We start from the raw sequence: 57671 nt of genomic DNA on the forward strand, positions 1-57671 counted from the left end.
TGGGACGCAAAAGCATAAGGTCTGCCTTGCCAAGCAAACTTCGCTTCGCTCGTTTTCTTGGGGCAGGACCATTATACATCCAGAAAAATCGGAAGGATGATTGGACTTCTCTTGGTTTTTCGGAAGATGAATTTCCGAAGGTCTTCTCTTACGTTGTTCTTAATGGCACTCCAGTCTTTGCTGCCATTTCCCGATAGAGTATCTTCCAGAGATTGTCTTGCCACAGCTCTGGCATCGTTGATTAGATCCTCGTTCTCTCTGACATAGACAAAGCCACGAGAAACAATATCTGGTCCTGAAATCACCTCTCCGCTAGCTCTGTCGATGGCTGCAACCACAATAATCAAACCGGATTCGGAGAGCAGTTTTCTGTCCCGAAGAACGATATTTCCAATATCACCCACACCCAGACCGTCAACCAATACATCTTCTGCGCTGACAACATTCTGGAACTTCGTTGCATTGCGCTTATCCACAGTGAGCTGATCTCCATTAGACAAGATAAAAATATTCTTCTTTTTCATGCCTATGGATTCAGACAGAGCTGCATGCTGCACTAAATGTCTGTGTTCACCGTGTACGGGCATGAAAAACTTTGGTTTGATCAGCGTATGAATCAGCTTCAGTTCTTCCTGACAGGCGTGACCGGAAACATGAATATCCGCTATATCGTTATAGATGACTTCTACTTCTTTTTCGTAAAGTCTGTTTACGACCGTTGATACGGTCTTTTCATTTCCCGGAACCGGCGTCGAAGACAGAATCACAGTATCGCCCTTTTTCAGCTTTACACTGCGATGCTCATCATTTGCCATCCTCGACAGCGCAGACATCGGTTCACCCTGACTTCCCGTAGTAATAATCACCAACTGGTTGTCAGGAATATTTCTGGTCTTATTCAGGTCTACGTAGGTGCCTGCAGGAAAATGCAGATAGCCAAGTTCACTTGCCAGATTTACTACATTGTCCATACTTCTGCCGGAAACAGCTACTTTTCTGCCGTATTTTGCAGCAAGTTCTACAATTTTCTGTACTCTATGGACGTTGGAAGAGAAAGTGGCAATAATAATTCGATTCTTTGCCTCTCTGAAAATACCATCCAGCGTCTGACCTACCACTCGTTCAGAGGCAGTGTAGCCTTTTCTGAGCACATTAGTACTGTCTGCAAGCATTAAATCTACGCCGCGTCTTCCGATTTCAGCAAACTTTGCTAAATCAATCGGTTCGCCATCAATCGGCGTGTAGTCAATTTTGAAATCTCCTGTATGAAACAGGGTCGCAGCCGGTGTCTGAATGTACAGACAGATGGCGTCCGCAATGGAATGAGTAGTTCTAATTGCCTCTACCTTAAATTCTCCTACTTTAAATTTTTCTCCAGCTTTTACAATATGAAATTTTGCTTTCAGTCCGTGTTCCTTCAGTTTATTTTCTATGAGTCCAAGGGTTAGCCTGGTTCCATAGATCGGTACCTGAATCTGTTTTAAAAGATATGGGATTGCACCGATATGGTCTTCGTGACCGTGGGTAATTACCATACCTACAATTTTTTTCGCATTCTTTACCAGATAGCTGAAATCTGGAATGACGACATCAATGCCGTACATTTCATCTTCTGGAAAAGACATGCCGCAGTCAATGAGTAATATCTGGTCTTTATATTCTAAAACCGTCAGGTTTTTACCTATTTCATTGAGACCTCCGATTGGAATAACTTTCAGGTTTTCTGCCTTTTTCGTCTGCTGCGCAGGCTTCACTGTCCTCATTACATTTTTTCTTGGTGAGGATTTTTTCGTAGACTTCTTTAGCGGCAAAACCTCTTTATTCTGCGGTCTCCGGACAGCCGCTTTTTTAGCTTGCGGCTTTTTACTGTTGTAATCTCTCATATACTCCCCTCTACTTTATAACAATATTTACAAGCTTATTAGGGACTGCAATGACTTTTACCACATTCTTGCCCTCTGTCAAAGCTTTTACTTTGTCATCAGAAAGCGCAGTTTTTTCCAGTTCTTCTCTTGTTAAATTATTTGCTACATTTAATTTCTCTTTTAATTTTCCGTTCACCTGAACTACAATTTCAACCATATCTTTCACCAGTGCAGCTTCATCGTATGCAGGCCAGCTAACCTCGGTCAAGGTCTTAGTGCCGTCCAGAGTCTGCCACATTTCTTCGCAAATGTGCGGTGTAAACGGTGAAAGGATGATAACCAGTGTATCGATTGCCTTCTTCATGAAGTCCTGGTTTGCGTCTTCCAATTCTTTATATCTGTACAGCGCATTGACAAGTTCCATAATAGAACTGATGGCTGTATTGAAGCTGAATCTTCCTCCTACATCGTCGGTTACTTTCTTGATAGTAGTATTGAGGACATAATTCAATTCCTTATCTGCGTCTGTTTTGATTTCGTATGCACCACCTGTGCCCTGATAATTCTGGGTGAAATCATAAACCAGACGATATACACGGTTTAGGAAACGGTAGCTTCCTTCTACCCCTGCATCGGACCAATCCAACTCTCTTTCCGGCGGTGCTGCAAAGAGAATGAATAATCTTGCAGTATCAGCGCCGTATTTGTTGATAATTTCTTCAGGGCTGACAACGTTGCCCAGTGACTTACTCATCTTCTTGCCGTCCTTGTTTACCATGCCCTGTGTAAGCAGGTTCTTGAACGGTTCTTCGTGTTTGGTCAGTCCCAGGTCATAAAGTGCCATCTGGAAGAATCTTGCGTACATCAGATGTAAAATCGCATGTTCTACACCGCCGATGTACTGGTCAACATCCATCCAGTAGTCGACTTTGTCCTTGGCAAAAGCTATTTCCTGATTCTTCGGATCGCAGTATCTTAAGAAGTACCAGGAAGAATCCAAGAAAGTATCCATGGTATCCATCTCTCTTCTGGCTTCTTTTCCGCACTTCGGACAAGTACACTTGCCAAAGGTTTTGGAGGTGGTCAGTGGAGATTCGCCTTTTCCTGTAAATTCTACATCGGTCGGAAGCAGTACCGGCAGGTTTTCTTCTTTTTCAGGCACCCAGCCGCACTCTTCGCAGTAAATCATCGGAATCGGGGTACCCCAGTATCTCTGTCTTGAAATCAGCCAGTCACGGAGCCTGTAGTTGACAGTTTTCTTACCGATACCTTCTTCGCTAAGCCATTCGATAACTGCACCGATAGCTTCTTGATTGTTCATACCATCAAACTTGCCAGAGTTAATCATAGTACCTTCTGCGGCAAAGGCTTCTTTCAAGTCATGAACATCAATTTCTGGATTGTTAGAATCTACAACCGGAATAATTTCTAAATCAAACTTCTTTGCAAAGTCGAAATCTCTCTGGTCGTGAGCAGGTACCGCCATGATGGCACCTGTTCCATAACCCATCAGCACATAGTCAGAAATAAAAATCGGAACTTTCTTTCCGTTGACCGGATTGACTGCGTATTTTCCGATGAATACACCAGTCTTCTCGTTGGTGGTGGAAGTTCTTTCGATGTCGTTCATATGCTGTACTTTGTCCAGATATGCAAGAACTGGCGCTTCGTATTCTGTACCCTTTACAAGGTCCATTACATATGGGTGTTCTGGCGCCATAACCATGTAAGTAACACCAAAGAGCGTATCAGCGCGAGTGGTAAATACTTTTAACAACTTATCAGTTTCATCAATTGTAAAATCGATTTCCGCACCGATGGACTTTCCGATCCAGTTTTTCTGCATGACCTTAACCTTGTTAGGCCAGCCTTCCAGCTTGTCAAGGTTGTTCAAAAGTCTGTCAGCATAGTCTGTAATTTTGAAGTACCACTGGGAAAGATTCTTCTTTCCAACCGGTGATTTACATCTTTCGCAGCAGCCATCCACAACCTGCTCATTGGCAAGTACAGTCTGGCAGCTCGGGCACCAGTTTACAGGATTTTCCTTCTTATAGGCAAGGCCCTTGTTGTAGAACTGAATAAAGATCCACTGCATCCACTTGTAATAATCCGGATTGCAGGTCTGCACCTCTCTGTCCCAGTCATAAGCAAGCCCCAGCTGGTCAAGCTGCGCTTCCATTTCGTGGATATTGTCCCAGGTCCATTTGCTCGGTTCCACGCCGTGTTTAATCGCTGCATTTTCAGCAGGAAGTCCAAAGGAGTCAAAGCCCATCGGGTGCAGCACGTTGAATCCCTGCATTGCCTTGCATCTTGCAATGACATCACCGATAGAATAGTTTCTCACATGTCCCATGTGCAGTTTTCCCGAAGGATAAGGGAACATTTCCAGCACATAGTACTTTTCCTTGCTCTCATCAATGTCAGTTTTGAAAGAATCATTCTCTTTCCAGTGCTTTTGCCATTTACTTTCAATTTCTTTAAAGTTGTATTTTTCGTTCATTGCTTTTATTAATCCTCCAAATCTAAAAAGCTGCAGTCGCCCCACACCTTTTCGATATTATATTTTTCTCGCATTTCTTTCGTAAAGATATTGACGATGATATCGCCAAAGTCCATCAAAACCCAGCCGGAGTTCTGCTTTCCTTCAATGTTCTTTACAAGAAGTCCTTCTTTTGCAAACTGATCTTCTACTTCATCAACCAGGCTATTTACCTGTCTTTCTGAATTACCGGTTGCAATCACCAGATAGTCTGCAAATGTTGCTTTTTCCATGATATCGATGACAGCAATATCAAGCGCTTTTTTGTCATCTAAGGTTTTCGCCGCAAGCAGCGCAAAACTTTTATTGTCCATTTTCCTTCTCCTTTATGGCATATTGTTTCTGTAAATAATCTCTGGCAGCAATAGTGTCTGTATCAAGGAAATTTCCCTGCTGCCGAACATATTCTATGGTTCTGCTCAGAGAAAGTAAACACGCCTTATCTAAATCTTCTTCTGCCGCCTGTCGGATCTCCTCTACACCCGGATAATTTCGATTGGGTTCAATGGCATCTGCAATATAGATTACTTTTTCCAGCGCGCTCATGGCAGGTCGTCCTGTCGTATGATAGCTGACCGCATTAATAATATCCGGATCTGTTATCTCAAAATCCCGTTCCATCACGATAGCGGCAATTTTTCCGTGGGCCAGATTGCCGTTGTTCAGATAGATTTCAGAAAGTCCCAGATGTTTTACATAGTAATTCAGTACATCGACGCTAACGCCCCGATACATATCGTGAAACAATGCCGCAACCTCTGCTTTTTCGGGATCTGCACCATATTTTTTTGCAAGATTCATTGCAGTAACTCTGACGCCTTCTGTGTGAAGTTTTCTCTTCTCTGAAAAATTTTTCTCAATATACGTCTTGATAGAGTCTGTGTTCATGAATATACCTTTCTATCGGAAAAGGTACCAACGATCTGATAGATTTTCCCGCTTTTATATTTTCTTTAATATCCGTGGAAGATACTTCCAAAATTTTGTTGTGCAAAACTTTAATCTTTGCGTCATAGCATCGGCGTACTTTCTCAACCATCTCAATAGTCTCACTTTCCTTATAGCCAGGTCTTACACCGACAACAAAAGGAAACTCCCGCAAAAGATCAGCCCCCTTATACCACGTTTCCAAACTGAGAAACGAGTCTGTACCCAGAATAAAGTGAAGGCGGTCTTTGGGGTACTGACATTTCAATGTCTGCAGCGTCTTATAAGTATAAGAAATCTCTTCGCTGAATGCCTCCACAGTGGATACAACAAAATTTTGATTCTGATGGGCAATTAGACTGACCATATTGACCCTGTCCTCCTCTGCAGCCATGTGACGTCCCAATTTAAAGGGCTGCACCTTTGCAGGCAGAAGAATAATCTGCGAAAGGCCACATTCGCGCATTGCAGCCTTTGCGATGGATAAATGCCCGTTATGGAATGGATCAAAGGATCCGCCTAATATTCCGATATCACTCATGATTACCTCAAGTTGATTCCTAGTTCAGTCAGCTGTTCTTCTTCTACAACGCCCGGCGCTTCGCAGACCATGCACTGTGCATTCTGGTTCTTCGGAAATGCAATGACTTCTCTGATGCTGTGCTCGCCAAGAAGAAGCATAACCAGTCTATCAAGACCGTAAGCAAGACCTCCGTGCGGCGGTGCGCCATATTTGAAAGCTTCTAGAAGAAAACCAAATTTTTCCTGGCATTCCTCCTCTGTCAGTCTCAATGCCTTAAACATCTTCGCCTGTAAATCCTTTTCGTGGATTCTGATGCTGCCGCCGCCTACTTCTACACCGTTCATTACGATGTCATAAGCGATCGCTTTAACCTTTTCCGGCGCTGTATCGAGAAGCGGAATGTCTTCTGTTCTCGGATGTGTAAACGGATGGTGCATTGCTTTCAGTTCACCTGTTTCGTCATCCTTTTCAAACATCGGAAAATCCGTTACCCACAGCAAATTGAACTGCTTGTCGTCTAAGAGTCCCAGAATGCCTGCAATATGTCTTCTCAGGAATCCCAAAGTGTCAAATACGACTTTTGCTCTGTCAGCGGCGATGAGAATCAGATCATTCACCTTTGCGTCAAAGACCTTTGCAATCTCAGCAAGCTGTTCCTGCGTAAAGAATTTATTTACGGAAGATTTATATTCGTTTTCTTCTACTCTCAGCCATACCAGACCCTTTGCACCGTAATGTTTAGCCTGCTCTGTAAGCTTGTCGATATCCTTTCTGCTGAACTTGTCGGAAGCGTTATCGATGCAGATACCTCTGACATCGCCGCCTGCGGCAAGCGCATCAGCAAAGACTTTAAACTCTGTACCGGCAACCACATCATTTAAAGACTTTAGTTCAAATCCAAATCTGGTGTCAGGTTTGTCGCTGCCGTAACGCTCCATAGCTTCATCGAAAGGGATTCTAGGAAACGGCACAGCGATTTCTACATCGAGCAGCTCCTTAAACACTCTCTTTAAAAAGCCTTCCTGCATAGCAATCACATCATCTTGATCTACAAAGGACATTTCCATGTCAATCTGCGTAAATTCAGGCTGTCTGTCTGCACGCAGGTCCTCATCTCTGAAGCACTTTGCAATCTGGATATAGCGGTCACAGCCGCTGACCATGAGAAGCTGCTTGAAAAGCTGCGGCGACTGGGGCAGCGCATAGAATCTGCCTTCGTTAACGCGGCTCGGAACCAGATAGTCTCTGGCACCTTCCGGTGTGGATTTGATTAGAATCGGTGTTTCGATTTCGGTAAATCCGTTTTCGTCAAAATAATCCCGGGTCAGCTTGGCAAGTTTATGTCTGAATCTAATGTTCTCTTGCATTTTCAGCTTGCGCAAATCCAAATATCTGTATTTTAAACGAAGGTTATCGTCTACATTGTCATCGTCTTTGATGTAAATTGGCGGCGTTTCTGATTCGTTATAAATCAGAAGTTCCTTTGCAAACACTTCGATTTCACCAGTCGGAATATTAGGGTTTTTCGAGCTTCGCTCCTTTACAATGCCTCTTACGCCGATGACATACTCACTACGCAATGATTCTGCTCTTTTAAAAACCTTCTCGGAAATCGTATCGTCGAAAGTAATCTGCACAATGCCGGTCTTATCTCTAAGGTCAGCAAAGATTAATCCACCCAGACTTCTCTGTTTTGCAACCCAACCGTTAAGCACGACTTCTTCATCTACATTTGCAATGCGTAAATCGCCGCAATAATGGGTTCTCTTTAATAATTCTGCCATGTATTTCTTATCTCTCCTATTTTGCTAATTCTTCTGTCAGATCTTCTAATTTTACTTCTCTCTGCTGGGAGGTTGCCATTTCCTTTACAGAAACAACGCCTTCAGCAAGTTCGTTATCGCCGATGACTACGGTGTACTGTGCGCCCAGTCTATCGGCATATTTAAACTGCCCCTTGATGTTTCTTGCAAGAGTATCCATCTCAGCTTTCACACCTTTGTTTCTAAGCTGGCGAAGAAGTTTGAGACCGAATGCCTTTGCATCCTCGCCCATGACAGCGATAAAGGCTTTTAGCGGCTCCGGCTGTGGAATTTCAACGCCATTTTCCTCCATCAGCATCAAAAGACGCTCAATACCCAGTCCAAAACCAACGCCAGGAATCGGAGGTCCGCCAATTTCTTCGATGAGGTGGTCGTACCTGCCCCCTCCGCATACGGTTCCTTGTGTTCCGTTACTATCTGTTACAAACTCAAAAGCTGTCTTGGTATAGTAATCCAGCCCTCTTACGATTCTCGGATCCACAATATATTCAATGCCCATAGCGTCCAGGTTCTTCTGTACATCAGTGAATGCCGTTTTGCAGTCATCGCAAAGGTAATCGATCATATCCGGTGCATCTTTTACTAATTCTTGACAGATTTCCGATTTACAATCCAAAATTCTCATCGGATTTCTCTCATATCTGTCTTTGCAGGTATTGCAAAGCTGGTCATAAACCGGCTCCAAGAATTTTTTCAGAGCCTCCCTATGTTTCTGTCTGCAGGAAGGACAACCCACACTGTTAATTTTCAGTTTGATGTCCTTAATTCCCATGTCGTGTAGGAAATCATAACCAAGGCAGATAACCTCTGCATCAGCCAGCATGTTGGTGGTTCCGAAAATTTCGATACCAAACTGATGAAATGCTCTAAGTCTTCCAGACTGCGGTTTTTCATAGCGGAAACACGGTGTAATATAATAGTATTTGGTCGGCTGCACTTCTGCATAGTGTTTGTGTTCAATAAAAGCTCTCGCCACCGGTGAAGTTCCTTCCGGTTTTAAAGTAATGCTTCTCTTTGCATAGTCATCGAAGGTGTACATTTCTTTCTGTACGATATCGGTTGTGTCTCCAACACCTCTTTTAAACAGCTCGGTGTGTTCAAATGCCGGCGTTCTGATTTCCTTGAAGCCGTATTTATCGCAGAATTCGGAGAATTTTTTCTCAACGTACTGCCACTTGTACACCTGTGCAGGCAACGTATCCTTCGTTCCTTTTGGTGCTATGATTGCCATTTTTCTACCTCCATAAATAAATTTTTCTCTTTTCTATCCAGCATTTCTTCAATACGCGCTATGTATTCCTGATAGTTGGTTACATTGGGCACACGTTCCAGACGGTTTTCCTCCGGGTAGTAAACCTTGGTGATTCCTCCCGCGCCAAGGGCAATAATCGTCTGATGTTCGTCCATAATACGCACATTATAAATGCAGTCTTTATCTTTTTTGCAGTATCCTGTATTTTCAAAAGCGCCAGCCATATGTTTCTGTCTGTACAGATAATACGGTATATAGCCTGCGTCCTTGAGGATTTGTCTGCTTTCAGAAAGCTGCGCAGAAACAAGATCAGCCTGTTTATAGTGGAAATCCTTGTCAATGTCCACAAGGCGGGACGCCCGCTTTACCGCAAGACAGTGCACCGTAATATTGTCAGGTGCAAGAGCGATAATCTCTTTCAGTGATCTAGCAAAATCTTCCTCAGATTCATCCGGAAGTCCTGCGATTAGATCTGCATTAATACTGTTAAATCTATGTTTCTTCGCCATTTCAAAGGCGCTGATGATATCTTCCGGTTTATGATTTCTTCCGATGCGTTCCAGCGTCTTTTCATGCATAGACTGCGGGTTGATGCTAATTCGATCTACCCCTGCCTCTTTCAGCACCATCAGCTTCTCCGCTGTAATAGTGTCTGGCCGTCCTGCTTCTACAGTCAATTCCCTAAGCGCCGTCAAATCGAAATTTTGTTTTATCGTCTGCAGCAAAATTCTAAGCTGCTCTGCGCTCAGCGTAGTCGGTGTGCCGCCGCCCACATAGATGGTTTCCGCCATTATGCCGCACTCCTGCATTCGTCTTCCTACATAGGCAATTTCCTTTAAAAGCGCCTCAAAATATCTGGCGATTTCACTGTCTGCTACCTGATTGGACGCAAAGGAACAATAGACACATCTGGTCGGACAGAATGGAATGCCGATATAAACGCCTGCAGACTTCGGTACAGCTTTACCGCATGTCCTCTGCTGATGGAAATACATCTCAATCAGCAGTTTCGCCTTTTCTTCTGTTAAATAATACTCGCTCATAAGGATTTGAAGCACAGCATTTTCACTGCCGACTTTTTCGTAGATTTCCCCAGTAAGCTTTACCGGTCTGATTCCAGTCAAAATCCCCCACTGGGGATATACTCCGGTCAGCGAAGATAGCTGATCGTAAATCTGTCTTTTAATCTGATTCTTATCAGAAAAATTTTCTTTATTAAAGACAAGAAACGTTTCTCCATCTTGCTGTACATAATCCTCTGAAACCAGAACATACTGGTCAGGACGAAGAAATATCTTGATCATTTCTTCTAATAAATATTTTTTTTCAAAATGAAAAATCTGAATCTTTATCTTATCTAACAAAAGGATTGTGCTCCTTTTCGTAACCAATCGTAGTTTCGCTCATATGACCCGGATATACCATGGTGTTGTCCGGCAGCACGAAAAGTCTTTCCTTGATAGAATTGATGATTTCTCCAAAATCTCCACCATAAAAATCAGTTCTGCCTATGGACTGGCGAAACAGCGTATCACCGCTGAATACTGCCCCATCTGTAATGATGGACATACCGCCTTTGGTGTGTCCCGGCGTATGGATAAAGGTAAGAGCAGTGTTTCCCACCGTTAGATTTTCTCGGTCCTTCACATAGATATCCGCATCAACGATGATCGGTTTTCCGCAGATTTCCAGAGAAACGTTCAGGTTAGAATCCATCAGCATTTCTCTCTCCGCTTCATATGCGACCACTTTTGCACTCGGAAAATCCTTTAAAAAGTCATCGACACCACCAATATGATCGGCATGACCATGGGTCAAAATGATGTATTCTACTTCAATATTCTCTTCCTTTGCTTTTTGGGTCAGCAGCGGGCTGTATCCACCCGGATCTACAATAAATCCCTTTTTGGTTTCATCAAAAGCCAAATAAGTGTTTACCTGAATCGGACAGGTAATAAATTTAAGAATGTTCATATATTCTTTCCTCTTTCTTATACGACTTGCACTTAGCCAATCGCTGCGCTCTTGGGGTGCAACAGCATAAGGACTTCTCATCAATTTACTTTGTAAATTGGAGCAAGTCCATTAACTCCTTGCTCTATAAACGTTAGTGACACTCTGGACATTTCTCAGAGTCCGCAATACTCTCTGCATTTGCTGCGTACTGGCAATGGACAGGGTCAGAGTGATATTGACTACGCCGTCTTTTCCGCTCTTTGCATTGACACCGGAAATGTTCACGTCCATATCTTCACAAGCTCTGGAAATATCCGAAAAAATTCCCTTTCTCTCGCCTGCCGCAATACAAATGTCCGCATTATAGGATTTTCCGACCTTCAGGTCTTCCCATTCTACTTCAATAAATCTTGCTTTCTCTCCTTCTGGAAGCGAAGTGATATTGGAGCAGTCCTTGCGGTGAACAGAAATGCCTCTGCCTTTTGTGATGAATCCGACAATATCATCCCCCGGAACAGGATTACAACACCGGGAAACTCGAATCATCAAATTATCCGCTCCCTTGACAATAATGCCGGGATTTTCTCGCTGGTGACGCTGCATTTTTTCCTTCTTAGCGTCATTTTCCAGCATTTTTTTCTGCTTTTCTTCTCTCTTCTGCTCAAGCTTCTTATCTTCATTAAAATAGCCGAACAGAAGATTTGCGTATTTACTTAAGATGGTACCGCCTTTACTGATCTGCATATAAGCTTCATCTTGAGTTGCGATATTCATCTCTTTGGTCGCTTTTGTCAGATAGCTTGTTTTACCCACAAGCTGTGGATCAAAGCCCTTCTTTCTAATATATTTATCCAGCGCGTCTTTTCCTCTTGAGACGTCATCCGGTTTACTTTCTTTCTTAAGCCACTGCCTGATTTTTGTTCTAGCAGTAGAACTCTTGGCAATTTTTAACCAATCTATACTTGGACCGCTTGAATTCGAAGAAGTGACAATTTCAACGATATCTCCGTTATTCAAGGTATGGTCGATGGTGACCATTTTTCCGTTTACTTTTGCGCCAACACATTTACAGCCAACTGCTGTATGAATTTTAAAGGCAAAGTCCAGCGGCGTAGAACCTGCCGGCAGGTCGATGACCTCTCCCTTTGGCGTAAATACAAAAACCTGACTGGAAAAAAGATCCATTTTAAGAGTTTCCATAAACTCCTTTGGATCGTTCAGTTCACTTTGCCATTCCAGCGTCTGTCTCACCCATGCCAGCTTCATTTCCTCATGATTTTGGTCGCCTTTCGTATTTCCCTCTTTGTACTTCCAATGAGCAGCAATACCATATTCCGCAACTCTGTGCATTTCGTAAGTTCTGATTTGAATTTCAAACGGTTCACCGTTATCGCCCAGTACCGTTGTATGAAGCGACTGATACATGTTCGGTTTCGGCATGGCAATATAATCTTTGAATCTACCCGGAATAGGTTTCCACATGGTGTGCACCTGACCTAAAACAGCGTAGCAATCCCTGACATTTTCTACAATAACGCGAACTGCAGTCAGGTCAAAGATTTCATCCAGCTGCTTGTGCTGCAGTACCATTTTTTTATATACGCTGTAAAGATGTTTGGAACGTCCAGAAATATCATAGTGCATGTTCATCTGGTCCAGTGCTTCTTTAATTTCCTCTATTACTGTATTGATAAATTGTTCTCTCTGCTCTTTTTTCTCAGTAACTTCAGACTCCAGCTTTCCTACTTCTTCCGGGTGAAGATAGGAAAGCGCCAAATCTTCCAGCTCAAATTTCACAGTATAAATACCGAGACGACTTGCTAGAGGCGCATAAATATCAAGAGTCTCTCTGGATTTTTCAATTTTTTTCTCAGGACGCATAAACTGCAGTGTCCGCATATTGTGCAAACGGTCTGCAAGCTTGATAATCAGTACGCGAATATCCTTGGACATGGCGAGAAACATCTTTCTGAGATTTTCCGCCTGCGCCTCTTCTTTACTGTCAAATTTTATGCTTCCCAGTTTAGTGACACCATCTACCAAGAGAGCAATCTCTTCACTGTAGTCACATACGAGCTGCTCTCTGGTATATTCTGTGTCTTCAACGACATCATGCAAAAGCCCACCGACGATGGTTTCCTCGTCCATACCAAGCTGCGCCAATAACTTGGCGACAGCAATAGGATGAATCAGATACGGCTCTCCGCTCTTACGAAGCTGACCATCGTGCAAGGTGCGAGCCGTATCAAAGGCTCGCCCTATTAAATCGGTGTCATAATTTTTATTGATACTGGTAATTTCTTCTAAAAATTTTGCTTTTGTTTCCATTAATGTCTATTCTGCTCCTGCAATCAGTTTAATCTAATTTTGGTTAATTTATTTCTTATTTTTCTTCTTTTCGCTTGCCTGTGCTGCAATCATATACTTGGATTTTTCTTCATTCTTGCTGAATTCATAGAACAGCGGGCTGCACAGGAAGATGGAGGAATAAGTACCTACCAAAACGCCGACCATAAGCGGAATTACAAATTCTCTGATAGACGTCGATACCATCAAAAACAGCGGTACCATGCAAATCAGAGTAGTCAGTGATGTCATGACCGATCTGTTCAAAGTCTGATTGATGCTGCGGTCAATTACCACCTGATTGTTGTCCTTCTTGTAAAGTTTCTTATTCTCTCTGATTCTGTCAAACACAACGATGGTATCGTTGATGGAGTAACCTACTACAGTCAGAATACCTGCGATAAACGGATTGTTAATAGTTACATTGAAGATTGCATAGAATGCAAGCACCATCAGAACATCGTGAGCAATGCCCGCGATAGAAGCAACACCATATTTCCAGGATCTGAATCGGAAAATAATATAAATCAGCATGCCGATTGCTGCAATCAGCACGGACTTCACTGCATTGGTCTTCAGTTCTTTTCCGACTGTTGGGCCAAACTCTTCAGAAGCCAGCACATCTTTATCGGTTACACCAAATTTGCTTTCTAAAGTCTTAATTACCTCGCCTCTTGCGTCGTTGTCAAGAGCATTGGTTGTCTTAATGATAATCTGCTCCTGATTGTCTCCGCTAAGCACAATGGATACGTCTTCCAGATTATATTCAGCAAGTGCGTCCTGTACTTCTTCAGTTGCAACTTTTTTGCCCATATCAAGCTGAATCATAGTACCGCCTGTGAAGTCAATACCATAGTTGAATCCTCTTGCTACAGAGAATATCAGACCTGCAATAATAATCACTGCGCTGATTCCATAGAAAATCTTTCTATTTTTAATAAAGTTGAATTCTTTCTTTAAGAGTTTCTTCTCTGTGCCGTCTTCGTTTACGCCAAAGAACTTGTTCTTTGCAAAGGCTTTGCTGTCAGCAACCAGACCGATGAGAAGCTGGGTTACTACAACGGCTGTAAAGATACTTACGATGATACCAATCATCAGAGTCAGTGCGAAGCCTTTTACTGCTGTAGAACCAATTTCATAAAGCACCACAGAAGCAATCAGAGTTGTAATCTGTGCGTCAAGGACTGTAGTAAGCGCATTCTTAAAGCCCTGAGAAACGGCTACTCTAATAGTCTTTCCTGCTGCAATCTCTTCTTTAATTCTTGCAAAGATGATGACATTTGCGTCAACTGCCATACCGATGGACAGAATAATACCTGCAATGCCAGGCAGAGTCAGCACGCTTCCAAGACCAGCCATAATCCAAAGTACAATCAGTACATAAAGCAGCAACGCGATGTCTGCAACCAGACCTAAGATATTGTACATGATCAGCATTAACAGGAATACCAGTCCAAGCCCTACAGCACCTGCCACAATACTCTTGTTCAGTGCATTAACACCGATAGTTGCAGTCTGTACAGAAGATGTTACTTCGTTTAAGGAAATAGGCAGTGCACCGCCTCGAATCAGTGCTGCCGTATTGGATGCATCCTCCTGCGTATAACCACCGTTACTTGTAATTTCGCAAGTTGTACTGGTGATAACCGTCTGTGCATTTGGAGAAGTTACAATCTCATCATCCAGCATGATGATAATAGCCTGTCCGCCGATTCCTAAATCAGAAAATTCCTGATTTGGTGTTATTTCGTTTGCGGAAGTTTTTCTGGTCGCTTCCTCAAACTTCTTAGAGCCTTCGTTTGTAAACTCCAAAACGATTTTATATCCGCCGTTCTCTGTATCAGTGTCGATGTTAGCATTCTTTACCTCATCGCCGCTGAGCACCTCCGTGCCGTCTGCAAGGAGGAAACGAAGCTGCGCAGTCTTACCAATCTGATCGATTGCCTGCTGTGCGTCTTCCACTCCAGGCATCTCTACTCTAAGTCTGTCGTTTCCTTCAATGGATACAGTCGCTTCGGAAATACCCATTGCGTTGACTCGATTATTCAGAACAGCTCTGGTCTGCTCCATCACCTGCGATAAATCACTGTCTGAAAGTCCCTGTATATCTTCTGCATCGGCTTCAAGAACAACATAGACGCCGCCGTTGATATCCAGCCCAAACTTCATTGCGTCCTTAATGGAATTTATCGAACCAATCCCAAAGATGGAAATATACCATCCAATAAGAAGCGCAATGATGATTAAACTAGCTAAAATTTTTCTTAGTTTTGAATTCATTTTCTTCTTCTCACCTTCTATATAGTCAAAATTTGCCCATAATACCGGCATTTTATTTTACTCTTTATTGTACTACGTTTTCAGAACTTGGGCAAGGGGTAATTCTTAATTTATGAGGCAAACATCAAATCTTCAAAGGATAGCTGTTTTCCAAAATTCTGTATTCGTTTTCTAAAGACAAAACTTTTTACAGTTTAGAAAAACGAGTTGACGAAGTTGTCCTGCCCCACATATGCTAAAAGACTCCCTAACTGTAGGGAGTCTTAATCTAATCATACATATGAACTTATAGAGCCATCTTATTTCTCATCTTCAGGAATTTGCTCTTCTACATCAGCAGCTTTTCTCAGACGTTTAGGCTTAACCTTCTTTTCTTCTTCATCTTCTGCAACTGCAGACTTACCTGCACTCTTACTGGAGCTTACAACTGATGAAACAGACCATCTCATCATCTCAAACTTAACCTTATCAGCACCAACCTGAATTACGATGGAATCTTCTTTGGTCTTTACAATCTTGCCGCAGATACCACCAATTGTGATAATTTCATCTCCAACCTGCAGCGTGTTTCTCATCTGCTGTATGGTTTTCTCTTTCTTCTTCTGCGGTCTAATCAGTAAGAAATACATCGCACCGATAAAAACTACCAGGATTATTAACTGCATTGCAAATGCGTTGCCACCACCGTTACTCATATGTTCCTCCTACATATCTCCAATTCGGATTTTCTATTGGTGCCGGCGATGGGGGTCGAACCCATACGGTGTTGCCACCACGGGATTTTGAATCCCGCACGTCTGCCAATTCCATCACGCCGGCACATTGGTTATATTTTAGCATAACGACTGTTCATCGTCAATACTTCCTTGAAAGAAGAACTGCTGACTATCATCGCTGACAATCAGCAGTTCTCATATGGTGCGGCAAACTGGACTCGAACCAGCACGGTTTCCCACACGGCCCTCAACCGTGCGCGTCTGCCATTCCGCCACTGCCGCAGGATGCGGTTAAATCACAACCGCAAAAAAGATTATATACCATACAGCACAAAAAGTAAAGCATTTATTTTATCTTTTTATTTCTCCTCGTTCTCAGTCACCATGGTTCGTTCCCAGCTCCAGCTTTCACAGCCTCTGTAAATGTCAAAGAAAGTCGGCAGTTCCTCTCCGGTGAATCTAGGTACTGTAATAAACGCATAAGTCTTGTAGCACAGGCAGTAGTACGGCAGCTCATCAGCAAGAACTGGTTTCAGTTTCTCATAGATCCCTTTCTGCTTCTTTCTGCTTAGGCAGGTTTCCATCTGGTTGACATAGGACTGTACTGTGGTGTTTTTGTAGCCGATTGCATTCCCGCTGCTAAACAGTTGCCTCAAATCAAACTTCTTATCGAATTTATAGCCGCCCAGATACAGGTCAAACTCTCCTTCTTTGACTGCTGTTTTATAACTCTGCCAGCCGAGACTTTTTATCTTTACATCAATGCCGATTTCCCTTAGTGAGACGGCAATGCTTTCTGCGGTATCTTCACGATTTCCATCATTCGCATTGACTAAAATGGTCATGGAAACCTTTTTTCCTTCTCCATCTTCCAAAAGCCCATCTTCGTTGACATCACGGTAGCCTGCCGCAGCAAGTAAATCCGAAGCGCCCTTTAAATCCTGGGCATAGGTATCTCCCTTATTCTCAGTACCTAAAAAGCCCGGAAAATAGATTGAATCCGAAGAAATGCCACAGCCTCCGTAGTTGTCATGAATCAAACTTTCCACATCGATTGCTTTTGCGATAGCCTGTCTGACTTCTTTCTTTGCCAGCACTTTATTCTTAAAATTGAAACCCAAATACTCAAGTTCACTTGAACTAATCTTCTCCGTATTCAAATCCTTATCTTCAGCATCAGCGTCAGCGTCCTGGTCTCTGCTCACATAAGCAGTTACCGCTTCCATCGTCATAAGACCCGAGGTTTTGGACTTGTCCGGCAGCACTTTAAAACGCAGTTTGTTTTCCGGCTTCTCACCAAAATAGTACTTGTTAGGATTTAAATTCAAACACTTCGTGTTGTCATAGCTGCTAATCGCATAGGGACCGCTTCCCACAACTCTATCGCTGTCTGCATCGTAATTCGTAGCGGAAATAATTGGAAATACCAAATTATCCAGCGCTGCATCGGCTGGGTCCTCAAAGTGGACAGTCATCGCATATGTATCAGAAATCTGTACCGAATCAATTTTAGAAACGTACTCATAATAAGGTCCGTCAGAACCAATACGCAAAATTGTGTTTATAGTTGCTCGTACGTCATTGGCAGTCAACGAAGAACCGTCACTGAATTTTACGTCTTTTCTAAGCTCCAGTGACACGCTGCCAGCCTGCGCATTGGTATTATAGCTTTCCACCACCTGAGACTTTACACCCAGTTTGTCATCTAAATAAAACAGACTGCTGAATAACAGCTGGCTGATATAATACACATCACTGTCGCCAGATACCAGCGGATTTAAAGTTTCTACCCTGTCCATAGCAAGATAAATTTTGTCCATCGTTTCATAAGTGACCGTTTCCTGCTCTTCCTCCGAGGGACTGACATCGCCGCGCACGATGGCGATGGTGGACAATCCTCCTGCGAGAACTACCACAGCTATTATGATAATAATAATGTGTCTGTGAAGAAAATCAAATACTCTGTAATTCCTATTCCCTTTATTTTGTTTCAGCATATCTCTCTAACAATCGCTCTACCTGCTCATAGAGCGCTTCCTTTCCCTTTGAATTATCTATAATATCTGTAGAACGAGCAATTTTTTCGCTGCTGCTCATCTGATTTAGAATGCGTCGCTTCACTTCCTCAGAAGTAACGTCATCACGAGCCATCACTCTGCGTATCCTAATATCTATGCTTGCATCCACCAGCCAGACCGCATCACACAGTTTGTCCGCACCGGACTCAAAGAGCAGAGGTGCATCTATAAAAACAGGCGCTTCATAGCCTTCTTCCTGCAGTCCAGTAATCTTCTCCTCTATAATCTGTACCACCTTTTTAGTAGTCAATTCTTCCAAAACAAGCCTTTTTTTCTCGTCGGAAAACACTATAGCAGCAAGCTTTTTTCGGTCAAGGCAACCGTCTGTAAAAAGAATATCTTCTCCAAATGCTTCAGTAAGCGCCTGCAAAGTTTCGCTGCCTTTCTCTGTCATAGAGCGAGCAATTTTATCTGCGTCAATGACGGTAAATCCCTTGTCCAGCAAATAATCAGACACTGTGGATTTCCCCGCACCGATTCCACCTGTAAGACCTATTACTTTCATTGCGTTCCCCTACTTTAAATCGTACCAGGTATCGCCCTGATTCAAATCACTTTCCAGCTTTACCTTCAAATCCATAGCATGTTCCATGTTGCGAACCAGGAGTTCTTTCACCTGCTCCATTTCGTCCTTTGCAGTTTTGATAATCAATTCGTCATGAACCTGCAAAATCAGTTTGGATGACATATTGCGTTCCTTTAATTCGCCGTAGACCTTAATCATAGCCAGCTTAATGATATCTGCTGCACTTCCCTGAATCGGGCTGTTCATGGCAAGACGCTCTCCCAGCTGACGAGCCATAAAAGCCGAAGAATTAATCTCATGAATATAACGTTTGCGCCCCATTAGGGTCTCAGTATAACCTTTTTCTTTGCAGCTTTCAATCTGACCGTCCATATAAGCTTTTACAGCAAGATGCTTATCAAAGTAATCCCTGATATAGTTTTCTGCCTCTTTTCTGGAAATCCGCAGTTCCTCAGAAAGACCGAACCCACTCATACCGTAGATTACGCCAAAATTTACTGCCTTGGCACGGCTTCTGTCAAGAGGCGTTACTTCATCGTAGGTCAAGCCAAATACTCTGGCGGCTGTATTCCGATGAATATCATCTCCGTTGTTAAATGCAGCAATCAGGTTTTCATCACCCGAAAGATGCGCCAAAATTCGAAGTTCAATCTGAGAATAATCTGCACCGACTAGAGTATAGTTCTCACTTTCAGGCACAAAAGCCTTGCGAAGCTTTCTGCCCAGTTCCTGTCTAATTGGAATATTCTGCAGGTTTGGTTCTGTGCAGCTGATACGCCCTGTCGCCGTCACTGTCTGCTGAAAATGAGCCCGAATCTTGCCATCTGTGCCAATCAATGGTTTCAGTCCTTCTACATAGGTGCTGTTCAGCTTGGTAAGAGTCCGATATTCCAGCACCATATCCACAATGGGATGTAAATCTCTAATTTTTTCAAGCACATCAGCGCTGGTGCTGTAGCCTCGTTTGCTCTTTTTTCCTGCTGGCAATTCAAGCTTTTCAAATAAAATTTCCCCAAGCTGCACCGGCGATTTAATGTTAAATTTGGTACCTGCTAAGGCATAAATCTGATTTTCAATTTTTTCAATCTCACAGGTCAACTGCTTTCCAAAGGTTTCCAAAGTTTCTTTGCTTACAGTAAAACCCTCCGCTTCCATAGCGGCAAGAACTTCCACAAGCGGCAGTTCTACTTTTTCATAAACCTGTATCAGACTTTCCTTTTCAAGCTGACTTTGCTGACTCTTTCTCAGTTGTTTAACAGAAAGACACCACTTAAAGCCATAATCTGCATAGCTTTCGTCGCTGTTTCCAAGAAGATCAATCTGTCCGCCCTGCTCCATAAAGGACTTCTCGTCTTCCATTTCATAATGAAGAATCTCAAAGACTAAAGTTTTTAAATCATAGTTGGACTTAGTCGGATCGATGACATATTGGGCAACAGCTGTGTCGAAAGCGGTCACTACATCGTAAAAACCATTCCACATCAAAACATAATAATCCCGGATTAAATCATGTCCTACAAAACGCAGCTTTTTTTTCTGCAGAAACTGTAAAAAGGCTGTTAAGAATCGGTCATCCGATAAGTTTACGTAATAATATTTCTTGTCGCATATAAACCCTGCGCCATAAATGATTGGTTTTTCCACGTGATTGTTGTCGCTAAAGATTTTTAGAATTGCTTCGCTTCCAGCTGTCACTTCATCAAGCAGCTGCATATCCGCTAGCGACTGTACGGTAATTCTAGTATAATCTGCCTCATCTTCGGTAAAATCGGAGGTGATATCAGCAGTCTCCTTGATATGCAGTTTTTTCAAAAAACTATTGAATTCCAGTTTTACATAGAGGTTAATCAGGGCAGTATAATCCGGCTCTTTTGTTTTCATGGATTCCAAATCAATCTCAATTGGCACGTATTTGTTAATAGTCGCAAGTCTTCTGCTCATAGCGGCAAGCTGTGCATGCTCTTCCACTTTTGCCCTAAGCTTTACATTTGCAATTTCCTCCGTATTTGCAAGTAAGTTTGCTATACTGCCAAACTGTGTCAGAAGCTTAATGCCGGTCTTCTCTCCAACACCCGGAATGCCCGGTATATTGTCAGACTGATCACCCATCAGACCTTTCAGGTCGATAAACTGCTCTGGTGTCAGCTGATAACGTTCGATCATCTTCTCTCTGTCATAAAGTTCAAATTCGGAAATCCCTTTTTTGGTAATTAAAACCTGCGTTACATCAGTTGCAAGCTGCAGCGCATCCTTATCGCCTGTGATAATCAGCGGAGCCAAACCTTCCTCTTCCCCGATTCTAGCAATAGTTCCAATAATATCATCCGCTTCAAAGCCGGGGGTTTCCAGATTGGTAATACCCATTGCGGTCAAAATATCTTTCATCAGAGGAAGTTCCATTGCAAGCTCTGGCGGCATTTTCTTTCGTCCTGCCTTATACTCACTATACTCCTGATGTCTGAAGGTCGGCGCTTTCATATCCCATGCCACGGCCATATAATCCGGAGCATAGTCACCCTGGATTTTCGTCAGCATATTGATAAACCCATAAATTCCTTGGGTATAAATTCCTTCTTTTGTAATCATCGGGCGCTGCATCGCATAATACGCCCTGTTTATTAAACTGTTTCCGTCAATAATGACAATTCTGTTTCCCATATGTCTTTCCTTTTCGTTTCTGTATTCCTTTTTAGTATAATGCAGAATGTGCTTTTTTACAAGCAAGGGTTTTGTGAAAGAAAAAACTCCGCAAATTCTAACGGAGTTTCCAAATTATGTATTAGTCTATTTTTTCTTCAGCGCTAGATAATAAATACCTGAGACAAAGACGCTGCCCCCTAAAATATTTCCAAGTGTCACTGGAATCAGGTTATTTACAAAGAACCCGCTCCACGTAATACCTACCTGTGCGCCTCCTGCAAAAATCCCTGCCGGGATGAAGAACATATTGGCGACGCTGTGTTCAAACCCTGCTGTAACGAAAAGCCAGATTGGAAAGAACAGTGAAAAGATTTTACCTACAGTGGAATCAGCGCCGTTTCCCATCCAGACCGCAATACATACCAGAAAATTACATAAAATTCCTCTCACAAAGGCCTGTCCAAAAGGCAGTGCCATTTTTGAAGATGCGATAGAAATGGTCACATCTGTAAGCATGCCGTCACCTGTTCCGAGAAGTCCTGAATAAGCAACCATCCATGCCACCACCATAGAGCCAATCAGATTAGCAAGGTAAACAATCACCCAGTTTTTCAACATGGCGCCTGCAGAAATCTTTCTGTCCAAAACAGCTGCCAGCATAAGGTTATTACCAGTAAAAAGCTCCGCCCCTGCAAAGACTACCATCATCAGTCCCGCCGGGAAAATTACACCAGAGACCATTTTTCCGATTCCGTTTGTCAGAGGTTCTGACAAAAACCGGTATGCACCCATATTAGCGCCAGCTCCTGCGATTGCAATAAAAAAACCTGCCATAAGACCTAAAAGTATCAGCTGTTTCACTGAATAGCCAGTCTTCTTTACGGCAGAATCAATCGTCGCTTCTAAAATTTGCTGTGGATTTTTCTGTGACATAAAACTTCCTTCTTTCATTATCTATAGACTTTATAATTATAGCAACTTTTACTCAATAGTCAATAACTTTACAGGTTCAAAAAAAGAAACAAAAAAGAAAAGTAGCGAGTTTCCTCTCTACTTTTCCATAGTATAAGAAAATATTTCTATGAGTTTAAAAACTAATATTCCCTTTTAATCCACTGCAGATGAATACCTATATATTTTTTTCTTTCTTTTCCTTACTTTCTGCTAATTTTGCTGCCTCTATACATCTAAGTCTTTCCTGCTTGGCTATATGACGCATATATTTAGGCTGAGGACCTTCTCCTGAGTAAACCTTTTCCCAAAATGACTTTTTAGAGTTCTTGGTTGTTGCTGCCACTTTCTGTTCAGATGGTGCAGAAACGCCCATTAGCATCAGTTCTTTAAGAGATGGCTCCTCTTCTTCCCTTTGTTCTTCGCTATTTTTTGTTAAATAGTAACGAAGTACTGTTAAAGAAATTACAATTATCATCACTAAGAATATAAAAATACTCATCATCGGCCTCCCCACTCAATACACTAAGTCCTTCAACAATTATTTCCGAAGTGACACCATCCGAAGTAACTTCTTTGGTTTCTGCATAAATACTGTTACTTGTGCCAAGTACCAAAATTAACAATAATAATGGCATTACTCTTTTAATTGTTTTTTATTTTTCGCTCCTTTCTTTATATTCATAAAATTTGCAAATCATTTAATTATTTTAATCATATCGCATTTAATTCTGAATGTCAATCTAATTATAATAACTTCACAATGATAAGTTCAGAAAAAAGAACACCGCCTGGCAAAATTTTATAGTGCTATCGAAAGGAAAATGCGGTATAATAATAGTAGCCTAGAACTCGCGTTAAGGATTCATAATTGAACCTACACTTTCGCAACGGGAATCCGGGTCCAGGGAGCCAATGTCAAGCCTCCATAGAGTGGAAGACAAAAGCCCCGGCAGGATACCCACCTATCAATAGATAGGGCGTCAATTATATCCTGACGGAGCTTTCTGGGTTTTTTCTTTTTCTAAAATCACAGATTTTCCAGATAAAACTTCGTAATCTCATCAAAGAGCATATCCTTAATTTCTGATTTCTCAAAGCCCATTTCATAACCATGAGGACTTTTTACCGATGTGATTTCAATGGTTTTCACATCTTCATATGACCTGGCACATTCCAACGATACCTCTGGCAGCACCACATAATCCTCTGTATTATAGATAACTAAAACCGGCGCTTGAAATTTATATCCGGTTTCCGACGGCACGTAATCTTCAATAGAGCGAAAAAACTCCGGTGTCAGTATCACTTTCTGATGAGTCACGCTGCCTTTCTCCCTCGCTTCTCTTTTGAACTTCTCCCAGTTCTTTGCGCCGCCCATATAACGCTGAAAGGAGTCTCCGTTTCCTGCCGGCGCAACCAGCACCATTGCCTTGTAAGCATATCCGCCTGCATGTTCATTTCCACAGTACATCGCTGCTCTGCCACCCAGACTTCTTCCAAAGATACCAATTCTGTCCGGGTCGACGTTATAATGCGCTACCATATAATCGGTGCAGAGCACCTGATCTGCGACCATAGTGTCCACCGTATACTGATTCGTCTGCTCTGTCTCAGTATCCGCTTTTTCATAGTGACCAAAGTCCATACGAATCGTCGCAATACCATTTTCAGCAAGGTGCTGCGCCAGATACTTTCCACCGGCGCTGTTCATATTGCCATGAAAACCGTGGCTCAAAAATACCAGCGGCAGTTTCTCCTCCTCCCAGTTTTCCGGTATGACAATCTGCGCCTTAGTGTAAGTTTCTTCCTCATTTTTAATCATCACGTCAAGAGTACAAATGCCCTGATTCTTAGACTCACAGCCTGTCAAAGCCCATAGAGAGCCTGTTAAAAAAAGCATTAGAAGCAGGATTGTTACTTTCTGTTTCATCATCTTAGTTTCTATCGAAATCTTCCTTCATAGCCTTTATTTTTTCTTCATCACTGAATATCTTTGCAATCTGCAGTGCAATAATTTTTGCTCCATCACGGAGTGCCTGATGAGCCCTGTCTGTCTTCATAGCTTCAGCAAACCCTCTTGTGTGAATTGGCACATTAGGTTCAGTTACCTGCAGACAAGGATGGAATCCCGGACAAACATAGCTGACATTACCTGCATCAGAAGAACCAAATATTTTTTCACTGTCTCCATTCAGTTCAAGTCCAAGCTCCTGATAGATTTCTGCCAATGCTGCGATACCTGTTGAATTTGCTTTCATATTGTCATAAGTAGCAGCCGTTGGAGTTTTGCACCAAGCTGTCTGTGTGGCTATTGCTGCACCTTCCGCACATAAATCCACCTGGTCAATTAATTTCTGAAGATACTTTTTATCCAGCGCCCGAATATAAAACTCAGCAGATACCTTTTCCGGTACAATATTCGGGGCTTCTCCTCCATTTCTAATGATTCCATGAAACTGTGCATCCGGCTTTACATGCTGTCTCAACATATCTACAGCATGAAACATCAGCTGTGCCGCATTGAACGCATTTCTGCCCTCCCAGGGAGCCGCCGAAGCATGTGCCGCTGTGCCGTGGAATTCATACAGATAAGAGGCAAGACACTGCAGTTTCGGAGCCAGCAGATTCCCATTATATAGATGTACCATGATTGCCATATCATAACCGTTAAAAGCACCTCGCTCTGCCATGGCGCATTTCGCACCGTCAGTCTCTTCAATTGGTGTTCCAATCACATGAATATCTGCATTCAGCTCATCCTGTAAATCTTTAGCTGCAAGTGCAGCTAAAACGCTGATTGAGCCACTTAAACAGTGCCCGCATGCATGACCAATTTCTGGCAGTGCGTCATATTCTGTCAAAATAGCAATCTTATACTTATGATTGTTGGCACCGTAAATCCCCTTAAACGCTGTAGGCAGCCCAGAAAATGGATACTCCGTTTCATAGCCATGAGACCGCAAAAGTTCTACAATTTTGCAGGAAGTCTCATATTCCTCTCCGGAAACCTCTGGATGATCAGCAATATCATCGTTTAAATGTACAAGTTCTGCATAATACGCTTCTATTGCCTTGAAGATTCTTTCTTTTAGTTCGATGTAATTCATCTCGCTCTCCTTCCTTTCAGATTCCTCTGAACACTGTTAATATATGTTTGATTGTATATTTGGCGTTTTCAAAAAATGCCGACTTCGGCTGTTCTTTTCCTCTATCTTCACTCCAAAATTGTGCTTCAAATTTATCCATAATCTGTTCTTTTGAAAAACCCCGATCTGCCCAATAAAGGATAAAATCTCTCTCGCTCTCTGCAGAAGCAATATACATGGAAAAATAATCCTTTGCAAAGAAGTCCGGCGTGATACCATAGTGAGGTGAAATCACTTGTTTCGGTGCGTATTTTTCACACTTCTTCGCTGCTTCTATGGTATCCTCATAGCTTTTTAAAATAGCCGTATGCATGTTGTCCGGATTGATGAAAACGCCTGTGCTTTCAGAAGCGAACATCAAGCCTTGGGGTTCCAGCACATAGGTCAAGGAACAGTCTGTATGTCCCTTTGTTTCCAGTACGTAGAAATATTCGTCGTCTCCGAGGTCGATTTTATCTCCTTCGCAAAGAATCCTATCAATGCGCAAAGGCTCAACCAGCACCGATTCTGTACCCGGCGCAAAGACATCTCTGGCAGCATTTCCAAGGCGAAGCATCGTCTTTTTTGCACCATCGCTTTCAAATACCGACTTTGCCTTTGCTGCGCCGCAAACCGTTACCTCCATCCACCTTTTTATAATATAAGGGAGCGCACCGATATGGTCATAATGAGAATGAGACACCAGTACATAATCCACAGTTTCTCTGCCTCGTGCTAAAAGCGCCTCCTCAATATTCGTGATAAGCCCCTCGTGGCAGTATGCCATACCACAGTCATATAGAACTGTTTTTTGAGGCCCAAAAATCAGAAGGCTTTCACCGCCATGACCAGATGTCACACGTACAATATTTTCCGGATAATTAAATCTGTCATGACCGGGAAATTCCACAATCTGGTCACTCTTCTTTTTCAATATCTCCATCACTTGAAATTCCCTTCTTTCTGTGATTTTCTATGTAAACCTTGATGAAATTTATGCAGATCATCAGGATAATTAAAAATCCAATATAGCCTTCTATTGGATAAAGGTACGCAACGATGGTTTTAAATCCGCTGAGACCGCAGCCAAAGCCAATAAACGCACCGCCAATGAGAATATATTTTTTTATAGGCGTCTCCTTAATCTTAGTTGAAAAGCCATAATATGTGCTGGTTGCTGCAGAATAAATTGCAAGAAACAACACTGCACCGAATGCAATGTTAGCTGCCGGATGCAGTCTGGCAGAGTATGCCAGCATTGGCAAATCCATATTCTGCGTGAACGCCATATCCTTGCGAAGTGCCGTAATCAGAAGCACAGTCAAAAGCGCCAGCATGAAACCGCCAGCACCAGCTCCAAGAACGCCGCTCTTCTTATCTTTGGCGTTAACAGAAGAAGACGCCACAATTGGAATCATGCCTAGCATATTATATGAAATAAACAGAAATGCCGCCAAAAACCAGTTAGGCGCCATAGCACTGACCGGAAATCCACCCGTCGCGCCGCTCTGCTCTATATCTGATAAAATCACTGTAATGCACAGCACGATATCAATGGCAAAGAGCACCGGCGCAGTGTATTTGAAGATTTTAGATACTCTTTCAAAACTGCCCAGTACGGTAAATATTACCATGATGACGATAATGATACCACCCACTGCCTGATGAATGCCAAACTGCTGTGCAAGGAAAGAACCGCCGGCTGCCGACATGGACACGATGATAGTATATAAAATTGCCGCCATGAAATAACCTACAGCGCCTGTCAGCTTCGGATTATCTGAAAACACGATAATACGCCCCATATCCGCAGTATCCAGCGAACGAGCGATGTATGCCACCATCATACCAATCCCCATAAACAGAATTCCTGCAATGGTTATTCCGATGTATCCCTTTGCACCAAACACACCGAAAAACTGCCAGCCTTCTCGCCCTGACGCAAAGCCTGCGCCCATGATGGTTCCTACATAAAGAGCAGCCACATTAAAAAGATTTAGCTTTTTATCTTCCATAATCTATTCCTCCGCTTTATTTTTGTTATCGCTGATTTCACCATAGGTAAAGAAAATCAGTCCAATCCAGATGATAGCAAACGCACTAAACTGAATTGTATCAAATGGCTCTTTGAAGAGGAAAATTCCTAAAATCAATGAAATGGATGGAGATATGTACTCGGTCAGCCCCACTGTAATCAGCGGCAGCTTACTTGCCGCAAAGGAAAACAGTGCCAGAGGAACTGCCGTTGCAATTCCTGCAAACATCAGCAGGATAAACTTGCCGCTTCCTGCTGTCAGCGCGCCGACTCCTGCATTCTCATAGTAGCAGACAAAGCCCAGCGCAACCGGTGCCAGAAAAATCGTCTCATAAAGGAGCGACTGCAGCGGAGCAGCGCTGACGCTCTTTTTAATTGCTGCATAAATCGCAAAGGAAAGGCCCAGACCTACTGCAATCAGAGGCACCTGCTTATATCCAATAATCATGACCAAAAGCCCGCAGACAGCAAAACATACCGATATTTTCTTCCAATTGTTAATCTTCTCTTTATAAATCACCACACCAAAAAGGCAAACCACCAGCGGTTCCAAAAAATATCCCATGCTGGTCTGAATGACCTGCCCTGCATTAACTGCCCAGATATAGATGCTCCAGTTAATCGTAATGATAATGCCCGCTATGATATAAGTCAACAGACTTTTTTTACTCTCAAACATGGGTTTAAACACATTCTTTGGCCTATACTGAAATGCACATGCAATAAAGCATACCACCGCCATCAGTACAATTCTGTAAAAAATAATCACCCCTGATGGAATAGGTTTCAGACTGTTCCAGTAAATGGGAAGAAGTCCCCAAACAATGGCGCAGCCGATAGCGCTGGTTAAGCCGATTTTATAGTTCCTCTTGTCCATAAATTCTCCTTGCATTCTTTCTATAATCTAACATAATATTTTATCATCGAATCGTTGAATTTTCAAGAGTTTGTTCTAATGCTACATATGGCGGAACATGAAAAGAAACTTCTATTTCAGAAACTGGTTATTTGACCGCACAGACCGTAAATTGGTATCATGCGGTCAGATTAGAGAATCCGGTTACAGCATTTCTGGCCGTAACCGGTTAGTTTTGAATCAATACGGTCAAAACTTATCATTTGTCGGCTCTATATGACGCAACGACATGTTTATTATTCAAAAATATTACAATATTTTCCAAATCTGCAGATAAGACTACCCTGAATTTCTCTCAACCAGATGAATTTTCTTTGTGCAAATCTGTTTATCATCCTTTTATGACCGTAATTAGTCTAAATGACGGGTTTGCGGTCATTTTAGGCTTCACACATTTTTTACAAATGACCGCAAAGGCTGTTTTTGGCTGCTGTGCGGTCAAATTTGTCGTTTCTAAGAGAATTCTTAGGATTTCGCATGCTTGAACAGATTCGCTTCCTTATAGCCACACAAAAAATCCCCCATCTACCAAAGTATGGGGGATTTTGATTTTGTTTAGAACAGTCCTCCAAAGAGGCCTCCGCCTCGGTTGTTGTCATTTCCACAAAACAGAAAATACAACACAACCAGTAAAATAAGTATACCCAGACCACTTCCGCTGTCGTTATTGCAGCAGCAATTGTTCTGCGGTCTCACGCAGCAGCATTCCGGCGCCGGCTCACAGCACGGTTCACACGGTTCGCAGCAGTCATTTCTGAAGTCTCCCATAAAAAACCTCCCTTATGTTTTATTTCATCATATGCGGGAAGCTTTCTATTGGTTACTGAAAGATACTAACCCTCAGCATTAGTACTTTTCACCGATTTTTCCAGAAAAGGTACTAAAAATTCGGGGTTATTTTTTACTAACGAAAAGATTTCTGGCGATAAAAGTGAAATTCAGTCATGTTTTTTAGACTTTTACGCTTTCATTTACATATAAACATCCAAAATATAGAAATTATTTCTTCAATTTCTATATTTTGAATGAAACAAATGCAGTACTTTCGTACCTTTTCGGTAAAAAGCTGCGATAGGTACTAATTCTCCTCAGCAAGATCAGCGTAAGTCATCATAAATTCCTCTATTTCATAGCTGAGCGCGTTTGAAAAATCATAGAGATACTCTTCTCCGTTGAGTTTTTCCAGTCTGGCGTCGGCAAGAGCATCCCGAACTGGAACAAAGGATGTTTCACCCGACGGCACTTTCCTTACCTCCACTTCACTTTCGGAGGAATACCAAAGTCTGAACCGATTAAACTCGTCCGCCAGATTCAGTTCTGCATTGTCCTCACCCTTGCGAACAGCCTCAGAAAGACCCACCAGCACACGCTTGACGTTTTCAAGCAAGTTATACAGGTCAATCTGATCTCCCGGCACATTCTCCAAAGTTTCGTAAAAATAGCTTTCACAGAGTTCCGCAAAGGTCTTCATATCCACATCAGTGATCAGTTCATAGACTGCGTCGCTATCGATGAGACCCTCGTGTTCTACAAAATCAGCAAAATTCTCAAAGTATTCAAATTCTGCGCCAGCCTCAATATCTAAAAGTGCAAATAATTCCTCTTTATCCATCGTATCCTACCTACTTTTCTTTAAATATCCAAATTCTTAAATCGAATGTTCAGTTCTTCTTTTTGCCTGCCCAGAATGTTCTGGATCATGTTGACAAAGTTTTCCGAAAGGTCGCTGGCATAAAATACATTCTCGCCTTCCCTTTCTGCAGCAAACATTTCTCTTTTTTCCAGCTCAATATGCACGGCTGTTGCCACTTCTTTGGAAGAACTGATTATGCGAAGTTCCGGATAAATCCGCTTCAGATTGTCACTAATCAGCGGATAGTGTGTACACCCCAGAACCAGACGGTTAATCTGATTCTCCCTGATAAAATCATCTAAATAATACTTGACGGTAAGGTCCATAATCTCATTGTCGATAATTCCCTCCTCAATTAGCGGCACAAAGGCAGGACAAGCCTTGGAATAAAGCTTAAGTCCCGGGTGCTTCTCATTGATCTTCTGCTCATAGGCATTGGACTTAACCGTCACTTTTGTTGCGATGATTCCAATGTGATCGTTCATATTGCACTTGTTTGCAATTACCTTTGCTGTCGGTGAAATGACGCCGATGACCGGAATATCAGGATAAGCCTTTCGCAAATCCTCAACACAGGTCGCACTCACCGTATTACAAGCAATCACAATCATCTTGACGCCCTGCTTAATCAAAAAATCTCCGATTTGCATAGTAAACTGCCTGATGGTGTCCGGCGACTTGGAGCCATAAGGCGTTCTTGCCGTATCACCAAAGAAGATAATCCTCTCTTTCGGCAGCTCGCGCATTATATGGGGAATACTGGTAAGTCCACCCAGTCCCGAATCAAAAAAACCGATTGGTCTGTTATCCATCTATACTATTCCTTTCAGTTTTGTGTTATACTACTCCTATCAGTCTTTTATTATACTACACTGGAGGTAGAAATGGGAAACAAAAAATTAAAAAACAGAAATGAAATTGATCCAAAGTATCAATGGAACATACAGGCGATGTACGCAAATGCTGCCGCATGGGAAAAGGATATCGAAGAAGTATTACAGCAAACAGCTGATTTTTCAAAGTTTCAGGGACATTTAACCGAAAGTCCCGACATGCTCCTTGATGCGTTTACAACAAAAGACGCTATCTGGCAGAAACTGGAGCGCGCTTATGTCTATGCCAGAATGAAATTGGATGAAGATAACCGTGTGTCCGCTCAGCAGGCCATGTACGACAAAGTCAGCGGTGTTATCGCAAAGGTTTCCGCTGCCATGAGTTTTATGACACCGGAACTTTTATCTGCTTCCGAAGATACTCTGCGCAGTTTTATCAAAGAACTGCCTGCTCTTTCACAGTACACCTTTGTTATTGAAGATCTGATCCGTGAAAAGAAGCATGTACTTTCTAAAGAAGAAGAGAATATCTTAGCACAACTTTCTGAAGTGACTGATGCGCCGGATACAATCTTCACCATGCTTAACAATGCAGATATCAGTTTTGGTACTATCAAAGATGAGGACGGAGAGGAAGTTTCCCTCACCCACGGCAACTTTATCAGCTTTATGGAAAGTCACGATAGAAATGTGAGAAAATCTGCGTTTACCCACGTTTATGAAGCTTATAAAGGTCTTGTAAATACCATTGCTTCCGCTTACAACTACAATGTAAAAACCGATGTCATCGGTGCAAACATTCGTCATTATGACTCTGCCAGAGCCGCTGCTCTTTCCGGCGGCAATATCCCGGAATCAGTTTACGATAATCTTATTACTGTCGTACATGAGTATTTACCCGTACTGCATCGCTATATCGACCTAAGAAAAAAGGTACTCGCAGTTGATGAACTAAAAATGTACGATATTTATGTACCTCTCGTTGAAATTCCAAAGCGGAAAGTTTCTTTCGAAGAGGCCATAAAAATCATGGAGGAAGGCTTGGCGCCTCTGGGAAATGCTTATATGAATCGCGTTCTTTCAGGTATTGATGCCGGCTGGATTGATGTTTACGAAAATGAAGGAAAAACCAGCGGCGCTTACAGTTTCGGATCTTATGACAGTTTTCCTTATATCCTTTTGAACTATTCAGATACCTTAAAAGATGTATTTACGCTGGTGCACGAAATGGGTCACTCCATGCACGCAAGCTACACAAGAGAAACTCAGCCTTTTACCTATGGCAGTCACTCTATCTTTACGGCAGAAGTTGCCTCCACAGTCAATGAATCCCTGCTGATGCAGCATCTTTTAAATAAAGAAACAGATCCGACCATGCGCAAATATCTTCTGAATCTGTATATCGAAGAATTTAGAACTACCCTGTTCCGTCAGACTATGTTTGCAGAATTTGAACATATGACACACAAATATGTAGAAGAAGGCGGCTCTCTAACTGCTGACTGGTTATGCGAAAACTACGAAAAGCTGAACAAGGATTACTTTGGTGCCAGCCTTTCAGAAGACGAATATATCAAATATGAATGGGCAAGAATCCCTCATTTTTATAGAAGTTTTTACGTATATCAGTATGCAACCGGATATTCCGCAGCGACCGCCATTGCAGGCAAAATCCTAAAGGAAGGCGAAACTGCAAGAGACGCCTACATTGAGTTCTTAAAGACCGGCGACAGCAATTATCCCGTAGAACTTCTCAAAATTGCTGGTGTTGATATGAGCAGTAAGGAGCCTGTAATTCTCGCCATGGAAACCTTTAAACAGCTGGTAGAAGAACTTGCAGCTCTCCTGTAAAACCTCTTGAAAAGCCATTTCAGATGTTATAGAATACTTGATATGAATAAAAAAATTTATATTTACGCCAACGACAGCGAAACATCAAAGAGAACGAAAAAGCAGTTAAAACAAAAGCTGGATAATTCCGGCTTTGTTTTACTGCCAAAATACACCGAAAAAGCGGACCTTCTGGTCTGCATCGGCGGAGACGGCACCTTCCTAGAAGCCATACATAAGTTTGACTTCCCTACTATGCCGATCATCGGCATCAATACCGGTCATCTAGGTTTTTTCCAGGAAATCATGCCCTCTATGCTGGATGATTTTATCTTCTACTATACACAAGGACGCTATTCCATTCAGCAGCTTTCTACTGTTAAAGTGCGCATCACTACAGATATCGGAACTGCTGAGCATGTGGGACTCAACGAGGTGCTCCTAAAGGGCAATTCCACCTACTCCATTCACTTAAATATTTCCATCGGCGGCAGCTTTATTGAGCGTTTTTCGGGAGACGGACTGCTGATTGCTACACCTGCCGGAAGCACCGCCTATAACTATTCTCTGGGCGGCAGCATTGTAGATCCGAGGCTGAAACTGCTTCAAGTTACACCAATTGCGCCGATGAATACCACCGCCTATCGTTCTTTTACTTCAAGCATTCTGCTGCCTTCGGATTTATCCCTGGGCGTTGTGCCAGACATGAATGAGGAAAAGAATAAGCTGTGCGTAGTTTATGACGGCACCACTGCCGAATACGAAAATATCAAAGAAATCGAAGTCAGCTTCTCTGACATTCACGTCAACCTGATGCGCTTTGAAAACTACGATTTCTGGACGAAAGTAAAGAGTAAATTCCTATGAGCAAGTTTCAATATACCATCACAAAAGAAGACGAAGGCATGACCATCAAAGCCCTTCTCAGAAGCAAATTCAGCTTCTCCTCCCGCCTTTTGAGCAAGCTAAAATTCCAGCATCTTGTCTTTCTCAACGGAAAAGAAGTGGCAGGCTGGATTTCTCCTAAAGAGGGCGATGTACTATCTATTAAACTGCCGGAGGAAAAAAGCGACTTTCCTGCTGAAGATATTCCCATTTATCCTGTCTATGAAGACGATGACCTGCTCGTCATCAACAAGCAGCCGGGCATTATCGTCCACCCCACCAAGGGACATCCTTATCACACCATCGCCAACGGTCTGATGAAATACATGGAGGATACCAATCAGTCCTTTAAAATCCGCTTCGTAAACCGGCTCGACATGGACACCACCGGTCTTTTAATCGTGGCAAAAAACTCCCATGCCCAGGACGATGTGGTAAAGCAGATGAAAGCTAATACTACTGAAAAACGCTACATCGCACTGGTCGCAGGTATTATTGCCGAAGATAGCTTTACCATCGACCTTCCTATCGGCAGACCAGACCCTGAGGATGTAAGGCGAAAAGTCATGGAGGAAGGCGGATACCCTTCCGTGACCCACGTAAAAGTCCTAGCCCGCTACGAAGGAAAAACCCTGGGCAGCGGACTTGCCGCCTACCAGGGCTATAAAGACAGCATTATGGAAGATGAAAAAGTCACAGAACCAGCATTTAAACCGGGTGATCTGATTACCGTAAATGGCGATTTAATTACAGTAACCGAGCTTCCTGCCGGATTTACGCTGGTAGAGCTGCTCCTTCAAACCGGCAGAACCCATCAGATTCGCGTACATATGTCCCATCTGGGTCACCCTCTCATCGGCGACCATCTCTACGGCGGCTACAACCCTTCCCTTTTAGATAGACAGGCACTGCACGCCTATATGCTGAGATTTTCTCACCCAGTGACAGGAGAGCCCCTTGAAATCAAAGCGCCGCTCCCTGCGGACATGGAAAAACTCATCGAAAAAATCAAAGAAGCCTGAGACCTTTTATTCACCGGATAAAAGGTCTTTTGGCGATATCCGTCTAATTCTTAGGGACAGAATACAGGTTACTGCGAAAACAAACAGAACCAGAAGTGCGCCGCAGACTGTAATAAATCCTATTGGCACTGTAAAGGTGCATTTTACTATCCCAATTCCCTGTAAGAACAAAGCTGTCAGCGGATTGATAATTAAAGCACTGATGATAAGCCCTACTGCTGCAGATAAAATCACAACAGGCATAAAGCTGAGCGCCGTCTGCAAGATCAGTTGCCATGTTGTAAATCCTAAGGCTTTCATAATACCATAATCTTTCTTTTTTCTATTGAGCATAATCCGAACTAGCAGGTACAATACGAATACCGTAATCAGAAAGCTCAATGCTAGAATTGCAATGACAATTATCTTCATCAACGAAACATAGACCTTCGAACCGCCTATAACAGCTGAAGCCACATTAATGGTGGTATTAACCTGCGTGCCGAAGGCTTCACTGATTTCTTCGTGAAACTCATCGATATCCACGCCTTCTGCCACATCAATATAAAAGCTAAGATTCTGTAAATCAGCCATTCTTTCATAGCCAGATCTCGTCAAAAGACAGTCCTTGCCCAAATTATTGGAAATCTGCGTCAGCCCGCAGATGAGATATACCGCCTCTTTACCACCGGCACTCAGCGTAATCTCATCACCTATTTCCAAATCTTTTTCCCCAGCATACTTGCCAGCAAGCGCCACCTCATTATCATACTTTGGAAATCTTCCGTCAAACACCACATTCTGATTATTTACATCGTTAAAATCGTCACAGCAGGTCATCATAAGAGCGACCCCGTCTTTATGGCGAACCTCCTCGCTGTGATAAAGATACACCTTCTCCACCTTCTCATCTTCTGCAAGACGCTGTAAAAAAGCATCTTCTGCGCTATGGTCGATGCTGATACAGGAATCCGCTGTTTCTCCTACGATTAGATTAATAAATGGCTCCATATTGACAATCATATTTTCTCGCATGAGTCCTGAGAATACGATAAACAAAGACAATACTAACACCGTAATTGCAGTCACAATATTTTGCTTTCGCTGTGACAGCCCTGCCTTCAGTCCGAGAGCAGCTGTTAGTGAAAAACGAGTCCTTTCCAGAGGAATGTAGCTCTTTGCAAAACTGTGAGTCCGTATCCCCTGACGCAGCGCTGTAATCGGCTCCAGCTTTTTTATGCGCCGCGCAGAGAGCCATACGACAAAGGATACGATGAGAGTCAACAGGCAAATCGTAATTACATATGGCATAGACAGAAAATGCATTTTATACGGTATGCCAGTCTGCGATATCATCATGTTGTTTATCATCGGAAAAATCCCGTAGGCAGCAGCTGCACCAAGACAAGATACAGGCAGCGCTACACCAGAAAACTGCAGGAGGAGCGATTCAACAAGCTGTCTGCTGGTATATCCCATGGCTTTCAGTGCACCCAGATTATGCATGTTTTCCTGTATATAATTGATTACATTAGAGGAGATCACTACCAGCGCAATCAGTGCAATAAAACAAGCCATAGCACTGACAATACTGGTACAAATCATCTGGGAAATATAGCGCGAAGATGTAACAAGCTCATAGGAATTGCTCACAATATAAAGGTCCGGGTATGCAGAAGATACTGCATTTTTCAAAACTGCCTCAAATTCCTGACTCTGCTCTTTATCCTTAATCCGAACAGACACCATCATAGTTTCTGCAGCGATTCCTTTATCCTTCAAAGCGTCATACCGGTCTTTGGTGAAGAGAACTGCCGTAATCACACAATTGTGAGAGCCTGCCATAACACTGTTGATAAATCCGCAGACAGGATAGTTTTCTACCGTATTTCCGATGGTGAAGTCTACGGTGCCGCCTGCTGTAATTCTGCCGTCCGTACCATAAAGCATGGGTAGATAGATCCCACTGCTACAATCTTCTTCCACAATTTCCACCTTTCCGATAGAACGGGACAGCGCGGTTTCCTTCTCTAAGATTAGCAGATTAGAATTAATCTCACCATCTCCATAGGGAAAAGAGCCTATCATCATATAGGCATCACTAAAGCTGTAATCTTCTGTCAGCACATTTGCAGTCAGTTCTTCTTCTATCGTCTTGCGAACCTCTGGGCTGCGGCTGCCAACTGCTAAGATGACATGCTCGGCATTAAGTTCTTCATGATATCTGTCAAAGTTTTCCTTATAATCCATAGAAAGCATGAGTCCCAGATTCAGCATAACAGAAGCAAGAAGCACAAGCGCAACGATAGCAGCAGTTTGCCCCTTTGCTCTGCGCAGATTGGCAGCTGCAATCAGAAAAAGTCTCTTCACGGCTACCACCCCATCTCTTCCAGAAATGCTGCAAGTTTTTCATGACGAGACTTATCGTCATGGACATAATGACCAAGATTGCACTCGCCCAAAATCATACCATCCTTTAAATAGAGGATTCGATTTCCTCTTCTGGCTGAACGCATATCGTGAGTCACCATCACAATGCTCTGTCCCTTTTCATGAAAGGATGTCAACAGATCTAGCACCGCAAGACCGGTCTTTGAATTTAGCGCCCCTGTAGGCTCGTCTGCAAAAAGGATCTCCGGCGTATTAATCAGCGCCCTGACAATTCCAACCCGCTGAGCCTCACCGCCTGAAAGCTGGGAAGGAAATTTATGCAGCATTTCCTCAGAAATGTCAACAAGCTTGCACAAACTTTTTGCTCTTTCAACCAGCTCCTGTTTCTTCTGCTTCACAAGAAGACCCGCAGAAAGAATATTATCCATCACCGTCATACCGTCAATAAGGTGAATCTGTTGAAACACAAAGCCGCAGTGTTTTCGTCTGAACACAGCAAGCTGATCCTGATTCAAATGAGAGATATCCTCATTACTAAAGGTAATTTTTCCAAGGGTCGGCGTATCCATGCCAGACAGCGCATATAGAAGCGTCGATTTACCTGCGCCGCTGGCACCCATAATTACAGTAAAATCTCCTTCGTAAAGGTTCAGGTCGATATTTTTAAGAACGTGCTGTAAAGTTCCTCCATTAGAAAAGGACTTGCTCAAATTCTCCGTCTCCAGCAGTATATTTTTCATCATAAAACCTCCATTTCAGCTTCTATTCTACCGCTGCAGCTGCTTAACAGTCTTTAGCAAATCCTTAAATAATCCTTAAATCTTCGCTTGCACTTAGCGCAATCTCCACGATGACCTTAAGGCCTTGTGCGCCGTTTGCTAACTTCAGACTTCCGCCCATTTCCTGCATAATATAATCCGCAATATAAAGGCCCAGTCCTGCGCCGGAATGCTCGCCCGCATTACTGCCCCGCTTAAACTTCTGCTTTAGCGTCTGCAGTTCCTCTTCCGCAACCCCGCCGCCACAGTCTTCTATGACGATGCGTAGATGCTTATGCTCAACTTCTGCAGAGGTTTCGATTTCAGTATCTGCGTATTTATATGCGTTGACAAAGATATTATCAAAAACCTGCTGCAGCCGCAGTAAATCCGCGTAAATCAAGCATTCTGGAATCTTTGGAACTTCGGTGCGGTGCAGATAATCAGCGCTAGCCAAAAGACCAAAAACCGCTCCGCTTTCTACATCTGCCGGCGTAACAGAAAGCTGCACAAGTTCTTCTAACGTAGCCGTCAAGAGATTATTTGTCAAAGCCGTAATCTGGTCAGCTTTTTCAACAATTCTTAGATAATTCTCTCTCGTTTTTTCATCAGCGGCAAGGGCGGCACCCACCTCTGCTGCAGCTTTGATACTAGCTACTGGTGTCTTGATATCGTGGGAAAGCTCAGCGACTAGTTCCTTTTTGCTGCGATTTGCCAAAGCCTCCGCTTCTCTTGCCTTTTTCAGCTCCACTCTCATCATATCAAAGGCTTCTGTAAAAGCACCAAAGATATTTCTTCTGTCCATTTCCAGCGGTATATCCAGGTTACCCTTCGCCACTTGCTTTGCAAAGTCACTCAGTTTCGCAAAAGGTTTTATCACCACTTTTGTAAGATAAGCAAAATACACAAGACAAATTAGAAGTTGCAGAAAAATCACGGCAGAAAGCGCCCAAATTAAGCGCCGCTGATTGCGCTGAAAAACTTCTGCAGATGTATTTTTGATAATCACCTTTCCCAAAACAACGCCGTCGATTTCCACGTCAAGTATAGTGTCACCGTGTACGATGGCTTTATGTATCGTATCGCTTTCTCCATGGGCTGTCCGAAACAGCACGTTACCTTCTGTATCAATGACTGTATAGTCCATCCCTTCAGCCTGCTGATGATGAGCCAAATCCGTCCAGTCCTCCTCCACAGACTGCAGTACACGATTGACTGCCACGCTATCCTTAGAAAAATCTTTGCTGGAGCCTGCCGCAAAGAAAAGAATACCCAATTCCGCTACAAAACAGATGATGAGAGAAATGACAAATGCTCTATTTTTCATTGATTTCCCCCACAAATTTGTAACCTTCACCCCAGACCGTCAAAATATATTTAGGATTTGCAGAATCTCTTTCAATTGCAGCTCTAATCTTTCTGATATGTACATTGAGGGTGCCGTCTCCTGTGAATTTGTCTTCCCAAACATTTTCAAAAATCTCTTGTTTAGACACTGTACCGCTGCTTTCCATCAAATAGACCAGAAGCTTAAATTCCATAGCAGTAAGCTTTACAGGCTCGCCGCCTGCAAAAACCTCACGGGCAGTAAAATCAACACGAAGATAACCGTCGTCGTAGCAAGTATTTTGCGCTCTGCCGTAACGCTTCAGCACCGCTTTCACCTTCGCCAGAAGTACGCCAAGAGAATAAGGCTTCTGTATATAGTCATCACCGCCGATGGAAAGTGCCGCAATTTTATCATCGTCGCTGCTTCTTGCAGAAATAAACAGGATCGGAATATCCGTCGTCTCCCGCAGCTCTTTACACAAAGAAAAACCGCTGCACTCACCAAGATTGATATCTAAAAGAAGCAAATCAATTGTATGTTCACTTAAAAATGCCAAACATTCAGCGCCGCTGTACACCGCTTCTGTTTTCACATCGAAGAGATTGAAGTACTCCGCCGTGCTGTCCGCCAACATTTTTTCATCGTCTACGATTAAGCAATTGTAATGCATGTCCTACCACCTTTTTCTCTATTGAATGCTCTTATTATAACCGCTTGGAAAAAGAATAGCAAGAAGGCACTTGCCTTTGGTCCCTCTGACCCTGGCAAGTGCCTTTTCATCTACTTCAAAATCTCTGCTACAGTGTCTTCCACCAGCTGATCGATTTTCTCAAAATCCATATTTCTAATATACATCTTCTCTACAAGATCGTGGGTCTCCTTGGCTCTTGCCAGCGCATCCATGGCCTCCTGAATCAAAGAAGCGTACAGTTTTGAGAGTTTCCCGATGATACCTGCGTTCTTTTCAGCGAAGTAAGTGCTCTGATAATCGCTGATATCCACCATAGTGATTTCTTTCAATGTGCCTTCTTCCCCGGTGATTTCCCAAGGCTCCAGATCGTGCCACTTGTTTGTGGTGATGAATGCAAGACCCAGCTCAGGCACCAGCAGATGTTCCAGTTTATAGGCAGGATCCATCGGACAGTAGAAGCTTTCCACGTCGAAGCCGCGGTACACAGCACCATCCTGCAACACGTTCATAAAGCTTGTATTGCTGTAGCCCTCCGGTACGTTAATCAGGTAGATTTTCTTGGACTGCTGCAGCAGGGTTTTCAGATAGGAAATACTGCCCTCCCATGTGAGACCCGTTGCAAAGAATTTTTTTACTGCACCAGACTTAAAAGAAATATCATATTTCTGATATTCCTGACCGATGATATCTGCAGCCAACTTGTAAATCTCAGAAACCTCAATTCCGTCATCGTAGATGGTTGCCATGCTATCGTAAATTTTCTTTGCTGCCGCCAGATAATTATAAGCGATTTTGTACCATCCGGAGCATTCTTCGTTATAGCGGATGATGTCCTCCTTGCAGTCTGCGATTTTCTTGTCGTTCCAGAATTCTCCGAAGTTAATGATGTAATCAACAGCTCCCGGCGTAATGGGATCTATAACATGAGGGCTGGTACCGTCCACAAAAGCGATTTTTCTATCTGGCAGAATGATTCCGTCCAGGGAATTATCGTCTGCAGAGCAATGCAGAAAATCTACACTTTCCCCCGCTTCCGAAAGTCTTTTGCCCACCTTCTTTAAAAAAGTAGATTTTCCTGTGCCGGGACCGCCTTTAATGCAAACGATACGGCTTGCCTCACGCTGTCCAAGAATGTATCCGTAGTAAGAGAAAAATCCCTCTGGCGTATTATTGCCAGGGAAATAGTGACGTATGATAGACAATGTAATTCCTCCAATCTATTTCTGATTCTCTATCATATGAAGGAACCCTTGTCACTTGTTCCAACTGAAAAAGCGCCTTCCTAAGAAAGCGCTCTTTATAATCATTATTAGAAGTAATAGCTATCTTCCGGCGAAGGCTCTGACTTTGCAACCAGATGACCACTGGCTAAATCGTAAAATACCACTCGTGTGACGTAAAGATATGTCAGCATAAAGAAAACTGGAATAGAATATACCAAATCAATAATTTCGCCAACTATGCCAGGAATTATTGGCATAAATGCGCTCGGAATTGCGGCCAGAATTGCCCAGCCGATAAAGGACAGCATCAGGCAGAAAAACTTGCCCTTGTTGCCATTCATCATACGTTTGCTCTCCTCGATACATTCCATAACACCCTTGTCTGGATGATCAGCAAGAACATAGAATGCCTGACTGTAACGAATTGCCGCAATAATTCCTGGAACTACCAAAAGCAACGCCCACAGGGCAATGAAGATATTCTGTACGACAAACAGACAAAAAGCCTTTGGAAAGTTCTCAAATCCATTGAAAATGCCTGCTGGATTGCTTTCCTTTCTGCGGAAAAATCCAATCATAAAACTGCAAAGTCCCAGCTCAAAGGCGCCGGTCAGCACTAGATTATACAGTCTGGCTACATAAGAAAGACTAATGGATTGTTCAAAAAACGTATTATAGTAATTGTAGGATGCAAAAGGCATTAGATAGCCTAAAAGAACCGGAATTGTCATTGTCATTACATAGTACAAAAACACACCGATTGCCACCTGAGGCCAGCAGCCTTTCAGAGAGCTGCGCGCAATAGCACGAATTTCAGAACTGGTTTCTCTTACAATAATATTGTACATATAAAAACTCCTTATTTTAAACTCGATAAAAATATTATATAATATCTGTAGAATAAATACAATTGAAATCGGAGAATTCCTATGGAAAAAACCTTAATTATTACTTCACACCTTGAACACGCAGATAGTCTGACCGTTGATTTTTCTGAGTTTAATAAGATTATCTGTGCCGACGGCGGTCTGCTTATTGCCCAAAAACTGGGGCTTTCTCCTGACTTTCTCATCGGCGACTACGATTCCATGAACGTACCTTCTGGCGATGTCATCAAGCTTCCCATGGAAAAGGATATGACCGATAGCGAAGCTGCCATTGATCTGGCAGTTTCCAAAGGTTATAAAGATATTACCCTCCTCGGCGGGCTTGGAGGCCGCTTTGACCATACCATGGGCAATATCGGCATGCTTGCAAAATTTTGCGGCACAACCATTCGTCTTAGCCTTATTGATGGACAAAATTACCTCTTTATGGTTGCGCCCGGCACTTACACGGTTCCAAAAAACGCCTATACCTATCTGGGTATTATCAGCTACGGAGACGATGCAAAAAATGTCACCCTCCGCGGTGTCAAATATCCACTAACGAATCACCACCTGACGAATAAAACCACTTTAGGTGTTAGCAATGAAATTATCTGTGATTCTGCTACAGTTTCTTTTACGGACGGCATGCTTCTCATTATTCTGTCCAAAGACCTGTAAAATTAACCATTGACAAAATGGAAAAATCGCACTATCCTTATTATTGTATTCGCTAGGGGAGCTTTTGCTGAGAATGACTGTCAGCCTTCGGGCGCAGCCAGACCCTCAACACCTGATGCAGTTAGTACTGCCGTAGGGAAGCATTGATTATATCACATATGCCAGGTTCAGTTCCCCTCCAATCATTTACAAGATGGAGGTATTTTTTATGTTCAAAAACATGCAGGGATTCTTTGAATCCACCATTGGTCACGTTATCATCATTGCCGTGATTGTCGTATTTTTTGCTTTGATTCTAATTCCGTCCAAGGAAGAACGGGAAAACAAATCACAAAAGCCTGATGCAAAGGCACTGACGATTTCTGCCCTGCTCGCTGCGCTGGCACTGGGGCTTGGACAGCTGAAACTCTTTGAAATGCCATTTGGCGGAACGGTTACGGTATTTTCCATGCTTCCCCTCGCCCTCTGCGGCTATTTTCTGGGGACCCGCCGAGGCGTCATCTGTGGCTTTGTCGTGGGACTTTTGAATCTGCTGTTCAGCCCTTACGTCATTCACCCCGTGCAGCTTCTTGTGGATTATCCCTTCGCTTTCGGCGCTCTGGGACTTGCCGGCGTATTTAAGGATAAGAAAAACGGTCTTGCAAAAGGCTACGTGCTGGGACTCTTCGTGCGTTATATCTGTGCAGCCCTCTCCGGCATTGTCTTCTTCGGCAGCTATGCACCTGAAGGATTTAACGCGGTTACTTGGTCTTTATGGTATAATTTCACCTATCTTGCCGCTGAAGGAATCCTGACATTGATAATTATTTCACTTTCTCCTGTGAAGAACGCTTTTGAAGGGTTGAAAAAGAGCTTATAAAGTGTTATATTATTAACAAGGACTATTTTTCTATATATGTAAGAAGGAGAAAAAACATGTACGAGAACATCAAATACGAAATAAAAGAAAATATTGCTTACGTTACCATTAACAGACCGAAAGCAATGAACGCGCTGAACATGGATGTACTTACTGAGCTTTATGACGCTTTCACCAAAATTGAAACAGATAAAGACGTTCTGGCAGTTATTTTAACTGGCGAAGGCAAAGCCTTTGTTGCAGGCGCTGATATTGCGCAGATGCACCAGCTCACTGCCTTGGAAGGTCGCCAGATGATGATTATGGGTCACAAAGTAATGAACCTGATTGAAAACATCGAAAAGCCTGTAATCGCTGCAGTCAACGGATTTGCTCTCGGCGGCGGCTGTGAACTCGCCATGGCATGTGACATCAGAATCGCTTCCGAAAAAGCAAAATTCGGTCAGCCGGAAGTTGGCCTTGGCATTATCCCAGGCTTTGGCGGCACACAGAGACTTGCTAGACTGGTCGGCAAAGGCATGGCAAAATACCTGATTATGACCGCTGAAATGATTCCTGCTTCTGAAGCGTATAGAATCGGTTTGGTTGAGAAAATCTCCGCACCTGAGGAATTAATTGCAGAAGCCGAAAAAGTTGCTAAAACCATCGCTTCTAAGGCTCCTATCGCTATCGCAACTGCTAAAACCGCTATCAACAACGGTTACGATATGGATATGAAATCCGCAAGCAAATTTGAAATCGAAACCTTCACCGCTGCCTTTGGCTCCGAAGACAAGACAGAAGGCATGGCTGCTTTCCTGGAAAAGAGAGCACCGGAATTTAAGAATAAATAAATTTCGCAAGAAGATAAAAAGTGCACCAATAGCCTAAATTTCAGGTCTAATGGTGCACTTTTTAACACCTACCAGCAAAATCATCGTGCAAATTCCGCTGACCGCAAGTGGCAGATAAAAACTCATGCTTCTTGAGAGCAACATAGCACCCGGCAGCAGCCCTCCTGTAAATAGAGTTTGAAACAGGATAGAAAATGCCCCTTCGCTGACTCCCATAGCGCCCGGCAGCGGCAGTGCAGATACAGAAGCAAAAAGCACCGCCTGCAAGAAAATCACAGTTACAGCCGAATATCCTGACAAGCCTAAGCTTAAATAAATCCAGTAAGGAATGCTGTACATAGCTATCATCTGTACAACTGTCGTTACCAGGGTCTTAACAAAAATGTTTTTATTCTGCTTTAAGAAAACCGCACTCCTTTGATATTCCTGCAGCGCGCTGGTCAGGGTTTCTTCCAGACGTGCTCCCCTTTCCTCACTGCATTTCTTTGCAAACTTTACAAATAAACTAACTATCTTTTCAGCCACCTGTCCACAAAAAATTGCACAGATTAGTACTATCATCGCAACCGCATTGAGGCCAACTCCAAAAAACAGCAATACCTTCATATCCCCCATGGACGCCGAAATTGTATCCTGCACAGCAAAAAAACCAAGTACAGCTAACACAATGGTTACAATCTGATAGCTGAGCAGTTCAAAGAGCAGCGCCAGCGTTCCATGGGACAGATTTACGCCGTCCCTGTGCATAAAATAAAGCTGCAGCGGCTGTCCACCGGAAGCAGACGGCGTCACAGAACTTCCAAAGAATCCGCAAACAGCATATTTGATGCCGCAAAGCACAGACCTGTTCTTTTCAAAAAGCTGCAGACAACGTCCAATGTTCAGTCCCTCTCCGAGAAGAAAAATCCCCATAGCACAGATCGCCAGCAATAGATACTTTATATCTGCCCCTGATACAGCTGACAAAATCTGTGACGGCTGTGTTTCCCGAAAGATACTGTAAAAAGTCAGCAATAATAGTATCAGAAATAAGCCGCCGTTTTTGCATAATTTTATAAAGCTAATTTTCATGTCTATACTTCTCATCTATGGTTTCAAATCTGTACCCTTCTTCCAGCCAAAGGGGAATGGTTTTCTTTAACGTCTCAATCATGCGAAGAGGTGCATCGTTTTGTACTGCTCCATCGCCTCTGCCGTCGTGGAGACAGATAGTACTCCCCGGCGATGCGTGCTTTAGCAGCCGGTACTGCATTTGTTCTTCATCAGAGTCTTCCTCCCAGTCACCGACCATCACGTCCCAAAGAACCTTTTGCAGACCGTGACTTTTAATCTGCTGCAAGGTAGACCAGTTGACGTGTCCCCAAGGCGGTCTGTAGTATTTTACGTCAATGCCCAAATCCTCCATGATTTCCAGGCTCTTCTTAAAATCCCAGCGGGTATAAGATGGTGTCTGTATCATTGCACTTTTATGCTCCAGAGAATGGATTCCCACAGTGTGCCCTTCCTGTGCCATTCGCAAGACGAGATCAGAATTATCCTCCGCAAATTTTCCTACTACAAAGAAAGTCGCTTTTATTTCATACTCTGCCAGTAAATCCAGTAATTTTCCTGTATACGCAGAATGCGGACCATCATCGAAAGTCAAATAAAGCACCTTTTCTCGTATTGCCAGGGACTGAATTGCATCTTCTGCGTTCTGCTTAAGCCTCTGTTGCACTTTTCCAAGCTGCGACGGTATATAGCTGTAGCCTGCTGCAATTCCCATTCCTAGCAATGTCGTTATTAATAATTTCTTTTTCATGCAATCAACCCTTTACTAAATCCTTTTCCTATTTCCTGCATATTTTTCTTCATTGTCTCCAGCAGTCTGTCATGTCTGAGCAGCTGTAAAATATCTTCTGCTTCATCGGCATAGGTGTCCCATAAAACCCTGCCAATGTTATGATCTTCAATATACTTAGCATTGCCAAACTCCTGTTCAAGAAATGGTTTTATAATATAAAGAGGTGTCTTTGTCGCAATTGCTTCAAAGGTCGTAATACCGCCTGCCTTCGTAATAATCAAATCCGCCCGCTGCATATAGTGGTTAACTTCTTGTGTATACCCAATGACTTCAATTGCTGGGAATTTTTTCTCAAGTTCCCGCTTCAGTTTCTCGTTTTTTCCTGTGATTACAGTTACTTTTATATCACGACACTTTGATAGCTTTTCCAGGAAATCCTCCGAAGACGGTATAAGCCCTAGGCCTCCACCCATGATGAGCACCTCTTTCTTGCCGGTATTCTGTTTTTCGTACTCCTGATAAAAACATTGTCTTACCGGGATGCCTGTGATTTCAATCTTCTCTTCGCTGACCCCTTTAGAAAGCAACGCATTTTTCGTCGATATATCCCCAACAAAGTACTTGTCTGTTTTCGGTGCAATCCACTCCTCATGCGCAGTAATATCCGTGATATAGGTATAAAGCGGTATACTGCACTGTCTCATTTTCTTGTAAGAGGAAATATACTGGGAACATACAGGAAATGCTACCACGATAGCATCCGCATTATGTTCCTCTATGAGTCTGTCAATTTTTCTGGTAAAAGTCAGCTTCAGCGGCACCCCACTATTCTTTCCTGCTGCCTTATTCATCGCATTATAAAGTCCCGAGCAACGGCTTACCATAAAATTAAACCCCTGATAAATCGTTTTACTGAGTACAGGAAACATATAGTCGATAAAATCAATCGTCGTTACCTTTGCATCTCTGTTTTCTTGTAAAATCTGTTCTTTGATTGCTTCGGCAGCTTTAACATGCCCCATGCCGAATCGTCCTGTCAAAATTAGAATGTTCATATCCTCTACCTCTTTTGATTTATGATACTACCATAGTACAACATAAATCTTAACTGCCAATGAATAGGAAATTAAGATTCATTAATGTTTTTATTACGAAATTCTTACATTGGGAAAAAATTGGGTTTACTAAGTAAATCAGATAGATTACAATAGAACAAGACGAATTTTTACAATGAGGCGATAAAAAACGTATGAACAATAAAAAACAATATTTAAAAGGTTTAAAAGATGGTACCCCTATCGCACTTGGTTACTTTGCGGTAGGTTTTACACTGGGAATTGCGGCAAAATCAATGGGCATCAATGCTTTTCAGGCTGGTCTGATGTCTTTTCTGATGCACGCTTCTGCAGGTGAATTTGCAGTATTAACAGTCATTGCAGGTCAGTCAGGCTATATTGCCATGATTATCACGCAGCTGGTTATTAATATCCGATATTTTCTCATGTCCTGCAGCATGTCACAGAAGATTAATCCGAACACTTCCCTGCCCAAAAGGCTGCTGCTGTCCTATTTTGTAACAGACGAAATTTTCGGTATTTCTGCATCAATCAAGGGAGAACTGAATCCATATTATCCTCTAGGTGCTGCCACAGTTGCTTCTCCAGGCTGGGTACTTGGAACCATTCTCGGCGCTCTGGTCGGCAATATCCTGCCTGTCAGTCTTGCAAGCGCACTCAGCGTAGCGCTTTATGGTATGTTCCTGGCAGTGGTGATTCCAGCCTCAAAAAACGACAAAGCCATCGCATTGGTAGTTTTGGCTTCCATGGCAGGAAGCTGTGCTTTTACCTTTCTGCCGGTTCTATCAGAGATTTCTTCCGGCACCAGAATTATCATTCTCACCCTGGTGATTGCAGCAGCCGCGGCAATCATCAAGCCGGTCAACACTACTGAGGAGGTGCAGTCATGAACTTCGAACAGAATACATATATCTATCTTTTGGTTGCGGCTGCTACCATTTATGCAATCCGCGCCCTGCCGCTCACGCTAATCCAAAAAGAGATTACCAACACCTTTATCAGATCTTTCTTATACTATGTGCCGTATGTGACACTGGCTGTCATGGCGTTTCCAGCTATCATCACGGCAACCAGCAGCTTAATTTCAGGGATGGTCGCCTTTGCCGTTGCCGTTATCGTAGCGTGGTTTTCCGGCAATCTCTTCACGGTTGCTCTGGCATCCTGTGCAGCAGTGTATCTGGTGGAACTTTTCTTATAAAAAAGCCCCGGCATTTCCTATGTGCCGGGGTTTTCCTTTGCCATCTGATATGCAAGTCTTGGCGATCCATCTTTCGAAGAAATGATTCCGCAGTAAGTAAAACCACACTTCTGAATCAAATGCTGCATAATTTTGTTGTCCTCGTGGGTATCAATACGAATATTGTCAATCAAGGTAAATCCGAAATCCACACACTGCTGCAACAGCCCTTTCACCGTGCCGTTTCCTGCGATTCTGTGAATGGTTCCGTAGGCTCTGTCGTTTAGCCACTGACCGCCGTCAATTCTGTCGTAGGTCGGATCAGCACCTATAATAAAAGCAAATACGCCACAGATACTGCCTCCATCTTCCATGACGTAAAGATTGCCCCTTTTCATATCTCCCTCCAAAAGTTCTTTTTCGGGGTAACCCCAAATCGCCCACTGGGTTGGATTTCCGTTTTCCGACATGAAATTTCTGGCATAGGCATAGATATCCAAAATCTCTATAAAATCCGTCTCAGCGGCTTTTCTGATATTCATAAGCAGCCTCCTTATTCTTCTCTCGTTAAATGGGTGAACTGTGCACCAACTAATTCTGCCAAATCAACCGGTGAAAGCTCTATCTGCAGTCCTACCTTACCGCCACTGACGCAAATCCTCTGATGATTCTTCGCCCTTTCGTCAATAGCAGTCGGAAATAATTTCTTCATACCGACCGGAGAGCAGCCGCCTTTGATATAACCGGTAATTTTCGTAATATCTCTCGCATGGATCATTTCGATATTCTTTTCTCCAAAATGCTTCGCCGCCTTCTTTAGATCCAGTTCACATGCCACAGGAATCACACAGACGTAATTCTGTCTACTATGTCCTACGAGAACCAGAGTCTTAAATACCATATCAGGATTCTGTCCTACCTGCTCTGCCACTGAAACACCATCTAAAAAGCCCTCCGGCGCTTCATAAGTATGTAGCTGATAAGCAATCCCTTTCGCCGCCACCATGCGTACCGCATTGGTTTTTGGCTCTTTTTCTTTCTTTGCCATGTCTGTATCCTTTTTTAATGAAATCCATATTATTCTATCACAGGAACGACAAAGTGACAATAACTTTGAATATATCTTCCAGTTTTCGTAAAAACTCTGTTGGGTTTTCAAAACTGCCAAAAATGGTTTCTTTTTGCGGACAAAATCGAGATTTTGAAAATCGTTTGAAGAAAAGATGAAAACTGGAAATAAAATACATTGCAACAAGTGCTGAAATTTACAGCTAACATTTTTTCATTTTAACACCGAAATTAAAACATCGCACTGCAGGTTTCCCGTGCAGTGCGATGTAGTTTTCATCAATGATACTGATTAGCCCAGTAATCCAGCGCCAAACATTGGTGCGAATACTACGGATACAATTGTCATCAGCTTAATCAAGATGTTGATGGAAGGACCGGAAGTATCTTTGAACGGGTCACCTACAGTGTCGCCTACAACAGCAGCCTTGTGAGGTTCGCTTCCCTTACCGCCGTAATTTCCTTCTTCGATATATTTCTTAGCGTTATCCCATGCGCCGCCTGCGTTGGACATCATGATTGCAAGAAGTACACCTGCAGACAGTGCACCGCCCAGCATACCTGCAAGAGCTTCAGCACCTAAAATAAATCCAACTGCTAAAGGCGCAATGATTGCCATCAGACCTGGCATAACCATTTCTTTCAGAGCAGCACCAGTGGAGATATCTACGCATCTAGCATAGTCAGGCTTGGAAGTGCCTTCCATGATGCCTTTGTCTTCTCTGAACTGTCTTCTAACTTCTTCAATCATCTGGTTAGCTGCTTTACCTACAGAGTTCATTGTCATAGCAGAGAACAGGAACGGCAGCATAGCACCCAGGAACAGACCAATAATTACGATTGGGTTCAGCAGGTTAATTCCTACTTCGGAAATGCCTGCTACTTCTGCATAGGATACAAACAGAGCCAGTGCAGTCAGAGCAGCAGAACCGATAGCAAAACCTTTACCGATTGCAGCGGTAGTGTTGCCTACAGCGTCTAATTTGTCGGTGATTTCTCTAACTTCGTGTGGAAGTTCAGACATTTCTGCGATACCGCCAGCGTTATCGGATACAGGACCGTAAGCGTCAACTGCTACAGTCATACCTGCTGTGGACAGCATACCTACAGCTGCCAGTGCGATACCATAAACACCTGCAAACATATATGCTACGAAAGTAGCTACACAAATCATGATAATTGGCCACAGAGTGGACATCATACCAACGCCCAGACCGCTGATAATAGTAGTAGCAGCACCTGTCTGAGACTGTTCAGCAATTTTCTTAACGGAACCGTAATCGCCGGAAGTGTAAACTTCTGTAATCTTACCAATTGCAATACCTGCAACCAGACCTGCAATAATTGCAAATGCATAAGTGAAATCACCCAGCATATACTTACTCATAACCAGAGAAGCAACGATTACAATGATACCACTGATGTAAGTACCCATGTTCAAGGCATTTGCAGGGTTGGAACCCTCGCTGCCTCTTACCATCAGAATTCCCAGTACAGAAGCAATGATACCTACTGCAGAAAGCAGCAGCGGGAACAGTGCAGCAGTTGTTTCAGAGAACATTGCAGTTTCTGGTGCATTGGCAACAGCAACGGAAGCCAAAGTAATAGCAGAAATAATAGAACCTACATAAGATTCGAACAGGTCGGAACCCATACCAGCAACATCACCTACGTTGTCGCCTACGTTATCAGCGATAACGGCAGGGTTACGCGGGTCATCTTCAGGGATACCTGCCTCTACCTTACCAACAAGGTCAGCACCTACGTCAGCAGCTTTGGTATAGATACCGCCGCCTACTCTTCCGAACAGCGCCATAGACGAAGCGCCCAGACCGAAGCCTGTGATACATTCTGTAACAGTTGCAAGATCCAGTACGCAGAACACTACGCCAAGACCGAAAAGTCCAAGACCGGATACGCAAAGACCCATAACAGCGCCAGATCTGAATGCAATCTTCAGCGCTTTTGGCATACCTGCTTCTTTGGCAGCCCATGCAGTTCTTACGTTACCTTTGGTTGCCACGTTCATACCGAAGAAACCTGCCAGTACAGACAGCAGCGCACCAATTAGGTACAGTCCTGCAGTAATCCAGCTTTGCAGGCCAAATCCGATGAGCAGGAACAGCACAGCAATTACGATAACCATGGTCTTGTATTCTCTCTTTAAGAAAGCCATAGCACCTTCTCTGATGTATCCTGCGATTTCCTTCATTCTGTCAGTACCTTCGTCAGATTTGCTGATCCAGGAGGACAAGCAGAAGGCTACCAACAGTCCGACCGCAGCCGCGATTGGTACAATCCAATTCATAATATAATACCTCCATTTTCTTGTCTGGTTTATAACGCGTTTAAAGAGGCACCGCATATGCACGCGCCTCTTATAAAACCAAACAAATATTTTAAATTAAATTATTAACTAAACATTGAAACAATAGCAAGTGAAAGCACGATAAATAACACAGCGCATACGACTGTAATCTTGCTTAAGATTGCTTCGTATCCTCTGCCCTTTTTCTTTCCGAAAAGCTGTTCTGCACCGCCTGCAATAGAACCGGATAAACCATCGCTGTTACCAGACTGCAGAAGAACACTTAAAATCAGAACGATACTTGCAATTGCCAGTAATGCCATAAGAGCGATCTTCATCTTATTCCCTCCTTTAAATTTAACCATTTAACTTTATCATAAGAACCACGAAAAATCAAGTGTTTTCCTGCTAAAAGTTGACAATCTCCATAAATTTAGACGAATCCAGACTAGCCCCGCCAACCAGCGCGCCGTCAATCTCGTCCATATCCATAATTTCCGTTGCATTTTCAGGCTTTACGCTGCCTCCGTACTGGATAATCACTTTATCACAGGTATCTACATCGTAAAGACCTTCGATAGACTTTCTGATCCATGCGCACATTTCTCCTGCCTGCTGGGGACTTGCGGTTCTGCCGGTACCGATTGCCCAGATTGGTTCATAGGCTACCACCACTTTAGCAGCATCCTCTGCAGAAATTTCTGCAAAAGCCTTTTCTATCTGCGCACATACAACTTCCTGTTCGATCCCAGCGTCTCTCTGTGCCAAATCCTCGCCAACGCATAAAATCGGCGTGATTTCACTATCGGTTAGGATTTTCTTCAGTTTCAAATTTACCGTCTCATCAGTTTCTCCAAAGTACTGACGTCTTTCCGAATGACCTACAATACAGTAATCTACACCAATTTCCTTGAGCATATTTAGTGAAACTTCTCCAGTAAATGCACCTTCTTCTTCAAAATGAACATTCTGAGCACCGACACCGATTCCGCTTCCAGAAAAAGCCTGTACCAATGCCGCAAGCTGCGTATATGGTGCACAAATTGCAGCTTTTACGTCAGTATCTCCATACATTGTTTTCAGTTCCTTTGCAAAAGCAAGCGCTTCTTCTGTGGTTTTATACATTTTCCAGTTTCCTGCAATTAGTGGAATTCTCATCTCTATTCCTTCCTATTCCTATAAAACATGCAGAGGAGACTTCTCCACTGCATGTAAGATTACAATAAATTATTATTTTTCTTCAATGACGGCAATGCCCGGAAGTACTTTTCCTTCCAAAAATTCCAACGATGCGCCGCCGCCTGTGGAAATGTGGCTCATCTTGTCCGCAAGTCCAAACTGCTCTGCTGCCGCTGCAGAATCTCCGCCGCCAATAATTGTCACAGCATCACTCTCTGCCAGAATCTCAGCAATTGCCTTAGTTCCCTTTTCAAAGGTCGGCATTTCAAAAACGCCGACAGGTCCGTTCCATACGATGGTCTTCGCTTCTCTCAGCACTTTACCATAAAGGCGAACCGTTGCTGGTCCGATATCAAGTCCCATCATGTCAGAAGGAATCCCATCCCTGTCTGTAATTTTTGTCTCTGTTTCATTGGCAAATTCCTTAGCGCAGACAACATCGACAGGAAGCAGCAGTTCTACACCTGCCGACTTAGCCTTTTCAATCAGCTCCGCTGCAAGATTTATATTCGCTTCATCTAAAATGGAAGTTCCGATCTCCAGTCCCATTGCTTTAAAGAAAGTATAGGACATACCGCCGCCAATAATCAGCGTATCGACTTTCTTCAGCAGATTTTCAATGACAGGAATTTTGTCTCCTACTTTGGCGCCACCCATGATGGCAACGAAAGGTCTGCTAGGATTTTCAAGCGCATCTCCAAGGAACTTGACCTCCTTTTCGATGAGGAATCCTGATACTGCAGGAAGATAGTCCGCAATACCTGCTGTAGAAGCATGCGCTCTGTGCGCTGTTCCAAAGGCTTCCTGAACAAAAATTTCTCCAAGATCAGCCAGTTCTTTGGCAAATTCTGCTCCATTGTCCGTCTCTTCTTTGCGGAAACGAACATTTTCAAGAAGCATAACTTCACCTTCTTCTAAGGAAGCCGCCATGTCTCTGATGGTGTCGCACACCACTTCAGGGCAGCTCTGAAACTTCACTTCGCAGTCCAGCAGTTCTGCTAATCTGTCTGCTACAGGTTTCAGTGTAAATTCCATCTTCGGCTCACCTTTCGGTCTTCCCAGATGGGACATGAGAATCACTTTAGCGCCCTGCTCTCTAAGATAAGTGATTGTCGGCAGTGCTGCTTTGATTCTGTTATCATCTGTGATGACACCGTCCTTCTGGGGAACGTTGAAATCACATCTTACAATTACTTTTTTTCCTTTGAGCGCAATGTCTCTAATGGTTTTTTTCATATTTAGCCTCTTTACTTTGCGTGATCTACCTCGTACATATGTTTAATCAGCTCTAAAGTTTTGCTGGAATATCCATACTCATTGTCATAGAACGCAATTAATTTGAAGAACTTGTCGTTGAGTTCGATACCCTCTCTCGCATCGAAGATAGAAGTATGCGGATCACCGACAAAATCTCCGGAAACAACTTCATCATCCACATACTCAATAACGCCGTGGAGATAAGTTTCTGACGCCTTCTTAACAGCTCTGCAAATCGCATCGTAGGATGCGGATTTTTTCAGTACTACATTCAGGTCGATTACAGAAACATCAGCAGTCGGCACTCTATAGGAAATACCTGTCATCTTACCTGCCAAAGACGGAATAACCAGCCCTACTGCTTTAGCAGCGCCTGTAGTGGATGGAATCACGTTTCCAAATACACTTCTGCCAGTTCTCCAGTCTTTCATGGAACGAGCATCTACTACTTTCTGTTTTGCTGTTGCAGAGTGAATTGTCGACATTAGTCCCTGTTCAATACCAAAGTTATCTTCCAGAACTTTGCAAAGCGGCGCTAAACAGTTGGTAGTACAGGATGCGTTGGAAACAACCTGCATATCGCTGGTATATTCATCTGTATTAACACCGTAAACAAATGTAGGCGTAGTCTTATCCTTTGCCGGTGCAGATATGATAACCTTCTTCGCGCCCGCCTTTACATGGTCAAGTGCCTTCTCTGTTGTAGTATAAGCACCTGTTGCCTCTACTATGTATTCTGCGCCGCATCTGTCCCAAGGAATGTTCTTCGCTTCTGATTCGCTGAATACAGGAACTTTCTTGCCATCAATGATGATACCTTCCTCATATTTATCTAAACTCTTAGGAAAACGACCAAATGTCGTATCATATTTCAACATATAAATCAGGTAATCGATGTCTGCATTACGAACGTTAATGCCTGCGATTTCAATTTCAGGCATGTCCATTGCAGCTCTGATCACCACTCTGCCGATTCTTCCGAATCCACTAATACCAACTTTAATTGCCATAATTTACCTCCATAACTCTCTTTATATCAAATTAAAGTATGTCAAATGCATTGGGGCAAGCGCCATTATACGACTAAATTCTACCAATTGAGCATCGCTTAACAAGCTTGCCCTCTTGGGAATTTATAGCATAAGGCATTCCCTTCAATTTCTTTCAGAAATTGGGGGCAAGTGCCATTAGAACCTGCGCCGCTTGGAGGAAGACAGGATATTCATGCCCTCCCTATACTTTGCAACAGTTCTTCGGGATATATCAATTCCCTTATTTTTTAATATCTCAACCATATCCTGATCACTGTAAGGTTTCTGCGGATTCTCTCCTGCGATAATCTCTTTGATGATGGACTTTACGCTGTTGGATGAAACACCCGTGCCATCTTCGCCTGAAACCCCGCTGGAGAAAAAATACTTGAGTTCGAAAACGCCGCGAGGGCTCTGCATATATTTTCCATTGATGGATCTGCTGACAGTAGACTCGTGTACGCCAACATCCTCTGCAATCTGCTTCAGCGTCAGGGTTTTCAGCGATTTCTCTCCGTTATCGAAGAAATCCTGCTGATACTTAACAACAGCGCTGGCCACGTTATATATGGTCTGTTTCCGCTGCTCTATGCTCTTGATCAGCCATACCGCCGCATTGAACCGGTCGGTCAGGTATTTGTTCAGTTCCTCATCCTGCTTCGCTTCTGCCGATAATTTATTATAATAAGAACTCACCATCAATTTCGGCATGCTGGTATCGTTGTTCATCACCTGATACTCATCGTTTACTTTCTCGACAATGATGTCCGGCACCACATATCTGGTCGCTTCGCCAGAAGAAAAAACTCTGCCGGGTTTTGGTTCCATGGTCTTGATTAAATCAGCGATCTGCTGTACTTCCTGATTTTTAATGCCAATCGTCTTTGCAATGTAAGCAATCTTATTATCTGCCAATTCCTCCAGCATGTTCTCAATGATATATTCAATCTCATCGGTCAAAAGTCCCTTGGCAGCAAATTGGATGATCAGACACTCCCGCAAATTTCTCGCTGCTACACCGCAGGGATCGAAGGTCTGAATAAAATTCAGCACTTCTTCCACTGTATCAATATCCGCACCAACTGCCTTGGATATCTCTTCCACGGACATAGTTAAATAGCCATTGTCGTCAATGACTTCTATAATATATCGTCCGATTGTCGCCATCTGACCTGTCAGCCTGGAAAACTGCAGCTGACTCATCAAATAGTCGGTTAATGTATCTTCTTCATATACATATTGCTCATAAGTATAATCATCATCGTCATCAGGTCTGTACTCCCACTGACGAAAACTCTCTTCTTCGTAGTCCGCTTCTCTGATTTTTTCTCTGATGTCAACTTCCTGTGCATCGTAGGACTTCTCCGCTTCTAATACGGGATTCTCCAAAAGTTCGTTCTGCACATAATCTGAAAGCTCCTGGTTGTTAAACTGCAAAATCTGGATGGCCTGAATCAGCTCTGGTGTCATGGAGAGCTTCTGAGTCTGTTCAATTGTTAATTCGTAACCAAGTTTCATTTACCCATCTCCTATGCAAATAGTATACCACATTGAGCCAGTTCTTTTCAAGGGAATTACTGTTTTTCTATGCAGCAACTTTTTTGCACCAAAACTCCTACGCAAGTTCAGGAAATCCTAGCTGGCGAAGTGCTTCAAACAAAATAATGTTCGCTGAGTTGGAAAGATTGAAAGAACGCAATCTGGTGTCTTCACTCATAGGAATGCGCACTGCCGTGTCCTCGTGTTCTTTGATGAAATCTCTTGGAAGACCGGCAGTTTCTCTGCCGAACAAAATCATATCTTCATCTTTATATGTTACATCAGTATAAAGATGTCCGCCTTTCGTAGTCGCCAGATACATAGTATGATCCTTAGAATACTTTTCCATAAAATCATGTAAGCTTTCGTGAATTTCCAGCTTTACATAAGGCCAGTAATCAAGACCTGCTCTTCTCACCGCCTTATCGTCTATAGAAAACCCTAAAGGTTTCACTAAATGTAAAACCGTGCCTGTTGCAGCACAGCTTCTTGCAATATTTCCGGTATTAGGCGGAATCTCCGGTTCCACCAGTACAATGTGTAATGCCATAAAAAAACCTCCGTCCTTACATCATAAATCTTTTTTGCAGAAATATAAAGACAAAATTGCTTTTTTGTTATATAATTTTTAGCAATGGAAATTTTGTACAAGGAGGCTGTTATGAAAACAGTAAAAATCGGAATACTCGGTCTGGGTACCGTAGGTGGCGGCACTTACGAAATCCTGCAGACAAACAAGGCATTAATCGAAAAAAGAATCGACCGCACCATTGAGGTCGTAAAGGTCTTAGAAAAGAATATGGAACGTGTAAAGGCGCTTGGACTCGAAGAAAGCCAGGCTACACAGAATCCTGACGATATTTTAAAGAATCCTGACATTGATATTGTGGTAGAATCTCTGGGTGGTATCGAGCCGTCCACTACTTTCATGCTGACTG

The 57671-nt window shown here is 43.0% G+C and carries 52 protein-coding genes, 2 tRNA genes, 1 other RNA gene and 1 riboswitch (1 of these 56 running past the window's edge); of the genes, 10 read left to right on the plus strand and 45 right to left on the minus strand.

From position 1 onward, the window contains the following. Positions 1–71: 71 nt before the first annotated feature. From D1155_RS11845 to D1155_RS11935, 19 genes are all read right to left on the minus strand, one after another. Positions 72–1763, minus strand: a complete 1692-nt coding sequence (locus D1155_RS11845) for a ribonuclease J (RefSeq protein ID WP_243151089.1) — start codon at positions 1761–1763, stop codon at positions 72–74. A gap of 130 nt (positions 1764–1893) precedes the next feature. Beyond that, a complete protein-coding gene (gene leuS / locus D1155_RS11850; protein WP_160202625.1) occupies positions 1894–4365 on the minus strand; it encodes a leucine--tRNA ligase in 2472 nt (823 codons plus the stop codon). Positions 4366–4373: 8 nt separating this feature from the next. Continuing rightward, the gene (gene rsfS / locus D1155_RS11855; RefSeq protein WP_160202626.1) at positions 4374–4718 is read right to left on the minus strand and encodes a ribosome silencing factor; all 345 of its coding nucleotides are present in this window, start codon (positions 4716–4718) and stop codon (positions 4374–4376) included. Further along, entirely contained in the window at positions 4708–5292 is a 585-nt protein-coding gene (gene yqeK, locus D1155_RS11860; protein WP_160202627.1) for a bis(5'-nucleosyl)-tetraphosphatase (symmetrical) YqeK, read from the minus strand. The genes rsfS and yqeK overlap by 11 nt, the downstream gene beginning before the upstream one ends. After that, positions 5261–5872 (minus strand): nicotinate-nucleotide adenylyltransferase, encoded by a 612-nt coding sequence (gene nadD / locus D1155_RS11865; RefSeq protein ID WP_160202628.1) that lies wholly within the window; start codon positions 5870–5872, stop codon positions 5261–5263. Before nadD ends, yqeK begins: the two co-directional genes overlap by 32 nt. Positions 5873–5874: 2 nt before the next feature. After that, a complete protein-coding gene (gene aspS / locus D1155_RS11870) occupies positions 5875–7638 on the minus strand; it encodes an aspartate--tRNA ligase (RefSeq protein ID WP_160202629.1) in 1764 nt (587 codons plus the stop codon). A gap of 16 nt (positions 7639–7654) precedes the next feature. Further along, on the minus strand, positions 7655–8908 hold the full coding sequence (gene hisS / locus D1155_RS11875) for a histidine--tRNA ligase (RefSeq protein WP_160202630.1): 1254 nt from the start codon (positions 8906–8908) through the stop codon (positions 7655–7657). Continuing rightward, positions 8896–10233 carry a coproporphyrinogen dehydrogenase HemZ gene (gene hemZ / locus D1155_RS11880; RefSeq protein ID WP_160202631.1) on the minus strand — a complete coding sequence of 446 codons (1338 nt, stop codon included), beginning with the start codon at positions 10231–10233 and terminating at the stop codon, positions 8896–8898. The genes hisS and hemZ overlap by 13 nt, the downstream gene beginning before the upstream one ends. Positions 10234–10282: 49 nt before the next feature. Then, positions 10283–10903, minus strand: coding sequence for an MBL fold metallo-hydrolase (locus D1155_RS11885; protein WP_160202632.1), 621 nt, complete (start codon positions 10901–10903; stop codon positions 10283–10285). A 111-nt stretch (positions 10904–11014) separates the two neighbouring features. Continuing rightward, positions 11015–13213 carry a bifunctional (p)ppGpp synthetase/guanosine-3',5'-bis(diphosphate) 3'-pyrophosphohydrolase gene (locus D1155_RS11890; protein ID WP_160202633.1) on the minus strand — a complete coding sequence of 733 codons (2199 nt, stop codon included), beginning with the start codon at positions 13211–13213 and terminating at the stop codon, positions 11015–11017. Positions 13214–13261: 48 nt separating this feature from the next. Next, the gene (gene secF, locus D1155_RS11895; RefSeq protein ID WP_243151087.1) at positions 13262–15562 is read right to left on the minus strand and encodes a protein translocase subunit SecF; all 2301 of its coding nucleotides are present in this window, start codon (positions 15560–15562) and stop codon (positions 13262–13264) included. A 248-nt stretch (positions 15563–15810) separates the two neighbouring features. Next, positions 15811–16206, minus strand: coding sequence for a preprotein translocase subunit YajC (gene yajC, locus D1155_RS11900; RefSeq protein WP_160202634.1), 396 nt, complete (start codon positions 16204–16206; stop codon positions 15811–15813). Between the two features lie 37 nt (positions 16207–16243). Further along, positions 16244–16330 (minus strand) — tRNA-Leu (locus tag D1155_RS11905). A gap of 97 nt (positions 16331–16427) precedes the next feature. Continuing rightward, a tRNA-Leu gene (locus D1155_RS11910) sits at positions 16428–16509 on the minus strand. Between the two features lie 77 nt (positions 16510–16586). Further along, the gene (locus D1155_RS11915; protein WP_160202635.1) at positions 16587–18224 is read right to left on the minus strand and encodes an ABC transporter substrate-binding protein; all 1638 of its coding nucleotides are present in this window, start codon (positions 18222–18224) and stop codon (positions 16587–16589) included. Next, positions 18208–18810 carry a dephospho-CoA kinase gene (gene coaE, locus D1155_RS11920; protein WP_160202636.1) on the minus strand — a complete coding sequence of 201 codons (603 nt, stop codon included), beginning with the start codon at positions 18808–18810 and terminating at the stop codon, positions 18208–18210. Before coaE ends, D1155_RS11915 begins: the two co-directional genes overlap by 17 nt. Positions 18811–18819: 9 nt before the next feature. Further along, a complete protein-coding gene (gene polA, locus D1155_RS11925; protein ID WP_160202637.1) occupies positions 18820–21489 on the minus strand; it encodes a DNA polymerase I in 2670 nt (889 codons plus the stop codon). Between the two features lie 126 nt (positions 21490–21615). Then, positions 21616–22404, minus strand: coding sequence for a formate/nitrite transporter family protein (locus tag D1155_RS11930; protein ID WP_160202638.1), 789 nt, complete (start codon positions 22402–22404; stop codon positions 21616–21618). A 196-nt stretch (positions 22405–22600) separates the two neighbouring features. Then, entirely contained in the window at positions 22601–22924 is a 324-nt protein-coding gene (locus tag D1155_RS11935) for a hypothetical protein (RefSeq protein ID WP_160202639.1), read from the minus strand. A 337-nt stretch (positions 22925–23261) separates the two neighbouring features. On the opposite strand from D1155_RS11935, the gene ssrS reads away from it, so the two are divergent. Further along, positions 23262–23440, plus strand: a non-coding RNA gene (ssrS, locus tag D1155_RS11940) — 6S RNA. 12 nt (positions 23441–23452) lie between these two features. Here the strand turns inward: ssrS and D1155_RS11945 are convergent. The 8 genes from D1155_RS11945 to murI all read right to left on the minus strand — a co-directional run bounded on the left by D1155_RS11945 (position 23453) and on the right by murI (position 30946). Further along, on the minus strand, positions 23453–24358 hold the full coding sequence (locus tag D1155_RS11945; protein ID WP_160202640.1) for an alpha/beta family hydrolase: 906 nt from the start codon (positions 24356–24358) through the stop codon (positions 23453–23455). Position 24359: 1 nt separating this feature from the next. Continuing rightward, a complete protein-coding gene (locus tag D1155_RS11950) occupies positions 24360–25532 on the minus strand; it encodes a M20 family metallopeptidase (RefSeq protein ID WP_160202641.1) in 1173 nt (390 codons plus the stop codon). A 16-nt stretch (positions 25533–25548) separates the two neighbouring features. Further along, on the minus strand, positions 25549–26493 hold the full coding sequence (locus D1155_RS11955; RefSeq protein ID WP_160202642.1) for an MBL fold metallo-hydrolase: 945 nt from the start codon (positions 26491–26493) through the stop codon (positions 25549–25551). Further along, positions 26468–27565 (minus strand): hypothetical protein, encoded by a 1098-nt coding sequence (locus D1155_RS11960; RefSeq protein WP_160202643.1) that lies wholly within the window; start codon positions 27563–27565, stop codon positions 26468–26470. Before D1155_RS11960 ends, D1155_RS11955 begins: the two co-directional genes overlap by 26 nt. A gap of 3 nt (positions 27566–27568) precedes the next feature. Next, positions 27569–28462: an EamA family transporter RarD gene (gene rarD, locus D1155_RS11965; protein ID WP_160202644.1), complete on the minus strand. Its 894-nt coding sequence runs from the start codon at positions 28460–28462 to the stop codon at positions 27569–27571. 594 nt (positions 28463–29056) lie between these two features. Beyond that, complete coding sequence (locus D1155_RS11970) at positions 29057–29269, minus strand: hypothetical protein (protein ID WP_160202645.1); 213 nt, start codon at positions 29267–29269, stop codon at positions 29057–29059. Between the two features lie 310 nt (positions 29270–29579). Continuing rightward, complete coding sequence (locus tag D1155_RS11975) at positions 29580–30113, minus strand: hypothetical protein (RefSeq protein WP_160202646.1); 534 nt, start codon at positions 30111–30113, stop codon at positions 29580–29582. Positions 30114–30133: 20 nt separating this feature from the next. Next, a complete protein-coding gene (gene murI / locus D1155_RS11980) occupies positions 30134–30946 on the minus strand; it encodes a glutamate racemase (RefSeq protein ID WP_160202647.1) in 813 nt (270 codons plus the stop codon). Between the two features lie 72 nt (positions 30947–31018). Here murI and pepF point away from each other — a divergent pair, with 72 nt between their 5' ends. From pepF to D1155_RS11995, 3 genes are read left to right on the plus strand one after another with little or no spacing between them, the layout of a single operon-like run. Continuing rightward, the gene (gene pepF / locus D1155_RS11985; protein ID WP_160202648.1) at positions 31019–32818 is read left to right on the plus strand and encodes an oligoendopeptidase F; all 1800 of its coding nucleotides are present in this window, start codon (positions 31019–31021) and stop codon (positions 32816–32818) included. 42 nt (positions 32819–32860) lie between these two features. Then, a complete protein-coding gene (locus D1155_RS11990; protein WP_160202649.1) occupies positions 32861–33664 on the plus strand; it encodes an NAD(+)/NADH kinase in 804 nt (267 codons plus the stop codon). Beyond that, the gene (locus D1155_RS11995) at positions 33661–34704 is read left to right on the plus strand and encodes an RluA family pseudouridine synthase (RefSeq protein ID WP_160202650.1); all 1044 of its coding nucleotides are present in this window, start codon (positions 33661–33663) and stop codon (positions 34702–34704) included. The genes D1155_RS11990 and D1155_RS11995 overlap by 4 nt, the downstream gene beginning before the upstream one ends. Positions 34705–34710: 6 nt before the next feature. On the opposite strand, the gene D1155_RS16115 is transcribed toward D1155_RS11995, so the two are convergent. The 6 genes from D1155_RS16115 to D1155_RS12025 all read right to left on the minus strand — a co-directional run bounded on the left by D1155_RS16115 (position 34711) and on the right by D1155_RS12025 (position 41924). Then, positions 34711–37053 (minus strand): ABC transporter permease, encoded by a 2343-nt coding sequence (locus tag D1155_RS16115; protein WP_160202651.1) that lies wholly within the window; start codon positions 37051–37053, stop codon positions 34711–34713. Between the two features lie 2 nt (positions 37054–37055). After that, complete coding sequence (locus D1155_RS12005; RefSeq protein ID WP_160202675.1) at positions 37056–37814, minus strand: ABC transporter ATP-binding protein; 759 nt, start codon at positions 37812–37814, stop codon at positions 37056–37058. A 64-nt stretch (positions 37815–37878) separates the two neighbouring features. After that, positions 37879–39159: a HAMP domain-containing sensor histidine kinase gene (locus D1155_RS12010; RefSeq protein WP_160202652.1), complete on the minus strand. Its 1281-nt coding sequence runs from the start codon at positions 39157–39159 to the stop codon at positions 37879–37881. Continuing rightward, complete coding sequence (locus D1155_RS12015) at positions 39149–39832, minus strand: response regulator transcription factor (protein ID WP_160202653.1); 684 nt, start codon at positions 39830–39832, stop codon at positions 39149–39151. The genes D1155_RS12010 and D1155_RS12015 overlap by 11 nt, the downstream gene beginning before the upstream one ends. Positions 39833–39942: 110 nt before the next feature. Further along, a complete protein-coding gene (locus D1155_RS12020; RefSeq protein WP_160202654.1) occupies positions 39943–41055 on the minus strand; it encodes an ATPase in 1113 nt (370 codons plus the stop codon). A 107-nt stretch (positions 41056–41162) separates the two neighbouring features. Then, entirely contained in the window at positions 41163–41924 is a 762-nt protein-coding gene (locus D1155_RS12025; RefSeq protein WP_160202655.1) for a DUF975 family protein, read from the minus strand. A gap of 81 nt (positions 41925–42005) precedes the next feature. Between D1155_RS12025 and D1155_RS12030 the strand changes: the two genes are divergently transcribed. From D1155_RS12030 to D1155_RS12040, 3 genes are all read left to right on the plus strand, one after another. After that, positions 42006–42623, plus strand: a complete 618-nt coding sequence (locus tag D1155_RS12030; RefSeq protein ID WP_160202656.1) for a thiamine diphosphokinase — start codon at positions 42006–42008, stop codon at positions 42621–42623. 44 nt (positions 42624–42667) lie between these two features. Further along, positions 42668–42779, plus strand: a riboswitch (TPP riboswitch). Between the two features lie 52 nt (positions 42780–42831). After that, entirely contained in the window at positions 42832–43482 is a 651-nt protein-coding gene (gene thiT / locus D1155_RS12035) for an energy-coupled thiamine transporter ThiT (protein ID WP_160202657.1), read from the plus strand. Between the two features lie 56 nt (positions 43483–43538). Then, positions 43539–44315: an enoyl-CoA hydratase-related protein gene (locus D1155_RS12040; protein ID WP_160202658.1), complete on the plus strand. Its 777-nt coding sequence runs from the start codon at positions 43539–43541 to the stop codon at positions 44313–44315. A 33-nt stretch (positions 44316–44348) separates the two neighbouring features. Here the strand turns inward: D1155_RS12040 and D1155_RS12045 are convergent, their stop codons facing one another. Genes D1155_RS12045 through D1155_RS12055 form a run of 3 tightly spaced genes read right to left on the minus strand, consistent with a single transcriptional unit; the run spans position 44349 to position 47153 of the window. Continuing rightward, entirely contained in the window at positions 44349–45386 is a 1038-nt protein-coding gene (locus D1155_RS12045) for a lysylphosphatidylglycerol synthase transmembrane domain-containing protein (protein ID WP_160202659.1), read from the minus strand. Then, positions 45376–46116: a polysaccharide deacetylase family protein gene (locus tag D1155_RS12050; RefSeq protein ID WP_160202660.1), complete on the minus strand. Its 741-nt coding sequence runs from the start codon at positions 46114–46116 to the stop codon at positions 45376–45378. The genes D1155_RS12045 and D1155_RS12050 overlap by 11 nt, the downstream gene beginning before the upstream one ends. Beyond that, positions 46113–47153, minus strand: a complete 1041-nt coding sequence (locus tag D1155_RS12055; RefSeq protein WP_243151088.1) for a glycosyltransferase — start codon at positions 47151–47153, stop codon at positions 46113–46115. Before D1155_RS12055 ends, D1155_RS12050 begins: the two co-directional genes overlap by 4 nt. Before the next feature lie 194 nt (positions 47154–47347). Between D1155_RS12055 and D1155_RS12060 the strand changes: the two genes are divergently transcribed. Both D1155_RS12060 and D1155_RS12065 read left to right on the plus strand, forming a co-directional pair. Beyond that, positions 47348–48064, plus strand: a complete 717-nt coding sequence (locus D1155_RS12060) for an AzlC family ABC transporter permease (protein WP_160202661.1) — start codon at positions 47348–47350, stop codon at positions 48062–48064. Continuing rightward, positions 48061–48372: an AzlD domain-containing protein gene (locus D1155_RS12065; RefSeq protein WP_160202662.1), complete on the plus strand. Its 312-nt coding sequence runs from the start codon at positions 48061–48063 to the stop codon at positions 48370–48372. The genes D1155_RS12060 and D1155_RS12065 overlap by 4 nt, the downstream gene beginning before the upstream one ends. A 17-nt stretch (positions 48373–48389) precedes the next feature. On the opposite strand, the gene D1155_RS12070 is transcribed toward D1155_RS12065, so the two are convergent. From D1155_RS12070 to trmL, 9 genes are all read right to left on the minus strand, one after another. Further along, positions 48390–48893: a GNAT family protein gene (locus tag D1155_RS12070; RefSeq protein ID WP_160202663.1), complete on the minus strand. Its 504-nt coding sequence runs from the start codon at positions 48891–48893 to the stop codon at positions 48390–48392. Between the two features lie 11 nt (positions 48894–48904). Then, positions 48905–49399 carry a Cys-tRNA(Pro) deacylase gene (ybaK, locus tag D1155_RS12075; RefSeq protein ID WP_160202664.1) on the minus strand — a complete coding sequence of 165 codons (495 nt, stop codon included), beginning with the start codon at positions 49397–49399 and terminating at the stop codon, positions 48905–48907. 312 nt (positions 49400–49711) lie between these two features. After that, positions 49712–51727 (minus strand): sodium-translocating pyrophosphatase, encoded by a 2016-nt coding sequence (locus tag D1155_RS12080; protein WP_160202665.1) that lies wholly within the window; start codon positions 51725–51727, stop codon positions 49712–49714. Between the two features lie 104 nt (positions 51728–51831). Next, positions 51832–52065, minus strand: coding sequence for a preprotein translocase subunit SecG (gene secG / locus D1155_RS12085; protein ID WP_160202666.1), 234 nt, complete (start codon positions 52063–52065; stop codon positions 51832–51834). Between the two features lie 70 nt (positions 52066–52135). Beyond that, a complete protein-coding gene (gene tpiA / locus D1155_RS12090; RefSeq protein ID WP_160202667.1) occupies positions 52136–52885 on the minus strand; it encodes a triose-phosphate isomerase in 750 nt (249 codons plus the stop codon). 72 nt (positions 52886–52957) lie between these two features. Next, on the minus strand, positions 52958–54142 hold the full coding sequence (locus D1155_RS12095) for a phosphoglycerate kinase (protein ID WP_160202668.1): 1185 nt from the start codon (positions 54140–54142) through the stop codon (positions 52958–52960). A gap of 11 nt (positions 54143–54153) precedes the next feature. Further along, on the minus strand, positions 54154–55173 hold the full coding sequence (gap, locus tag D1155_RS12100; protein WP_160202669.1) for a type I glyceraldehyde-3-phosphate dehydrogenase: 1020 nt from the start codon (positions 55171–55173) through the stop codon (positions 54154–54156). Between the two features lie 177 nt (positions 55174–55350). Next, positions 55351–56712, minus strand: a complete 1362-nt coding sequence (gene rpoN / locus D1155_RS12105; RefSeq protein WP_160202670.1) for an RNA polymerase factor sigma-54 — start codon at positions 56710–56712, stop codon at positions 55351–55353. Between the two features lie 97 nt (positions 56713–56809). Then, on the minus strand, positions 56810–57283 hold the full coding sequence (gene trmL, locus D1155_RS12110) for a tRNA (uridine(34)/cytosine(34)/5-carboxymethylaminomethyluridine(34)-2'-O)-methyltransferase TrmL (RefSeq protein WP_160202671.1): 474 nt from the start codon (positions 57281–57283) through the stop codon (positions 56810–56812). Between the two features lie 111 nt (positions 57284–57394). Between trmL and D1155_RS12115 the strand changes: the two genes are divergently transcribed. Beyond that, positions 57395–57671: the 5' portion of a homoserine dehydrogenase gene (locus D1155_RS12115; RefSeq protein ID WP_160202672.1), read on the plus strand. The gene runs 689 nt beyond the window's last position; only the first 277 of its 966 coding nucleotides appear in the window; its start codon is at positions 57395–57397; its stop codon lies beyond the right edge, outside the window.

Source organism: Anaerotruncus sp. 80 (assembly GCF_009936115.1).
Lineage (GTDB): Bacteria > Bacillota > Clostridia > Peptostreptococcales > Anaerovoracaceae > Senimuribacter > Senimuribacter intestinalis.

Bases quoted from the DNA above. Each gene is read 5' to 3' on its own strand.
- D1155_RS11845 (WP_243151089.1), bottom strand. From the start codon at position 1,763: ATGAGGACAGTGAAGCCTGCGCAGCAGACGAAAAAGGCAGAAAACCTG.
- leuS (WP_160202625.1), bottom strand. From the start codon at position 4,365: ATGAACGAAAAATACAACTTTAAAGAAATTGAAAGTAAATGGCAAAAG.
- rsfS (WP_160202626.1), bottom strand. From the start codon at position 4,718: ATGGACAATAAAAGTTTTGCGCTGCTTGCGGCGAAAACCTTAGATGAC.
- yqeK (WP_160202627.1), bottom strand. From the start codon at position 5,292: ATGAACACAGACTCTATCAAGACGTATATTGAGAAAAATTTTTCAGAG.
- nadD (WP_160202628.1), bottom strand. From the start codon at position 5,872: ATGAGTGATATCGGAATATTAGGCGGATCCTTTGATCCATTCCATAAC.
- aspS (WP_160202629.1), bottom strand. From the start codon at position 7,638: ATGGCAGAATTATTAAAGAGAACCCATTATTGCGGCGATTTACGCATT.
- hisS (WP_160202630.1), bottom strand. From the start codon at position 8,908: ATGGCAATCATAGCACCAAAAGGAACGAAGGATACGTTGCCTGCACAG.
- hemZ (WP_160202631.1), bottom strand. From the start codon at position 10,233: ATGATCAAGATATTTCTTCGTCCTGACCAGTATGTTCTGGTTTCAGAG.
- D1155_RS11885 (WP_160202632.1), bottom strand. From the start codon at position 10,903: ATGAACATTCTTAAATTTATTACCTGTCCGATTCAGGTAAACACTTAT.
- D1155_RS11890 (WP_160202633.1), bottom strand. From the start codon at position 13,213: ATGGAAACAAAAGCAAAATTTTTAGAAGAAATTACCAGTATCAATAAA.
- secF (WP_243151087.1), bottom strand. From the start codon at position 15,562: ATGCCGGTATTATGGGCAAATTTTGACTATATAGAAGGTGAGAAGAAG.
- yajC (WP_160202634.1), bottom strand. From the start codon at position 16,206: ATGAGTAACGGTGGTGGCAACGCATTTGCAATGCAGTTAATAATCCTG.
- D1155_RS11915 (WP_160202635.1), bottom strand. From the start codon at position 18,224: ATGCTGAAACAAAATAAAGGGAATAGGAATTACAGAGTATTTGATTTT.
- coaE (WP_160202636.1), bottom strand. From the start codon at position 18,810: ATGAAAGTAATAGGTCTTACAGGTGGAATCGGTGCGGGGAAATCCACA.
- polA (WP_160202637.1), bottom strand. From the start codon at position 21,489: ATGGGAAACAGAATTGTCATTATTGACGGAAACAGTTTAATAAACAGG.
- D1155_RS11930 (WP_160202638.1), bottom strand. From the start codon at position 22,404: ATGTCACAGAAAAATCCACAGCAAATTTTAGAAGCGACGATTGATTCT.
- D1155_RS11935 (WP_160202639.1), bottom strand. From the start codon at position 22,924: ATGAGTATTTTTATATTCTTAGTGATGATAATTGTAATTTCTTTAACA.
- D1155_RS11945 (WP_160202640.1), bottom strand. From the start codon at position 24,358: ATGATGAAACAGAAAGTAACAATCCTGCTTCTAATGCTTTTTTTAACA.
- D1155_RS11950 (WP_160202641.1), bottom strand. From the start codon at position 25,532: ATGAATTACATCGAACTAAAAGAAAGAATCTTCAAGGCAATAGAAGCG.
- D1155_RS11955 (WP_160202642.1), bottom strand. From the start codon at position 26,493: ATGGAGATATTGAAAAAGAAGAGTGACCAGATTGTGGAATTTCCCGGT.
- D1155_RS11960 (WP_160202643.1), bottom strand. From the start codon at position 27,565: ATGGAAGATAAAAAGCTAAATCTTTTTAATGTGGCTGCTCTTTATGTA.
- rarD (WP_160202644.1), bottom strand. From the start codon at position 28,462: ATGGACAAGAGGAACTATAAAATCGGCTTAACCAGCGCTATCGGCTGC.
- D1155_RS11970 (WP_160202645.1), bottom strand. From the start codon at position 29,269: ATGGGAGACTTCAGAAATGACTGCTGCGAACCGTGTGAACCGTGCTGT.
- D1155_RS11975 (WP_160202646.1), bottom strand. From the start codon at position 30,113: ATGGATAAAGAGGAATTATTTGCACTTTTAGATATTGAGGCTGGCGCA.
- murI (WP_160202647.1), bottom strand. From the start codon at position 30,946: ATGGATAACAGACCAATCGGTTTTTTTGATTCGGGACTGGGTGGACTT.
- pepF (WP_160202648.1), top strand. From the start codon at position 31,019: ATGGGAAACAAAAAATTAAAAAACAGAAATGAAATTGATCCAAAGTAT.
- D1155_RS11990 (WP_160202649.1), top strand. From the start codon at position 32,861: ATGAATAAAAAAATTTATATTTACGCCAACGACAGCGAAACATCAAAG.
- D1155_RS11995 (WP_160202650.1), top strand. From the start codon at position 33,661: ATGAGCAAGTTTCAATATACCATCACAAAAGAAGACGAAGGCATGACC.
- D1155_RS12005 (WP_160202675.1), bottom strand. From the start codon at position 37,814: ATGAAAAATATACTGCTGGAGACGGAGAATTTGAGCAAGTCCTTTTCT.
- D1155_RS12010 (WP_160202652.1), bottom strand. From the start codon at position 39,159: ATGAAAAATAGAGCATTTGTCATTTCTCTCATCATCTGTTTTGTAGCG.
- D1155_RS12015 (WP_160202653.1), bottom strand. From the start codon at position 39,832: ATGCATTACAATTGCTTAATCGTAGACGATGAAAAAATGTTGGCGGAC.
- D1155_RS12025 (WP_160202655.1), bottom strand. From the start codon at position 41,924: ATGTACAATATTATTGTAAGAGAAACCAGTTCTGAAATTCGTGCTATT.
- D1155_RS12030 (WP_160202656.1), top strand. From the start codon at position 42,006: ATGGAAAAAACCTTAATTATTACTTCACACCTTGAACACGCAGATAGT.
- thiT (WP_160202657.1), top strand. From the start codon at position 42,832: ATGTTCAAAAACATGCAGGGATTCTTTGAATCCACCATTGGTCACGTT.
- D1155_RS12040 (WP_160202658.1), top strand. From the start codon at position 43,539: ATGTACGAGAACATCAAATACGAAATAAAAGAAAATATTGCTTACGTT.
- D1155_RS12045 (WP_160202659.1), bottom strand. From the start codon at position 45,386: ATGAAAATTAGCTTTATAAAATTATGCAAAAACGGCGGCTTATTTCTG.
- D1155_RS12050 (WP_160202660.1), bottom strand. From the start codon at position 46,116: ATGAAAAAGAAATTATTAATAACGACATTGCTAGGAATGGGAATTGCA.
- D1155_RS12055 (WP_243151088.1), bottom strand. From the start codon at position 47,153: ATGAACATTCTAATTTTGACAGGACGATTCGGCATGGGGCATGTTAAA.
- D1155_RS12060 (WP_160202661.1), top strand. From the start codon at position 47,348: ATGAACAATAAAAAACAATATTTAAAAGGTTTAAAAGATGGTACCCCT.
- D1155_RS12065 (WP_160202662.1), top strand. From the start codon at position 48,061: ATGAACTTCGAACAGAATACATATATCTATCTTTTGGTTGCGGCTGCT.
- D1155_RS12070 (WP_160202663.1), bottom strand. From the start codon at position 48,893: ATGAATATCAGAAAAGCCGCTGAGACGGATTTTATAGAGATTTTGGAT.
- ybaK (WP_160202664.1), bottom strand. From the start codon at position 49,399: ATGGCAAAGAAAGAAAAAGAGCCAAAAACCAATGCGGTACGCATGGTG.
- D1155_RS12080 (WP_160202665.1), bottom strand. From the start codon at position 51,727: ATGAATTGGATTGTACCAATCGCGGCTGCGGTCGGACTGTTGGTAGCC.
- secG (WP_160202666.1), bottom strand. From the start codon at position 52,065: ATGAAGATCGCTCTTATGGCATTACTGGCAATTGCAAGTATCGTTCTG.
- tpiA (WP_160202667.1), bottom strand. From the start codon at position 52,885: ATGAGAATTCCACTAATTGCAGGAAACTGGAAAATGTATAAAACCACA.
- D1155_RS12095 (WP_160202668.1), bottom strand. From the start codon at position 54,142: ATGAAAAAAACCATTAGAGACATTGCGCTCAAAGGAAAAAAAGTAATT.
- gap (WP_160202669.1), bottom strand. From the start codon at position 55,173: ATGGCAATTAAAGTTGGTATTAGTGGATTCGGAAGAATCGGCAGAGTG.
- rpoN (WP_160202670.1), bottom strand. From the start codon at position 56,712: ATGAAACTTGGTTACGAATTAACAATTGAACAGACTCAGAAGCTCTCC.
- trmL (WP_160202671.1), bottom strand. From the start codon at position 57,283: ATGGCATTACACATTGTACTGGTGGAACCGGAGATTCCGCCTAATACC.